This window comes from Paraburkholderia franconis (assembly GCF_009362735.1).
Taxonomy (GTDB): Bacteria; Pseudomonadota; Gammaproteobacteria; order Burkholderiales; family Burkholderiaceae; genus Paraburkholderia; species Paraburkholderia franconis.
In genome coordinates, this window is the sequence record NZ_WHNP01000012.1 from 1 (window position 1) to 56,737 (window position 56,737).

Below are 56,737 nucleotides of genomic sequence, written 5' to 3' on the forward strand. Positions count from 1 at the left end.
CGCTCATGCGTGGCCTGTCGACGACCAACATCATCGAGAATCCGAACGGCGCGGTGCGCCGTGTCGCGGGGCGCGTGAAGCGCTATCGTGACGCCGATATGGCCTTGCGCTGGACGGCCGCAGGCTTCCTGGAAGCTGAGAAGCACTTCCGGAAAATCCTCGGCGTGAACGAGCTCTGGATTCTCGCTGCCGCCTTGAAACGATCGACCTCAAAATCGATTGACCACGATCGGAAGGTTGCCTAACCTATGCCGCACCCGCCGTCCCAACCTTCAACTGTCTTCGGGACATCGCCACGCACGTGGCGTCGATGCCTTCTGCCGCCAGCGTGTCCAGCACAAATTGACCGAACGAGTCTTTGCCCACCCGGCTGACCCAACCGACCTTATGGCCCAGGCGGGACAGACCGATTGCGACGTTTAAGTTCCGCGCCAGCGGCGCGCTTGACGAACCGGTTCACGCTCGCCAGCGGACCACTTTCGGATGCAGCAAAGAGGGCCATGGCTTCGCCGAAGGTCACCACATCGAGCTGAGAGGGCATTTCGGTCTCTTGCATTTGCAGATAGTGTTCGTAATGGCAACAGCGGTCCCCGTCGTTGGCAGAGCTGAACCGACGACGGCCCGTTATCGCGGCTTACAGAAAAGGAACCGGGTCGCTTAGCTGGCAGCGCCGTTCGACATCGCGTCGCGAAGCGCCAGAAGTGCTTTCAGGAAATAGAAATCTCCATAGGCGGTCGACTCGTCGATGCCAAGGCCGTGCGGCAGGTCCGCCGTGGCGTGCGCGAGAATCGAGTCGGCGTCGGGCGACGCAAGGCATTGGGCCGACAGCGTGTCGAGAATGGAATGCGCCAGTTGGAGATAGCGGACATTCTTCGTCACACGGGCGAGTCGGACGAGGCCATATGCCGTAATCGCGCCAGCGGACGAATCGAGCGGCTCTTGGTCGCCCGCTGCGGCATAGTCCCATTTCGGGATGAAGCTGTCTTTCAGCTTCGATTCGATGAAGGCTGCAACGCGTTCCGCTGCATCGACGTATTCGGCTCGACCAGTCATGTCCGCGAGCATGGCGAGACCCGTAACGGCCCAGCCTTGACCTCACGACCACGCGCTTTCGGGGGCCTGGCCCTGATAGGTGTCGCCCCGCACCGGAGCGCCCGTCTTTTCGTCGAAGACAAAGACGTGATAGACCGACGCGTCTTTGCGGACGTGATTGCGCAGAGCCGTCTCCGTGTGCCTGAACACCACGTCGAGCAGTTCGCTGCTGCCGCCATTTTGCGTGGCCCACACGAGCAGCGGCAGGTTCATCAACGTATCAATGAGCACGGAACCGGCCCAGTTCTCTCCGCCGAAAAACCCCCATCCAGGGATGAAGCCGGCGTCGGCATTGAACTGTTTGGCGAGACTCTCGGCTGCACGAACAGCGGCGGCCCGATACTCGTCCTTGCCCGTGAGCCGCCATCCGTAGACGGCGCTCGGATAGAACATGAAACCGAGGTCGTGATTGACCTCGTCGTTCGCGCGCGGCAACAGACGCTGCGTCAGACGCTCTGCTTCACGAAGAAACTTCTCATCCTTCGTTTCGCTGTACGCGAGCCACTGGAGTCCGGTCCAGAAGCCGCCCGTCCACACGCCGTCTTCGGTGTAGACCCATTTGCCGCCCTTGGTGATGTGCGGAAAGTCGGCCTCCTTAGTGTCGCGTTGCGTGTTTCATGATGATTTCTTCGGTCGCGCCGTCCCGCGAAAGCTCGGCCATGAGCTTTCCTTCTCTCATCACGAGAATGCGGTCGCACATCCCGAGAATCTCGGGCAGCTCGGAGGAGACCATGAGGATTGCGCGGTCTTCCGACTGCAGCACGTCTATGAGCACTTCGTATATGTCGTGACGCGCACCGACATCGACGCCTCGCGTCGGTTCGTCAATCAGGAAAATCTTCGTGCCTGCGTTGAGTTGCCGGGCAATGGCGCATTTCTGCTGGTTGCCGCCGGAGAGGTGTCGCACATCTGCGTTCATCGAAGGCGTCTTGATGCTGAGCCTGCGTACATAGCCGCCCACAAGCTCGTTCTCTTTGCGCTTCTTGATGGCTCGCGGTCCACCCACGGTCGAGAGTTTCCCGATGGTGACGTTGAAGGAGACGCTCTGGTCGAGGAAGAGGCCGTCGACCTTGCGGTCCTCAGACAGGAGGCCGACGCCCAGCGACTTGGCATGACGAGGGGAGCGAATCGAGACGGTCTTGCCGAAAAGTTCGATTTGACCGCCGTCAATCGGGTCGGCAGCAGCGATGGCGCGCAGGACTTCCGTGCGTCCGGACCCGGCCAGCCCGCAGAGACCCACGATTTCACCGGCGCGTACATCAAAAGAGATGTCCTCGAGTACGCCCTGCCGGGTGAGTCCCTTGGACGAGTTCGAGCTAAGCGGCATTCTCCGGTTGCAGAGAGCTATTGCGGGTGGCGGCTGACGGTGCTTACCAAACTCAAGTGACCTCACCGAGGCGTGAAGCACCCTCACTTCGCTGGCGCGACGTTTTGCGCGGCGCCCGGCGGCGGCGAATCACACGCGAAACTTTGAGCCGTGAGCGCGTCGGAATGCACGGTCCAGCCGGCCACATCGGTCGCGAGCGTGCGGATTGGCCGTTCGACCGTCCGGTCGCCGCGGCGGTAGAGACACGGTGGCGAGTAGTAGAAATCGAGGAAACCGTACTGGTCCGCCGGCGGCGTGCCGGGCACGGTGAAGATGATGTCCAGCGTGGAGCCCGGCAGGCCGGCAACGCGGAGCACTACAGGACTGTTGGCCGTGAAGCCCACGCCGAAGAACTCGACCCTGTCGGTGACGCCATGGTCCAGCGCCGTGCCGAAATATTCCCGCGCGTAAATCCGGGCGCCCTGGGGTGGGTTCCTGGGTGGATTTTTGGGCGGGTTCGCGCAGGCTGCGCAGAGCGCGGACAGGACGAACGCGGCACCGGTCGCGCGCAATTTCCGGTTCATGGCGCTCACGACCACCGCTTTCACGAACTGTCTCACTGGCCGCCTATCAGCCGGCGCAGCCATGAACCGCGAGGCGCGCGGGTGGCGTTCTTGTAGGCCTCCCACAACCTGGGCGACGGCCAGGTCGACGCCCGCGGAAGCAACTCCAGCATAGCCGCCCGTATATGAGGTGCGTCACATAGCGCCCACTGCTCCGCGAAATCACCGAACCATTCGTCCATCGTGTAGGTGTCGTCGTATCCGCGCAGGTTGACGGTTCCGGTGTAGCCGTCGCGGACCAGGTCCAGGACGTTGGGCAGTTCGTTGAGCGTCTGCTGGTAAGCACTCTCGAGGTCGAGCACCGGCCAGCGCTCCTGGATTGGATAGCGTGCACAGAGCGCGCGCACCCGCGCGTCGACGCTCGCACGCACCGCTGGCGTGTCAACGCGTGGATTGATTTGCTGCTCGCGCAGTGCTGCGAAGAACTCCTGGACTGTCAACCGGTCGGCCATCGGCTGCCCCTCTCGGTCAAACGGCAACGATGTGTTCGTAGAACCAGTCATTGAATGCGTCGAAGCCCTGCACGGTCAACCCGAGCCGATGCGCATTCTCGCAGGCCCGAACCAGCATCCAGCACGCAGCCTCCTCGAGGTCGGCCTCGAAGTCCGGCGCACTGGTTTTGTCAAAGTAGCATAGTGCGCTGCTAACCCGGTTCTCGGCATCCGTGAAGGCGCCCTTGTCCAGCGACTTGCCATGCAGTTCCGTATGCACCAGGTCGGTCGCCTCGAATTTCCAATCCAGGACCGCCGGCTTGCCGGATTGCCTTAATGCCTGGCCCAGTACACGTTCGGCCGCGCTGGCCAGGGTGATGGCCGATGCGAAGCGATGGCGTTCCAGGAACGCGTCGAGCGCCATCTCCAGCTGCTCGCGCGCGAGGTCGACGCGATTGCAGGTTTGCGAGGTCATGCTCAAGCTCCCTGACGGGTATGGAAGTTCCAGTCTACTGCGGCTGCGACTTGCCGAGGAAACCTGACGGCCCTGTTGCCACGCCGATCGTGCCGGAGGTACTACGGCTCGGCTCGTTTCTAGAACGACGGGCGGTGATGGATACCGGAACGCGTTTACCAGCAGAGGAAGCGGCTGCGTTCGTCAGACGCTGAACGTCATTGCCGACAATAATTAGCGTTACTTACTTGCACTCCACGTTCATCGAGTACCGACCGTTTCTTGTGCGCTCGGGGTTGCCAATGACCTACAACGAAAAAAAACCGACTCGCTGGAGTCGGGTGAGGGGGAGGCGTCTGTTACTGGTTCGCGGGAGCGGCGAGCGCGTCGTCAATCCAGCGGTCGAGCGTCGGTCCGCTGCGGATGTATTGATTGTCCGCTGTCGCTACATGCAGTCCGGCATCGTGCTTGATGGGCTGACCGTAGCCGCCGTTCTCGCGCAACCAGGTCGCGACGGCTTTGGGGTCGTCGGACGCGAATCGGCACTTTGGAAACATGAAGTGCTCTTCGATGACGCGGAACTTGCCCTCCGGTGTCGGAGCGTGACGTTTCAGGGTTGGAAACATGAGATTCTCCTTGTTTCCTGGAATTATTGTGATTCAAGTATAGGCGTGCCGCTTCGGCCGCGCGCCGGCGACCTCGTGACTGGAGACACATGAAAATGCCCGGCTACCCGCGTAGGCGGGCCTGTACGACTCCGGAGGGGCGCGCCTAGCTGATACCGAGCATCGAAGCCGTCATCGTCGCTTCAGCGACAGTTCGCGTCCGTTTAGAATTGGGGTCCGTGTGCGCCCTAACCGTGGTTATCGACCCATGCGCGACACCACGCAAGACCGGCCAGAGCCGCTTCATCATCGGTACCGAAGGCACCGAGTACGCCCGACACCGCTATCACTTTAGTGTCCCGCGTTATTGTGCCGCTTCCTACGAACTGCTCCGGTCGCAGGATGTCCTCTTGTTGCAAAATCGCATGTCCCCAAAGCGTGTATTCACGGTATCTTTCAGTTCGCATCAATTCTCTCGCCCGGTGCCCACTGCTTGAGCCGCCTGGTGTCAATTCCGGCCATCGTCAACGCAGTATCAATCAACTTGAGTTCCTGAGCAAAATCGAGTGCCCATTCTTCACCGTCAGACCGTACGGTCATGCCGTTGTGTACCGCAATCGCGTATCGCGCTCGGTAAAGTGCATCAACAAGCTTCGACTCTCTTTCCGCTTCCCGGACCCACTCGTCCACTGCCATGATGAAACCTCCCTGGGTGAAACGGGCCCATCAACTTGTCGTGTTTAGGCGAATGCATCGCCTGTCGCTCGAGCGTCGATGTCAATTGGCCTGATTGCGCTTCGCGCCCGGCCGTGCGGGCTCGTCAACATTGACCCGGGCCGCACCGTAACAGTCAGTTCGCCTTCGAACCTCGGTCCTTTGCGTTTTACGATTTCGACGAACACACCTTCTTCTGCTGAGCGCACGGCAATTCTCAACTCAGCAGGCGACGCGTCCGTGCGTGCATGCACGGGTCGAAAAACAAAAAACAACGACGTGCTCGAACGGGCGGCCAACAGCAGCCGCCTGAGCGCATCTGCACGCGCATGCGTTTGCCACAGCAAGACGGCACCGCAAGTGCCTGCTTTTAGAATCTGCTCGGTCGACCAGAGCTGGTCGCTCGTGCTCTTCGCGCGTACCAGCATCAACTGGCCTGGAGCAAAGCCCGCATAGGCGAGACCTTGGATTGATGGGTCGCAAGGAGGCTCAACCAGCGCAATCGGCCGGTCCAGAGCCCCGAGCGCCGGTGCAACCAGTCGCATCTCTGCTGAGCCAGGGTGCTGCGCCAGGATTTCGACGAGCGCGCCGACGGGCCAGCCGCCTCCCGGCAGTTCATGCGACAAAGCCGGATACGCCGTTTCGACTGTGAACAGTCGACCGCGCGCGAGCTGCGACGCCCGCCAGAGCGACGGATGGACGGACTCCGGCAATGGGGCCTGAGCATTCATGGTGCTGGAAAATACTGTATGAATGTACAGTATAGCCTGGTTCGGGACGGGTATATGGAGCGAAAGGAGGCCCGAATGTGCACAAGCCATGAAGCCAATCCTGAGCTTGGCGCTTCGTCCGTCGGCCGACGGCATGATTGTCGAGGTAGTCAAGTGACTTGAACCGGTCGCCAGCGAGCCGATTTCGGTACCGCTGCAGCCGACGCCTATATTGCTTTCCAACCGGAGACGGCCGGCGCGTAAAGCGCTCACCAATGTCAGTCAAGGACAGAGGTCGGTTGAGCCGCTGCACGCGTCACCGTAGACTTGCAACAGTGGCCAGTCGGGCCAGCACGAGATACCGGGAGCATCCATGTGTTATTCCGCGCAAATCAAGGCCGACTACAAACGATATGTGCGTATGTTCGGTGCGCATATGGACATTCGCGAGTTCGCGCGACTTTATTGGGAACGTGCCGAAGGGCGATTGAAGGCGAAGATTCCCAAGGCGATGGATGATTCGTTCGCCGCGCCCCAGTCCGAAGAGGAACGCGAAATCAGGCGACTCATCGACCAGTACAACGCGAGCCAGGCGAAAACACTCGAGGAAGAACTGTTCAAGCAGCGTGCGCGCCTGGTGGCGGCAGAGAGGACGCTGCAAACAAAGACAACGAAAGCTGCGACAGAAAGCAAGCGCATTGCGACGGACAAAATCGACGCGACGTTGCGCCGGCTCGATGACATCAAGCGCACCGAGAGCGAACCGCAAGACTCGCGAATCTTTCCCGGCTACTACGCGCCGGTGCTCGTCGTCGAAGATGGGCAGCGAGTTGTGAAACCCATGCGGTACCAGTGCCGTATTGCCGGCAAGCCCGCAAACTACGACTTCAAATATCCTGGCACGTACAACGCTCGGCGGGATAGCCTGGAAGGGTTTTGGAAGAGCCTTTTTGGCTACTCCCACGGACTGATGCTTGTCGACGCATTCTACGAAAATGTAGCGAGGTCGAAGAAGGAAGCGCGGACGCTTGCTCAAGGCGAGAAGGATGAGAACGTCGTCCTCGAATTTCGCCCGAACGATGGGCGGCAAATGCTTGTGGCGTGTTTGTGGTCAAAGTGGTCGGCGCCGGGAGAGCCAGACTTGCTTTCATTTGCCGCGATAACAGACGAGCCGCCTGAGGAGGTTGCAGCTGCTGGCCACGACCGGTGCATCGTGCCTATCAAAGAGGAAAACGTCGACGCTTGGCTCAACTCCGACCCGAAGAATCTTGATGCCTTGTACGCGATACTTGATGATAAGGAACGGCCATACTACGAGCACAGGCTGGCGGCATAGAGTCGGAAAACTGGGCAAGAGGGTATTCGCAAGAGTGCATATCGGCGCTGGACCGACAACGGCGCTTTGCAATCAAACTATTGAAGACACCTCATCAGGAGAAGTCGATTCGCATGTGACGGACACTGGTCTATGGGCCTCTAGGCGTGCCGTCCGCCACCCGGTGGCCGGCAGTGTCCGTTGGCTAAGCTGAGCTATCATGCACCCGTCCAGCCAAACAATTCTGAAAAATGAGCTTCGAGTCATGCAAAGCGGCGAGCGTTGATGAGAGTATCGTTCAACAACATCGCGCTGCCACATTACCGTTCGAGCGAGAACTGAAGTCTCATTGCCGGACGCCCGTCGGTCCGTATCTGCGACCGTTCAGTGCGAACCGCGACTGGAAGACTGCATCCGTTTTCATCATTGGAGACAATCCGGCGACGCCGTTGAGAGATGAGTTCGACGGATTCGACGCGTACTGGACGGCGCTTACAGAAGATATCGAGGCCTTTCGTGAGCGCTACGCCGCCAAGCATAGTGGCCGCACAAGCAAAACCACGGCGCGCGTGCAGCATCTGGCCTCGTTCATTGGTAAAGAGCATTGCCTCGTGACCAACTCCTGTTGGGTCCCTGCCACTTCGCCTCGTCAGATTACCCGAGCGGAACGACGTCGCGATGAAGGACAGCTAAAGGCGCTCATCAAGTTCTGTCGGCCAAAGGTAATTCTGCTTCACGGCTCGAAGGCGGTGCGGTTTGCCGGGACGGCCTACGGACTGCGTCTCGACCCATTTGAAGCTCCAGCGCAACAAGACTATGTAGTGAAGGGCATGCGGCTTTTTGCCTATCCGCACTTCAGTGGGCTCGGTGTTCCGGGTGGCAAGACCTTCCAGCCAGATGTGGACTTTCCTGTGTTTGCAATGCGGATTCGTGAGTGCCTGGCCACCGCTTTATAGCCTGAACGCGGACACCGCTGCATGCCTCGCCCGTGTGACAGCGAACGCCTTGGTCGTGGCCGGGCCGAAGCCTTCTTCACCAAGGGACGCCTTCGCCTTTTCGCAGACCGGACTCATAGCTTGTTTGGGACTGTTACGCAGCGCGATTGTCGAACCCCTCGGAGCGGCTCAATGACTATGCCCGCCTCCGTGCCCGCCATGACCGCCCCAGTGACCATGTCCACCGCCCCAATAGCCGAAGCTGAACGACACCGATGGCCCCCACCATCCGGGCCAACCGTACCACGGATATGGGGGATAGTAAGCAGGGTAGTAGGCGGGCGCGACATACACGGGTGCCGGGTATAGATATGCGGGTTCGCCCGGCGCTTGGGGCGGGATGTTCTGCGCGTCCGCGCCGTTGGGGTAGCCGTAACCTTGAGCAGGGACTTCGTGATGGGTCACAGCAGTAGGAGCGGCCGGATAGTATCCATACGGGTAGTAACCGGGGCCGATGTAATAGCAGCCGGACAGCGCGAGCCATGCAAGGGCGCTACCGGCGCGCGCTGTTGCCAGGAAGGGCTTCATGACATGCTCCAGTTTCCTCGCGACGCCGCGATGCGACGCAGCGCGCACTTATGAGATTACTTCACCGCTGGGATAAAGGAAACAGAGCGCGCATGGCGGACGCCCCTCTGGCAAAGGGCTACTTTTCTGAATCGACATCTCGAACCCGTCAACTTCGGCGGTGAAGAATCCGGAAAGCTAGCGGAGCTCGCGCGGTGCGTGGCCGACGGTCGCCAATCGACTCCCTGCAAATGGGTCTTGTCGCCAGTCAACCTGCGATGAAGAGACACCCGAGGGCTGCACTGCCCGGTCGGCCGCGAAATGCTCCAGCGACTGTCCAGCGCTGAGTGCTTGGCACAACCATTGTGGCATTTCCCCGTCGCCGCTCCAGGTATCACCAGTAGCGCTGCGATACCGTGCCGATTCTTGACGCAGTTGGTCTTCAGCTATTGCCTTGGCAACATCATCAATCTCGATGCCGACTTCGGCCATTCTACGGCGAAGGTAGCCAGCTGCCCTATTTTGGATTTGGTATGGGCCGTTGGATTCCAAACATACCACGCTTTATAAAGCAGTGTCCGGAGTGTGTTCGTGATGATATGGAAAAGTATGGAGAGACATATTTTCGTAGGCTGCATCAACTGCCCGGCGTAGTGTGTTGTGTAGTACATCGTTGCGTATTGTTTGAAACTCATCATCCGTATCGACGAGGTACGCGGGACGCGATTTCCGTACCAAATAGTCGTGGTCTGCTTCGTCCGTGCGTCGAAAACCTATCGAAACCGACCTTTGAGCGGCACGTGTTCTTTGCGTCTGAATGTCAGAAGTTGCTGGATAGACGTCTAGAAGATTGCCGCTGGCGGGTAAGGTCGGGTTATGCTAAACGAGCCTTTGCAATTGGATACCGTTACCGGTACCTTGTGGATAGGTACGGATTGGAGAAGGATATTCTTGATTTCTACGGTCAGGATTTCCTAGACTCTGTCGGCTTTCATCTTAAGGTCGCGAACGATGAGAATTGGGTACAGAGGTTGTTGAGCCCTTCGGCATCCTCGTCGAGCGGTGTTGCGACGAATTTGCTACTAGACAATTTCTTGACGGTCGCCGAGTCGCGTCGGAAAGCACCGAGTCTTCGGCCGCCGCCTTGGACTTGCCAAAACTCATGTGCGCCACACTATGGCCAATCAGTTGTGGAAACGATGCGAATGGCTAGGCGTTGTGACGGGAACCGAAGAGTGAGCGGCAGATTTATGTGTTCTTGCGGCTATATATTTTTAGCGTATCTCGATAGTGTCGACAAGAATGGGGAGCCTCTTGTCGACCGTATTATCGAATATGGACCGTATGTCGCGCAGCGAGCGAGGGAACTGCGCGAAGCCGGCATATCTCTCAAGGAAGTGGCGCACAGATTGAACATGTCTAAAGATTCCGTCAAGAGAATTTTGCAGTTTCCAGTGGCGGCCACCGGGACTTGCACGTTGGGTAATACCGGTGGCGCGAAAATCTCGCCTTGACTGAGGAAGGATACGAGATACACGTATAGTTGGTGGTGGAAAAGTTTATTTGAACAGAGCTGGCGCCTAGCATAGATTGCCACGTCGAATTAGGGAAAACTTTCTTCGGAATGAAGCGCCGTGTCTTGTTTGAAATCACTGAGTTAAAGTGGCTTGACGAGGAAAACTCTATTTATTCGGTACAGCGTTGCTGTCGGAACACAACGTGACGCGCGCGGCGGAACGCCTGAACTTCTCTCAACCATCGGTGAGCGTGCATCTCGCGAAGCTGCGGGACATCTTCGGCGATCCGCTGCTGTTGCCAGGGCCGCGCGGCATGCGGCCGACCGCGCGAGCCGACGAGCTGCGCGAACCGTTGCGAGAGGCGCTCGACGCATTGGAGCGCGTGATGTCGTCACCGAAGGCGTTCGATCCCGCCACGGCGATTCATACGTGGAAAGTCGCGGCGACCGACTACAGTGAATCGACGGTTGTTCTGCCCGCGTTGAGTGCGTTGCGCGCGACGGCGCCGCGAACGCGGCTCTCCGTGGTCGAAATGGTGCCGACGCGCATCGTCAGACAGGCGGAACAGGGCGAGATCGATCTGGCTTTTCATACCAGCGACGAATCGCCATCGGGTCTGCATCGCCGCGTGCTATTCGCCGAGCGCTATGTTCTGGCTGGCCGCGCGGGGCATCCACGTCTGAACCGGCGTCCGACGCTTGCGCAGTTTTGCAAGCTGGAGCACGTGATCGTGTCGCCGGATGGCGGCGGGTTTCGTGGGGTCACTGACGATGCTCTCGCGCAAGCGGGCCTCACGCGGCGGGTCGTGCTCTCCGTGCCGCACTTTCTGTTCATGATGTCTGTGCTCGCGAGCACCGATCTCGTCGCGATGTTGCCCGCGCGGCTCGTGCGCGATACGGGCGCGTTGCGAGTCGTCGAGCCGCCCGTTGCCGTCCCGGGCTATGAAATGGCGATGCTTTGGCACGAGCGTTGTCATCGCGACCCGGCGCATCAATGGCTGCGCGAGCACATCGCGAGTTCCATCTGACAGCCCACAGCGTTGCGCAGGATTCGATCGCGAACGGCCGTACGAGAAAAACTGCCGCCGCTATGGCATGTTAGCTGCGATCGCCGGCAAGCCGCCGATGGCTGCTTAAAAGCGCTTGTCTTGACGCTGGCATAAACTGATGGCCGGCTGATCCGTCGACATGCATCGTGACGTGCAGATGACACGCGTTCATTCCGATGCACGAAACGCGGATCTCGTCGGAATCGACAACGCAAGTGTTTTCTGGTGGAGCTCCCCATGAGCGAGCAGACGCTTGATACATTCGACGTCGAACAGATGATTCCGGACTTTACTGCGCCGGCACTGGCGCAGTGCACACCCGACCGGCAAATGGTCGATGCCGCCGAAATCAACACGCGACACTGGACGAGCCACGTCGCGGGCCCGTTCAAGCCCGGTTCCGAAATCCACTTGCGCGAAACGTGCCGGATGTTTCGCGAGACGTTCAATCCTTATCGGCCATCGGTACTGGACTGGCCGAAGCTCAAACCGGATGCGCTCGATCGGATCGTCTCGCTGCCGATCTGGGACATCGCCGTGCAGACGGAAGGCAAGGCGAGACTGCGCATGGCAGCCTACGCCGCGACCATCGGCGAACCCGAGATGCGCAGCGCGCTCGCGCTGAACGCGTGGGAAGAAAACCGTCACAAGGAAGTCTTGTCGCGGATGGTTGCCGCGTATGGCATTCCGCTTGCGCGCGAGGCGCCCTATGTATTCCCGAAAGACGCCGAATGGGCTTATCTCGTCACGGGCTATAGCGAATGCATCGACAGCTTTTTCGCATTCGGACTGTTCAAGGTCGCGCATCGCTCCGGACTCTTTCCACCTGAACTGATCGACACGTTCGAGCCGGTGATGCAGGAAGAGTGTCGTCATATTCTTCTATTCGCGAATTGGGTGGCCTGGCATCGCGCGATGCTGTCGTGGTGGCAGCGCATCCGATTCGAGCTGAAGGTCATGGCCGTATGGGCGTTTCTCGGCTGGGAACGCATCGGCCTCGCGCGCACGATCGACGCGGAAGGAAACGAACAAAAGCAGGACAACAATTTCACGGTGAATGGCGCACACGCCGTATCCGGCGCGGATATCGGCGTGCGCGAATTGATGATGTTGTGCCTCGAAGAGAACGACCGGCGGTTCTCGGGTTACGACGAGCGCCTGCTGCGTCCGGACACGATGCCAACGCTCGCGCGCTTCGTATTGCGCTTCATGCGCGAGAAGAAAGCGAAATGAATACCGCCCATGTCTTTTCCTTTGCGAAGAACGGTGACGGCTTTTTGCTCGACGGCAAGCCGTTTCAGATCCGCAGCGGGGAAATGCATCCGGCGCGCATCCCCGTCGAATACTGGCGGCATCGCATTCGGATGGCCAAGGCGATGGGGATGAATACCATTGCTCTGTACATCATGTGGAATTACCACGAGCCGAGCGAGGGCGCATTCGACTTTCACACCGGCAATCGCAATATCGAGGCGTTCATTCGCCTCTGCCAGATCGAAGGCATGTGGGTGCTGTTCAGGCCCGGTCCGTATGCTTGCGCCGAATGGGATCTCGGCGGGATTCCGTCTTACTTGCTGCGTTACCCGGATATCCGGTTGCGGACCGATTCGGCGAGTGATTCGCGCTATATGTCGGCCGTCGCACGTTACATCGGTGAACTTGTACCACGCGTCAAGCCGCTAATGGCAATACACGGCGGCCCGATTCTGATGATCCAGGTCGAAAACGAATTTGGATCGTACGCGGGCAATGCCGTTTACCTCGAAGAAATCAGGCAGCTTTGGCTTCGCGGCGGAATTGAAGGCCCGTTCTATACGGAAGACGGATTCGCGCAAGTCGAACAGAACCGCACTTATGTCGTCGATGGGGCGATCGCGTTGAGCAATGGCAATGCAACGCAAATCGAAGCGGCGCGCAAAGCATTTCCCGCGGTGCCCGTCATGGCGGGCGAGGTCTATCCGGGTTGGCTCACACATTGGGGCGACAACGCGCTGCAAGGCACGGCCGTCGATCTCTCAGCGACGCTCGACGAGCTGATGCGAAAGAACTTGTCGTTCAACGTGTATGTGATTCACGGTGGCACGAGCTTTGGCTTCTATGCCGGTGCGAATGTGGATGCCGATACGGGCGAATATCAGCCGGACATTACGAGCTACGACTATTCGGCGCCGATCAGCGAGCAAGGTGTGGCGACTGCGAAGTACATGAAGTATCGCGAGATCATTTCCGGGTATCTGGCGACGCCACTGCCTGACGTGCCTGATCCCGTCGCCACGCTCGCTACGGACATTCGCTCTTTGAGTCCGCAGCGGTTCGCGTCGATCTGGGACAATCTTCCGTCCTCTCTGCCCGCCGGGCAGACCGTCAATCCGCAGCCATTCGAAATGTACGGTCAGGTGTCCGGCTTCGTCGTCTACCGGAAGCGGCTTGAACATTATCGGGGCGGCGTTCTGGATATCGGTAGTGTTCACGACTATGCGAGTGTTTTCATCGGCGGCGAATATGTGGGCGGCGCATCACGTGCGAGCGTGCCGCGAAATCGCGCACAATCGCTGAATATCGTGCATCACGGGCCGCTTGCGCTTTCGTCGTCTGGATCGAATGAGACAGCGGTACTGGACATACTCGTCGAAGGCATGGGTCGCGTGAACTACGGGCATGCGATGATCGACCGCAAAGGGCTTATCGATCCTGTTGCGCTGCGCGACGAGTCGGGAGCGACCGAGGTTTTGACGGGTTGGGAAATCTTTCCTCTTCCGATGAACGCCGCGTTTATCGAAGATCTTCGCCCGATATGCTCCGACCCGAACAGAGCGGGGCAATTCTTCCGCGCGGTGCTGTCGCTGGATACGGTGGGCGATGTGTATCTGGACATGAGCCAATGGACGAAAGGTGTGGTCTGGGTGAATGGACACAATCTCGGACGATACTGGAATATCGGCCCGCAGACGCGGCTCTACTGTCCCGCTCCGTGGCTCAAGCCCGGCGAGAACACGATTACCCTCTTCGATCTGCACCAGACGGAAGCTAAGCCGATCGATCTGGTGTCTGCGCTGACGTAGGTGTTGCCGGTGATAACTCAAGCGTCAGTACCTGGAATGGATCGAGTCGAATCGCCTGAGGACGGCCGACGTCCCATGGAAGTGGAAAATCCGCGGCGGGGTCGAGAAACGGAAAGCGTGCATTGAATCCTCCCGTCATGCCTTCCGGCAGTTCGAGATGCGCTCTCAGGTCGAGCAAAAAGCTTTGCGCGCGATCACTCGGATTGCGCAGCGTAATGATCGCTTTCGAAGGCGTCCACGCGGCCCAACCGTAAATATCGAGTTGATCCGGCGCGCCGCCGATCCAATGGGAGTCGCGAAGTACATCTGCATTGGCGCGCGCCCATCTTGAGGCCTCCGCAAGAACATCCCAATCGCGTTTCTTTAGCAGCGACGGCGTGACATAAAGCTCTTGCAACTGCGCGCCACTGCCGAAGTACGAACGCACTTCGCTCGCGAACCCATGCGCAGGATCGGCGTTGAGCCGCGTGTTTTCCTGCGCGTAAATGATGCCGTGAAGCATCAGCGAATTGAGCGGAAAGAGCGGACTCTTGCATACGACATTGCGATAAGTCTGGGCGTCGCGATAGGTGATCCATTGTTCACGATCGCTGCCTGTGCCGGAGAAGCCGTAATCGGCGCCATCACGCCAGATCGAATCGACGTAGCGCAGCCAGAATGGCGACGGCAGCGTTCCCGTCGACAGATTGACGAAGACATCACGCTTCGCGCGGCGCATATCCTCGATGAGTTCTATCGCGGCATCCCAATCGCTGTTGAAGCGGCTGCCGGGCACGACGACGTTCGCGTTGCCCGTGCCGTCGAGCTTGAAATAATTGACGCCGTCTCGCGTCAGCAGGTCCATTGCGGCTTCGTGAAAGCGTTGATAGTACCTGGGACCGGAGAGCGCGAATCCGTCGCCGATGGTCTCGTATCCGGCGGCACGGCCGCGCGTCACACGTTCCTGTCGAGGCGGACCATAGCCGCCCCACGGCGACAGCCACACGCCCGGCGCGGCGCCATGGCGCGCGGCGGCATGCTTCAATGGCTCGAAACCATCGGGGAACGCGCAATTGAATCGCCAGGCGCCACTGTAGTCATCCCATCCGTCGTCGAACAGGTATGAGTCGAGTTGTACGCCGCGCTTTTCATGCAGCTCACGGCCCACGGCGTGAATGCGTTCTATCGCCTGGTCCCGCGTATAGGCGGTGAGAAAGCCGATGTCGTACCACGAGTTGTAGTGAAGAAACGGACGATAAGGGTGCGCTCGCTCCTGCTCGACATAGGCGGCGAAATCGCGGCGCAATTGACCTTCGCGAAACACGCCTGCTACGGCTGAATAAGCGAGCGTCTTGCCTTTGTCGAGCGGCAACTCGCGCGCGACCGTGAATCCGGCAATGCCGTCGCGCACTTCGCTTTCCGCCATTGGAAGCTCGAAGCCCAGATAGACATTGCCCTCGACGATGGGCACCGCTTCGAGTTCACCGAGCTTTTGCGCGAAAGGCGCGTGCGTCTGCAGTAGTGAAACGGAGACAATGCACTCGGCCTGCGCGAGTGCGGTAATCGACAGAAGCTGCCGCAAATAAGGCAAGTTTTCGCGCTGCTCGATACCCCATTCGACCCGCAGACGCCGCTGCCTGTCGCAAAGTATGGCGATCACGCGTCGGCCGGCGATGCGCTCCGCTTTTCGCGATGCTTCGGCATTGGCCATCACCGTTTCTTCGCGCAATGGCTCGATCATCTGCAATTCGTCGATGCCCAGCGTGCGTCCGTCAGCCAGTGCGATCGAAAACGGCGCATCGAGCGAAAGCGTTTGGGCATGCGCGCAATCGACGATACGGAATTTGCCGAGAGATCGACCTGCAATCGTCCAATGCAATGCGATGACCGAATTGCCGAACACGCATTCGCTGCCATTCGACTGAAAGACGGGTGCGCCCGGATCATCGAGTGCGGAGCGATTCGCAAGCATGTGAACCGCCGATCACTTCACGGTCTGGATGACCTCGAATCCCTCGAATTCCGGATGCCCCAGATAAAGCGCGCGTGCTTCATTCCCGGCGTTCCGATGCGCGGCGCGGAAGGCCTCGGACTGCGTCCATGCCTCGAAGGCCGCGCGATTCGCCCAGATCGTATGGCTCGAATACAGCATGTGATCGTCGCGTTGTGGGCCTTTCAGAAGATGAAACTCGATGAAGCCGGGGACGTCCTTGAGGTGCGTGTCGCGCGTCGTCCACACTTCCTCGAACGTCTTTTCCGAACCCAGCGCCACCTTGAACCGGTTCATGGCAATGAACATGACTTCGCTCCCGAGTAATTGCGATGTTCGGCGAATCGGTTGATTTCCACAAAGAACATCGAAAGTCTACGGACGAAGTATAGGCACAACCCAGCACGCGCGTTATCGTCCGCGCGCCCACTGAGCGAACGCGGCACACGCGACGAGCAGCGAGCCGGTGGCGAAGAACACCGAATGCAGTCCGAGATGAACGGCAATCTGACCGCCGATCACAGGGCCGAGCACCTGTCCGCTGAATTGCGCGGACTGCAGATAGCCGAGCATTTGACCCGTCTTGCTCTCGTCGACGGCGTGCCTCGCGAGCTTCGCGATGGCAGGCAACAGCCCCGCAAGCGACATGCCCATCAACGCGCGCAGTGCGGCCAGTTGCCACCATTGATGGACGAACGCTTGCGGAATCATCAGCAGGCCCGTCGCCACGAGACAACCGACAATCACGTTCCATGCGCCGATGCGATCCGCGAGCGCGCCGAGACGCGCCGCCGTCAACATACTGCCGAACGCGGAGCATGCCATCACGACGCCTGCAATGCGGGCCAGTTGATCTGGCTCGACGCCGAGGCTGACGACATACACGGTGATCACCGGCTCGATCGACATGTTGGCGAGCAGGACCATCATCGCCGTCACGAGCAGCGCGCCGATCGCCGCGTAACGCGTGCGGGACGCATGGCCCGAGGCGGCGACGCTCGCGCCGCGCTTTGCATCGGTGGCGGGCTGGAAGTCTTCTCTGACCACGAAGATCGTGAGCAGCGCGGCCACGGCGATCACCGCGCCGCCCGCGAAGAACGTGCCGCGAATGCCAATCACGCCGGGCAGCAGGCCGCCGATCAGCGGCCCGATCAGATTGCCCGCGAGCGCGCCCGTCGACAGCAGGCCCAGCGCCCATCCGGCGCGCTCGCGCGGCGCCTGCGTGCCGACCATCACGGTCGACGCCGACGCATAGCCGCCGACGAGCCCCGCGATCAGGCGCAGCCCGATCAGTTCGTAGACATTGTGCGCGATGCCGATCAGCGACATCACGACGGCCATGCCGACGGCTGCGCGAATCAGCATCGGCTTGCGCCCATAGCGGTCGGCGAGCCTGCCCCAGACAGGCGCCGTCACGGCCGTGCCGAGAAAGGTCGCGCCGAATGCCACGCCCGACCACTGGATGACATCCGCCTGCGATTCGACGCCGAGCTGCTTCACGTAGAGCGGCAGAAACGGCAACAGCATGCTGAGACTGACGAGCGTCGTGAACGAACCGAACACGCAGACGAACAGATTGCGTTTCCAGTACTTCTCGTTGCGTTGTGCGTAGCTGAGCGCGGACGTATCGGGTGTTTCGCGCATCTCAAGTGTCGTGGGCTCGCTCATGCCGGGTATCCTTCAATCACGTGTTTGTTGCCGCGTTCGGCCGCGCAGTGCGGTCAACAGATCGATGCTCAGCGCGAGTGCGATCGATGCGGCGCCGATCGCGAAGAGCATCAGGTAATTGCCGCCGCTTTGCGTGAAGAGAAACGACAGTCCGTATGCAGCGCCCGCCTGCAATATCGCGAAGCCTGTTGTCGCCGAGCTCCATGCGCCGTTTTGCATGGACGGATGGTGTGCGAGCAACTCGTTGACGCGGCCGAGTGCGAGCGGCACGATGCCCGGCACGGCGGCGCCCATCAATACGCTCGATGCGATCAGCGCAGTGGGCCCTGTGCTGATCAACGGCAACACCACCGCGACGAACTGGATCACGAAGCCCACGCGCAGCGCGGGACCAAAGCCCGTGCGGTCCGCGAGATGGCCGCTCAGCAACGGACCCGCGATTGCGCCGAGACCGAACAGCACCCAGTATTGCGCGCCCGTATCGAGACCTTTGCCGAGTCCGCGCGATACGAAGTCGGCCAGAAACAGCATGTGCGGAACGAGACCGACTGCGTTCAGCGCGTACTCGGCATACAGCGCGCGCAGCGTGAAGCCCGAGTGCTTCGCGTGCGTTGCGTGATGCGTCTGCGGATGTTGAGCGGGTGCGCCCTGCTTCGGCCACCCATTCCATGCGGAGACCGTCAACAGCAGCGCGATCACGCCGAGTCCGAACCACGTCTCTTTGACGCCCTCGCGCAGCAGCAGCGGCACGATCGTGCCCGACGCGGCGATGCCGAGGCCGATACCCGCGAAGATCGCGCCGCTCACGAGCCCACGGCGCGCAGGCGGCACATGTGCAAGGACGGTCGGCGCGGCCAGCACCATCAGCGCGCCGCCCGAAAGCCCCGACGCGAAGCGCCACACGAAGAACCACAGGAACGACAGCGGGAATGCGCACGCGACGAATGCAACCGTTGCGAGCAGCATCATCGCGCGCAGCACGTGAGTGGTGTTCGCGCGCTTCGCGAGGTAGCCGCCGAGCAACGCGCCCGCCAGATAGCCGCCCAGATTCGCGGCACCGAGATACGCGGCCGTCGATGCGGCGAACCAGTGTGCGTCGATGATCGCGGGCAACAGCGGCGTGTAGGCAAAGCGCGCGAGGCCGATGCCGACGAGGCTCGCGCTCGCTCCCGACACGGTGCCGCGCCATACGCTGAAGGCGGGCTGTGTCGATGCGTTCAGAACTGCGGGCTGCATTGTTTTCTCCGTGCTTCCCAGTGCTTCTCAGCACAAGTACGAAATGGTGTGATGGCAAGTGCGATGAAAAGGATCGAATCACGCTCCGACGTTGCTGCCGCCATCCACGTGCAGGATCTCGCCCGTCACGAATGCCGCCGATTCCAGATACAGCACGGCTTCGGCGATATCGGCCGCTTCGCCGAGATGCCCTAGCGGAAGCAGTCGCGCGAGTGCGTCATGCTTCTCGCGCGGATGCATCGGCGTCTTGATGATGCCGGGCGCGACGGCGTTCACGCGAATGCCGCGCGACGCGTATTCGATCGACAGAGAGCGCGTCACGGCATTCAGGCCGCCTTTCGTCAGCGCGGCCATTGCAGCGGGCCGCGCGGCGACCGGGCGATCGACGAGGCTCGCCGTGATGTTGACGACATGACCGCTGCGCTTCCTGCTCATCTCGGCGAGCGCGCGCTGCGTGATGTGGAAGAAGCCGTGCACGTTGATCGACATGACGGCTTCGTAGTCTTCGGGCGTGTACTCTTCGAAAGGCTTCGCGATGAAGATGCCCGCGTTGTTGACCAGCGTATCGATACGGCCGAAGCGTTCGAGCGCGATGGCGATCACGTTTTGCGCGGTCTCAGGGTCTGCGATATTGCCTTGCACCGTGGCGATATCCGGATCGTCGCTCGCGCGGATCGTGCGCGAGGTCGCGACGACGCGATAGTTGCGGTCGCGAAATGCGTCCACCAGTGCAGCGCCGATGCCTTGCGACGCGCCCGTGACGATCACCACTTTCTGTTCGGCACCCATGGCCTGCTCCTTGAACGGGTTGGGCCGCGCACGGCCCGTTTCGATGGAGCAAGTCTAGATTCAACCGACCGCAGAGAGAATCCACGCGCGACGGCAGACATTCTTCCGACACGCGGTTCAATGAATCGATCAGCGTGCGTCCGTGATGCGCTGCAGCTGCTTGAAGTGCCGGCGCAGGCGGGGCGCGGCGAAGTCGACGAACGCGCGCACTTTCGGCACCGACAGCCGGCCATGCGGCGTGAGCAGATGAACGGGCAACGGCGCGTGTTCGCTGTCGCGCAGGACGATTGCGAGCTTGCCGTCCTTCACCTGCTGCGCGACGTGATAGGAAAACACGCGCGTGACGCCGCGCCCTTCGATTGCAGAAGACACGGCTGCATCGATGCTGTTGACGATCAGGCGCGGCGAGAAGCGCACGACCTGCGCAACGCTCGAGCCTTCCGCTGGCGGAAAGCTCCACGAGTCGAGACCGAAGTGCGTCATCGAGATGATCGGGTGCTGCTCGAGGTCGGCGGGTTCGCGGATCTTCGGGTGTGTCGCGAGATAACGCGGCGATGCCGCCACGACGCGCCGCACTTCGCCGACAGGAATCGCGATCAGCGTCGAATCGGGCAGATGCGCGATGCGCAGCGCCACGTCGATGCCCTCATCGATCAGGCTGACGGGGCGGTCGAGCATGTGCAGGCGGACGGAGACGGCGGGGTATTGATCGATGAAGGCGTCGAGGATCGGCCGCAGCAGGTCCTGGCCCGCAGCCACGGGTGCCGTGACCGTGAGCAGGCCGCGCGGCGCGGAGCGCTCGCTTGCGACCAGCAGATCGGCTTCTTCGAGATCGGTCAGGATGCGCCGGCATGCAGCGGCATAGCGCTCGCCGGCTTCGCTGAGCTTGATGGTGCGGGTCGTGCGATGCAGAAGCGGAGACCCGACGTGCTCTTCGAGAAACGCAATGGCGCGGCTCACGGCAGCGGGCGAACGGCCGAGGCGCCGGCTCGCGCCCGCGAGGCTCCCTTCGTCCAGCGTCGCGACGAACACTTTCATTGCATCGATCCGGTCCATGGTGCATCGCTCACGAAGCGTCGGCGGGGCGACGTTGCCCGGAAGTGTACAGCGGCGTGTGTCCTCGCGAGGTTAGAGGGCGGTCGTGATTCCGTCTTCTGGCTGTTCTCGTGCTCTCATGCAAGAGGATGACTGTTATCGAAAACCGAAAGTCCAGCGTCGACGCTTCTTACGCTGTGTCTCCATGCTCATCAGCACCGATCACGACGCTGTTCGCGCTCTCGTAGCGATAGCGCGGCACGTCGAGATTCTGCGGAGCAGGCTTGTCCTTGAACACGCGACCCGCAAGGTCATAGGTCGAGCCGTGACATGGACAGAGAAATCCGCCCGGCCAGTCGTCGGGCAGATTGGGTTGCGGGCCCGGCTGAAAGCGCGGACTCGGCGTGCATCCCAGGTGCGTGCAGACGCCCACCACGACGAGCAGGTTCTTGCGTTCCGCGCGCGAACGGTACTCGTTGTGGCAATACGCAGGCAATGGCATCGAGAACGGCCGCTCGCTATGAGGGTCGGCGACGAACGGATCGGCGGCGCGCACAGCGGCCATCATCGAATCGGTGCGATCGACGATGAAGACGGGCTTGCCGCGCCACGCGACCGTCAGCATGTCGCCGGGCTGAAGACGGCTGATGTCGACCGTCACGGGCGCGCCCGCGGCCAGCGCGGACGCGGGCGGCCGGAACGAATCGACGAAGGGCGTCACGACCGCGACGCCTGCAATGCCGCCCGCTACTGTCGTCGCGATCATCCATCGGCGTCGTGCCTCGTCGGGTGGCGCGTCGACGAACGCACTCACGTTGTGCTCCCATCTGCTTGCGCCGATTGCGTCGTCGTGTGCGTCGGCCACAGGAACAGCGTGCGAACGTGCGTCGACGGTTTGACATCGACAACGCGCTGCTGTGTGTTGCCTTCATAGCTGACAGTGATCCTGTAGCGTCCGTCCGGTAGCGACGCGAGCATGAACGGTCCGTGCGAAGTGGCGTTCAGCAAGGTCGCGCCGTGCATGTCGGTGATATGAACGGGGATGTCCGCGAGATATTCGTTACCCTGATGGGTCTTGCCCGCGAATTCGAGCACGAGCGGGTACTTGTGCATTTCGTCCTTGAGCGCGGCCGACTGATCGCTGCCTACGCCGCCCGACAGATACGCGACGTTGCCCTGATGCTGAAGCGGCGGCAGGATCGGCGTTGCGGCGAACGCGATATTCGCGGACTGCGCAAGCACGAGCGTAATGGCGAGAAGAAGACCTGCTTTGGCGGATGAGTTCATGACGATCTCCATCGTGAAGACAAGTGCGTCGATGACGCGGCATTACTTTTCGACGCGCGCGAATTGAGCGAGCGGTCAAGCGAAATAGCGTTTGTGGTCGCAGCGTCGTGGCGATTTCAATCTAGGCGGGGCGGATTAAACGAGACTTAAACCCTGTGGAGATGCGTTTAGTCATCAACCGGGAGTTTTGCGCTGACAGAAAGCTTTCTTATCGGCTTGTTAGAATGGCCCCGTCAGGAACAGCACTCGTTTTCTCGAATCATGAACAATCGCAATTGCCCGGGACGCTCGCGTCGTTGCGCTATTCAGGCAGCAGCGGCTGAACATGCAAAAGTCGGCCTCGCGAATACGGCGCGCTGATATGGAAGGATCGCATGTCCTGCTAGGCATTCTCGCGTGGGCGTTCTTCATCGGCGCGCTCTCGCTGATGTGGATCACCGTCAACGCGGGTTCGTTCTATTCCCGATACGCGCGCTGGTGCCGCGCGTGCAACGTCACGCCGCCGGCCCAAAGTGTCGCGTTCTGGCTGAACTTCGCGGCGAGCGCGATCGCGCTGATCGCGGCATTGTTCTTCGCGGCGATGTATCTCGCGGCCAGCTAGCTTCATCGGTGCCGTGCCATCTGACCGAGCAGTTATCCGCCATTGAACGCCTGATGCAAACACCGTCACGACTCAGTACGCTTCGACAGATACCCAGCAGCGTCTGGGTGCTCGGCTGTGTCAGCCTGTTGATGGACGTATCGTCCGAGATCATCCATAGCTTGCTGCCGATGTTCATGATGGCGAGCCTCGGCGCGAGCGCGGCGACGATCGGCATCATCGAGGGCGTTGCAGAGGCGACGGCGCCCGTCGTCAAGGTGTTCTCCGGCGCACTCAGCGACTATCTCGGCAACCGCAAATGGCTCGCCGTCGCGGGCTACGGGCTCGGTGCGCTGAGCAAGCCGCTGTTCGCGATTGCGCCGACGCTCGGCTTCGTCGTGACCGCCCGCGTGATGGACCGAATCGGCAAGGGCATACGCGGCGCGCCCCGCGATGCGCTCGTCGCCGACGTCACGCCGCCACATCTGCGCGGCGCTGCGTTCGGGCTGCGGCAGTCGCTCGATACAGTGGGCGCTTTTCTCGGTCCGCTGTTCGCCGTCGTCATCATGCTGAGGTGGGCGGACGATTTCAGGCTCGCGTTCTGGCTCGCCGTGATTCCGGGTGTGATGGCCGTCGTGCTGCTGACGCTCGGCATCGACGAGCCCTTGCGGCAAGCAGGCGCAAAGCGCGTCAATCCGATTGGCCGCGACAACATCCGTCAGCTTGGAAGGGCTTACTGGTGGGTCGTCGCCGTCGGCGCCGTGTTTGCGCTCGCGCGTTTCAGCGAGGCCTTTCTCGTGTTGCGCGCGATGAACAGCGGCGTGCCGATCGCGCTCGTACCGCTCGTGATGGTCGCGATGAATGTCGTCTATTCGTTGTCCGCGTATCCGCTCGGCAAGTTCGCCGATTCGACGAGCCATATCCGCTTGCTGATCGTCGGGCTCGCGATTCTCTGCGCGGCGGATGCCGTGCTCGCGCACGCCGTTCACTGGGGCATTCTGCTCGTGGGCGTCGCGTTGTGGGGCCTGCACATGGGCATGACGCAAGGGCTGCTCGCGGTGATGGTGTCGCATAGCGCGCCCGCGCATTTGCGCGGCACGGCATTCGGCATCTTCAATCTGTCGAGCGGAATCGTGACGCTGATATCCAGCGTGATCGCGGGCGCGTTGTGGGACCGGATCGGCGCGGCTGCTACGTTCTACGCGGGCGCGGCATTTTGCGTGATGACGATCGTGCTGCTCGTGGCCAGTCCCGCGCGACGCATTGCGCAGCTGCGCTAGGCGCACCGGCTGCCGTCGTCCGCAATCGCCGATCAACTGATCTCGCAGCGCCGCGGCGTGATGAGCGTGCGACGACTCGATACCTGCAAACTCACTGCGCTTCGACTCGCGGACCGGCATCACAGTGAGATGAACGATAATATGGCATTCCAGCCGGCATGCTTCGACACATGAAGCGCGCCGCAGGACCGTCGTCCTTCTTTCACTTTGCCGCTTATGTCAGACCTCAGAATCGACCGCAACGCCAAGACCCTGCGGGAACTCACGCTAGACAAGCTGCGTGGCGCAATCGTGCAAGGCTATTTCCGGCCGGGCGCACGGCTCGTCGAGCGGACGCTGTGCGACGAACTGGGCGTGAGCCGCACTGTCGTGCGTGAAGTGCTCCGGCATCTTGAAACGGAGGGACTCGTCGAGATCGTCGCGCAGAAGGGACCGATCGTCGCGCGGCTCGATCCCGAGCAGGTCGGCGAAATTTATGAACTGCGCGGCCTGCTGGAGGCAAACGCCGCGCGTGCGTGCGCCGAGCAATCGACGCCTGAACTCGTCAAGCAATTGCGCGAAATCCGCAAAACCATCGAGGATGCGTTCGAACAGCACGACATGCCGCGCGTGCTCGAATACACCGAGCGCTTCTACGAGGCGATGTTCGAAGGCGCGCAAAAACGGGTGTCGCTGGCTGTCGTCAAGACGCTGAACGCGCGCATCAACCGTCTGCGCGCGTTGACCATCGCGACGCCGGGCCGTGGCGACGAGTCGAACCGCGAGATGAACAAGCTGCTCGACGCGATCGAGCGGCGCGACGGCGACGCGGCATCGGCGGCGTCGTTCGCGCACATCGGGCGCACGGCGGAGCTGGCTTTGAGCGCGCTCGCGCAGCAGCAGGAAGCGGCCGACAACGGCTGATCCCTTTTCTCCACGAACGCTTACGAATCAAGGCCGCCGGCGCTCCCGGCGGCCTTTTTTGTTTGCCCCGCCGTTCGCGCGCGTCGACGCGGGCTGATCGCCGCCCCTGCCGTACCCCGCACCGCGCACCGCACCGCACCGCGCCCCGCACCGCGCCCCGCACCGCCCCCCGCACCGCRCRCCGCACCGCACGCCGCACCGCACGCGCCGAAAAACGTGCCTGAAATTGTTCGGCCAATATCATGGTATTCCATAATACTTTGCCGCTTGGTGTAGTCCGTAAGACGGCATACCATAATCTCAACCAACCGCAGATCACGGCCTCGGGCCCACGTCAGGAGAGAGCGATATGAAGCTGGAAGTGCGCAAGCTGGTCACTTACATCGAAGAGACCTTTATTGAAGGCGGCAAGGAAGCGGCCCGGCCGTTGAAGCTGTTCGGCGCGGCAGCCGTGCTGCGCAATCCGTGGGCGGGGCGCGGCTTCGTCGAAGACCTGAAGCCGGAGATTCACGCGCTCGCGCCGCAACTCGGCGAAATGCTGACGGCGGAAATGCTGCGCGTCGCGGGTTCGGGCGATGCGATCGAAGGCTACGGCAAGGCGGCCATCGTCGGCACGTCGGGCGAAATCGAGCACGCGTCCGCGCTGATTCACACGCTGCGTTTCGGCAACCACTATCGCAAGGCCGTCGGCGCGAAGAGCTATCTGAGCTTCACGAATCTGCGCGGCGGCCCGAACTGCCCGATCTCGATTCCGCTGATGCACAAGCACGACGAAGGCATGCGCTCGCACTATCTGACCGTGCAGTTTTCGATCGTCGATGCGCCCGCGCCCGATGAACTCGTGATTGCGCTGGGCGCATCGATTGGAGGCCGTCCGCATCACCGTATCGGCGACCGTTATCAGGATCTGAAGGAACTCGAATCCCATGAAGCCTGAACTGGCGCCCGAGCGGGCGGTGTCGCATGGCGAGGCCGCGGGCACGAGCTATAGCGTCTACGCGCCGCGCTCCGATGAAAGCGGCGAGACGGTTGTGCTGATTCACGGCGTGGGCATGAACCAGAGCGTATGGGCGCCGCAGATCGATGCGTTGACGGCGTCGTTCCAGGTGGTCGTGTACGACATGCTCGGTCATGGCGACAGCGCGCTGCCGACGCCCGCGCCGACGCTCGACGAATACGCGGCACAACTCGAAGCGCTGCTCGACGCGATGCGAATCGGACGCGCGCATATCGTCGGGCATTCGATGGGCGCGCTCGTCGCGCTCGAATTCGCGCTGACGCATCCGCAGCGCACGCTGAGCGTCGCGGCGCTGAACGCGGTGTACGACCGCACGCCCGCGCAACGCGAAGCCGTTATGACGCGCGCCGAGATGCTCGGTGATGCGCCCGCCGGTGTGAGCCCGGACGCAGGCGTCGATGCGACGCTCTCGCGCTGGTTCGGCGATCCGATTCCCGTTCATCTGACGCAGGCGGCGCAGGCCGTGCGCGAGCTGCTGCTTTCCGTCGATCCCGTCGGCTATGCGCGCACCTACCGGCTCTTTGCCAGCTCGGACGATGCGCACGTCGGCCGCCTCGCGAGTCTCGCCGTGCCCGCGCTCTTTCTCACGGGCGAGTGCGATCCGAATTCGAGCCCGTCGATGTCGCTTGCGATGGCGGCGGCCGCGCCGTTCGGCCGCGCGGAGATCGTCGCGAACGAGCGCCACATGATGAACGTCACCGATCCGGCGCGCGTGAACGAAAAGCTGCTCGCGTTCCTCGCCGAAGCATCGGCTGCGAACCCGGCGCGAGCTTTCCACCCGAAGCACCGAACGATTCCTGGAGAACGCCATGACTGAGCCGACCACTGCGCCGACCACCGAGCACATCGCGGAACAGGCTTTCGACCTTGCCGATTTTCGCCGCGCGCTCGGCGCATTCGTGACGGGCGTGACGGTCGTCACGACGATCCAGCCGGATGGTTCGCCGCGCGGCTTCACGGCGAATTCGTTCACGTCGGTGTCGCTCGATCCGCCGTTGATTCTCGTGTGCATCGCGAAGACGGCATCGAGCTACGCGGTGTTTTCGCAGACGAGTCGCTTCGCAGTGAGCGTGCTTGCCGAAGATCAGAAAGGGGTGTCCGGCGTGTTCGCATCAAAGGCCGCCGACAAGTTTGCGCAAGTCGCGTGGCATGCGCGCACGACGGGCGCGCCCGTTATGGACGACGCGGCGGCGAGCTTCGACTGCACGACGCACGAAGTCGTCGATGCCGGCGATCACATCATATTGATCGGACGTGTCGTCGATTTTGTTCATACGAGCTCGTCGCCGCTCGGCTATTGCCGGGGCGCGTATGTGAACTTCAGCCTGTCGCAGGATGCGTTGGCGGCGGCCGGTTCGCGCGCGCAAGTGGGCGCGATTCTCGAACATCGCGACGGACTCGTGCTGCTCGATACGCCGAAGGGATTGCAGTTGCCGACAGGCATCAAGCTCGAACCCGCAAGCGATGCGGCGAGTCTGCGCGGCGTGCTCGCGAAGCTCGGTCTCGACGCGCATCTCGACTTCATTTTTGCCGTTTTCGAATCGGGCAGCGGACAGGCGCCGAGTGTACAAATCTACTATCGCGGCCGTGTGATCGACAGTGGCGCTGCGTGGATCGATAGCTCGATCCGCATCGTGCCGTTGTCGCAGATTCCGTGGGACGAATTACGCGACGAAGCTGTGCGCTCGATGCTCGAACGCTACGTGCGCGAACGCAGCGAAGACGCATTCGGCATCTATGTCGGCGATACGGAAGCCGGCATGGTGCAGACGCTCGCGCTTGCTCATTGATCAGCGCAACTACGTTGCGAGGGACGGCAGTAAGCGCTGAAGCGCTAACTGCCGTCGACAAAGGAGAACAGAGATCATGAAGTTTTCGTTGTTTCTGCATATGGAGCGGTACGACGACACGACGTCGCATCGCGAGCTGTTCGACCAGATGACCGAGCTCGTGCAGATCGCCGAGCGCGGCGGGTTCGAGACGGCATGGATCGGCGAGCATCACGCGATGGAGTTCACGATCGCGCCGAACCCGTTCGTCAATCTGTCGTATCTCGCCGCGAAGACGGAGCGCATTCGTCTGGGTACGGGCACGGTCATCGCGCCGTTCTGGCATCCGATTGCGCTCGCGGGCGAAGCGGGCATGGTCGACGTCGCGAGCAATGGGCGGCTCGATCTCGGCATCGCGCGCGGCGCTTATAACTTCGAATACGAGCGCCTGCTTCCCGGTCTCGATGCGATGAGCGCCGGTGCGCGGATGCGCGAACTGGTGCCCGCGCTGCGCAAGCTCTTCGAAGGCGATTACGCGCATCAGGGCGAGTTCTGGTCGTGGCCCAAATCGACGCCCGTGCCGCGTCCCGTCCAGCAGCCTCATCCGCCGATGTGGCTCGCCGCGCGCGATCCGAACTCGCATGCGTTTGCTGTTGCGAACGGCTGCAACGTGCAGGTGACGTCGCTGGCCTCGGGCGATGCCGAAGTCGTGAGCCTGATGGAGCGCTTCAATGCCGCGTGTGCCGCGCATCCTGACGTGCAGCGTCCGCAGGTGATGATGCTGATGCACACGTTCGTCGGCGCGAATGCTGCGGAAGTGGATGCGGCCGTCGAAGATCTCGCGCGCTTCTATCGCTACTTCAGCAAGTGGTTCAAGAACGAACGCCCCGTCAAGCAGGGCTTCATCGAGCCGCTGACGGATGCCGACGTCGAGATGTTCCCGCAGTACTCGTCCGAATCGATCCGCAAGAACCTCGTGATTGGTGAGCCGAAGCAGGTGATCGCGCGACTCAAGGGTTACGAAGAACTCGGCTATGACCAGTACAGCTTCTGGCTCGACAGTCATATGAGCTTCGAGCGAAAGCGCAAGTCACTGGAGCTGTTCATCTCCGACGTGATGCCCGCTTTCGACAAGCATTGAAGCAATCCTCTCATTGGAGTGGCTGACATGGTCCAGCGGTTCCAGCAATACATCGACGGTGCATTCGAAGATGCGCGCGAGCATTTCGACAGCATCGATCCGTCGACGGGCGATGTGTGGGCGCGCATGCCTGCCGCGAGCGCCGAAGATGTCGACCGCGCGGTGCGCGCGGCGCATCGCGCGCTGAACGATCCGGCGTGGGCGAATCTGACGGCGAGCGCGCGTGGCAAGCTGCTGTACAAACTCGCCGATCTCGTCGCGCAACATGCACCGCGTCTCGCGGAACTCGAAACGCAGGACACGGGCAAGATCATTCGCGAGACGCGCGCGCAGATCGGCTATGTCGCCGAGTACTACCGCTATTACGCGGGCGTCGCCGACAAGATCCAGGGCGCGTGGCTGCCCGTCGACAAACCCGATATGGAAGTGACGCTGCGTCGCGAGCCCGTCGGCGTCGTTGCGGGCATCGTGCCGTGGAATTCGCAGCTTTTTCTCTCGGCGGTCAAGGTCGGGCCCGCGCTCGCGGCGGGTTGCACGATCGTCCTCAAGGCATCCGAAGACGGCCCCGCGCCGCTGCTCGAATTCGCGCGGCTCGTACATGAGGCGGGCTTTCCGAAGGGGGTCGTCAACATCGTGACGGGCTTCGGCAACGATTGCGGCCGCACGCTGACGAGTCATCCTCTGGTGTCGAAGATCGCGTTCACGGGCGGCCCCGAAACCGCGCGTCATGTCGTGCGCAATTCGGCGGAAAACCTCGCGGCGATGTCGCTGGAACTGGGCGGCAAGTCGCCCGTGCTGGTCTTCGACGATGCCGATTTCGACAGCACATGCAACGCCGTCGTCGCGGGCATCTTCGCGGCGACGGGGCAAAGCTGTGTCGCGGGCTCGCGTCTCGTCGTGCAGCGCGGCATACACGATGCGCTTGTCGAGCGTCTCGTCGCAAAGGCAAAGGCGATTCGCATCGGCAATCCGCACGACATGGCGACTGAAATGGGACCGCTCGCGACGCGCCGTCAACTCGAACATATCGAGCGCGTGCTGCGCGCGAGCGTCGAAGCGGGCGGGCGCGTCGTCACGGGCGGCAAGCAGCCAGATGGCATCGGCAAGGGCAACTACTTCATGCCGACCATCGTCGATTGTCCGGATGCGCAAGTGCCGAGCGTGATGGAAGAGCTGTTCGGGCCGGTGCTCAGTGTTGTCACATTCGATACGGAAGCCGACGCGATCGCGCTCGCCAACGACACGCGCTATGGCCTCGCCTCAGGCGTATTCACGCGCGATCTGACGCGCGCGCATCGTCTGACGCGTGCATTGCGCGCGGGCATCGTGTGGGTCAACACGTATCGCGCGGTGTCGCCGATCGTGCCGTTCGGCGGCTACGGTTTGAGCGGACTCGGACGCGAAGGCGGGCTCGAAGCGGTGCTCGACTACACGCGCACGAAGTCCGTCTGGATTCGCACATCGGATGAACCGATCGCCGATCCGTTCGTGATGCGCTAACCCGTCAACGCTCGCACAGGAACAGGAGCCCGCATGTTCTACGAAATCCGCACGTACCGCATCAAGACGGGCGCCGTGCCCGCGTATCTGAAGCTCGTCGAGGAGGAGGGCATCGAGTTGCAGAAGCGGTATCTGGGTCAACTGGTCGGCTACTTCTTTTCGGAGGTCGGTCCACTGAATCAGATCGTGCATATCTGGGCCTATCCGAGTCTCGACGAACGCGAGCGCCGCCGCGCCGCGCTCGCCGAAGACCGCGTATGGCAGACCTTTGCGCCGAAGATTCAGGCGCTGATGGAAGAGATGGAAAACAAGATCATGAAGCCGGCGCGTTTCTCGCCGCTGACCTGAGAACCTGAGAGAGAGCGTCCGGCTGGCCGCCGTACACGTTGCCCGATATAAAACGTATTCCATGGAGACAGACATGAGCAGCAGAAGCACTTCTTTCATTGCGCCGCTGGTCGCGCTGTGCGCGGCGACGCTGGTGTCCGCGCCCGTCCTTGCCGCGGACCCGATCGTATTCACGAGCTGGGGCGGCACCACGCAATCTTCGCAACAGAAGAACTGGGCGCAGCCGTTCACGCAGGCGACGGGCATCAACGTGCTGATGGACGGCCCGACCGACTACGGCAAGCTGAAGGCGATGGTCGATAGCGGCAACGTGAACTGGGACGTCGTCGATGTCGAAGGCGACTTCGCGTACGCCGCGCAGCAGGCAGGACTGATCGAGCCGATCGACTATTCCGTCGTGAAGAAGGACGAGCTCGACCCGCGCTTCGCGACGCAGGCCGCAGTGGGCAGCTTCTATTATTCGTTCGTGCTCGGCTACAACAAGGCGAAGTACGCGGGCGCGCAGCCGTCCACGTGGGCCGATCTGTTCGACACGAAGAAATTCCCCGGCAAGCGCACGCTCTACAAATGGTCGGCGCCCGGCGTGCTCGAAATCGCGCTGCTCGCCGATGGCGTGCCGCCGAACAAGCTCTATCCGCTCGATCTCGACCGCGCGTTCAAGAAGCTCGATACGATCAAGAGCCAGATCGTCTGGTGGAGCGGCGGCGCGCAATCGCAGCAATTGCTCGCATCGGGCGAAGCGCCCATCGGCATGTTCTGGAACGGTCGCCTGCATGCGCTCGAACAGACGGGCGTGCCTGTCGGCATTTCATGGAACCAGAACCTGACGGCCGCCGACATGCTCGTGATCCCGAAGGGCGCGAAGCACAAAGCCGAGGCGATGAAGTACCTCGCCGCCGCGACCAGCCCGCAGGCGCAGGCGAAGTTCGCAACCGACACTGGCTACGCGCCGATCAACGTCAAATCGGCCGCGCTGATGTCGCCCGCGATCGCGAAGACGCTGCCCGATCAGTACAAGTCTTCGCAGATCAATCTCGACATGAAGTACTGGGCCGAGAACCGCGACGCCATCGCGAAGCGCTGGTACGCGTGGCAGTCGAAATAAGCGCGCTTTGCGTGAGCGTCGACATGAACGTCGACATGAGCGCCGCATAGTCATCGGAGTGGATGAGACACCATGCCTAATGTTCTGAGTACCGTCGCGCATCCGCCCGCGACGGCCACGCGCCGGCGGCGCGACTGGCGCAGCATCCGCCTGCTCGTGCCCGCGCTGTTGCTGCTCGTGATCTTCTTTCTGCTGCCGGTGCTGTCGCTGCTGTTGCGCAGTGTGATCGAGCCGACGCCGGGGCTGCACAACTACGAGCAACTGCTCGGCTCGACGACCTATCTGCGCGTATTCGGCAACACCTTCCTGGTCGCGACAGTCGTGACGGTCGTGACGCTCGCGATCGGCTTTCCGACTGCGTGGCTGCTCGCCATCGCGCCGCGCAAGCTGAGTTCTTTTTTATTCGCGATCCTGCTGCTGTCGATGTGGACCAATCTGCTTGCGCGCACATTCGCATGGATGGTGCTGCTGCAGCAGACGGGGCCGATCAACCGCATGCTGATGGCGCTCGGCATCATCAGCGAGCCGCTGACGCTCGTGAACAACCTCGTCGGCGTGACGGTCGGCATGACGTACATCATGCTGCCGTTTCTCGTGATGCCGCTGCACGCGACGCTGCGCAGCATCGACGCTTCGACGCTGCGCGCCGCGGCGATCTGCGGTGCGAGCCGCTGGCAGGCGTTCTGGCGCGTGCTGGTGCCGCTCGCGATGCCGGGCGTCGCGTCCGGAGCGCTGATGGTGTTCGTGATGGCGCTCGGTTACTTCGTCACGCCTGCGCTGCTCGGCGGCCCGTCGTACATGATGCTCGCCGAACTCGTCGCGCAACTCGTGCAGGAACTGTTGAACTGGGGGCTCGCTGGCGCTGCTGCGTTCGTGCTGCTCGCCGTGACGCTCGCGCTGTATGCGTTGCAACTGCGCTTCACGGGCAGTGCGCGCGCAAGTATTGGAGGCCGCTGAGATGAAACAACCCCCACGCTCACTACGTTCGCTGCCCCCCGAGGGGGCGTCAGCCGTCCACGTCCGGCTCTGCAGAGCCGGACGGCTTCGCAGGCGCGGAGCGGTGCTCCGCGAATTCCCTGCTACGCCCCTTGGGGCTGCCCGGCGGGAGGACTGACATGCTGCTCGATTTCGACCGTCTAGGCTCGCTGCGCTGGATGCTGCTCGCCGTTGGCGCTGCCGTCGCACTCTTTCTTCTGCTGCCGATACTGTTCATCGTCGCGCTGTCGTTCGGCGATTCGCAGTGGCTCATCTTTCCGCCGCCGGGCTGGACGCTGGAGTGGTATCGCCAGCTGTTCACCGACGCGGGCTGGCTCGACTCGCTGCTGACGAGCGCCAAGCTCGCGGTGATCGTCACGGTGCTGTCCGTGCTGATCGGCTTTCTCGCGTCGCTTGCACTCGTGCGCGGCAAGTTTCGCGGACGCAACGCGGTGCAGGCGTTCTTTCTCACGCCGATGGTGCTGCCCGTCGTCGTGCTCGCCGTCGCGCTGTATGCGTTCTTCCTGCGCATCGGACTGAACGGCACAATCACGGGCTTCGTGATCGGCCATCTGATCATCGCGTTGCCGTTCTCGATCATTTCGATCAGCAACTCGCTCGCGAGCTTCGACACAGCGCTCGAAGATGCCGCGATGGTTTGCGGTGCGTCGCCGCTCGAAGTGAAGCTGCGCGTCACGCTGCCCGCGATACGGCTAGGGCTCTTCGCTGCCGCGATCTTCTCATTCCTTGCGTCGTGGGATGAAGTCGTGGTGTCGATCTTCATGGCGAGCCCGACGCTGCAGACGCTGCCCGTGCGTATCTGGGCGACGCTGCGACAAGATTTGACGCCCGTCGTCGCGGCGGCGTCTTCGTTACTCGTCGGCTTGACGACTGTATTGATGCTGGCGGGCGCCGTGCTGCGCCGCGCGCGATAACCGAGGTGAGAGACATGACTGCATTCCTGCAAATCCAGCGCCTGCGCAAAACGTACGACGATGTCGTCGCCATCGATCAGGTGTCGCTCGATGTGCGCAAGGGCGAGTTCATGACCTTTCTCGGGCCGTCCGGCTCGGGCAAGAGCACGACGCTCTATATCGTCGCGGGCTTCCAGGAGCCGAGCGAAGGGCGCGTGCTGCTCGACGGCAAGCCGCTGCTTTCCGTCGCGCCGAACAAGCGCAATATCGGCATGGTGTTTCAGCGCTATACGCTGTTTCCGCATCTGACCGTGGGCGAGAACGTCGCGTTTCCGTTGCGCGTGCGCCGCCGTCCCGATGCGGAAGTGAAGGCGAAAGTCGACAAGATGCTCGCACTCGTGCATCTGTCCGAGTGCCGCGACCGGATGCCCGCGCAACTGTCGGGCGGACAGCAGCAGCGCGTCGCGATTGCGCGCGCGCTCGCCTACGATCCGCCCGTGCTGCTGATGGACGAGCCGCTTTCCGCGCTCGATAAGAAGCTGCGTGAGGAAATCCAGCTTGAACTGCGCCGCATCCATCAGGAGACGGGCGTCACGATTCTCTATGTGACGCACGATCAGGAAGAGGCGCTGCGCCTGTCGGACCGCATCGCCGTGTTCAACAAGGGGCGCATCGAGCAGGTCGGCACGGGCGAGGAACTGTATGCGAACCCTGCGTCGCGCTTTGTCGCGAGCTTTATCGGCAATTCGAATTTCCTGCCGGTGCGCTTGAAGTCGAACAGCGATGGCGTGATGAACGGCGTGTTCCCGAATGGCCATGAAGTAGCGTCGGGTGCGTTCAATCCCGCGCTGACGCCGGGCGACGACGGCACGCTGATGATTCGCCCCGAGCAGATGCGCATCCGCTCGCTGCACGAAACGCGCAGCGCAAGCAGTGCGGCGGCTCTGCCCGTTACCGTGCGCGACATCACGTATCTCGGCGATGCGATGCATTACGCCGTTGCGACGCCGTGGCAGCAGGAGATTTCGATTCGCATGCCGGCGGGGCATCGCCATGACAGCGGCCTCGCGATCGGCACGCAGGCGCTCGTCGATTGGGATGCGCGCGATGTGCGTCTATTTGCTCACGCGTGACGGTTGCGATGAGTGACGCGCTGCCTTCGCTGAGAGTCGAACGCCGCACGACGACGTTGCGCGAACTCGCGCTGGAGAAGATGCGCACTGCGATTCTCGACGCGCATTTTCATCCGGGCGAGCGGCTCGTCGAGCGCGCGCTATGCGAGGAACTCGGCGTGAGCCGGACGGTAGTGCGCGAAGTATTGCGGCACCTGGAGACGGAAGGACTGGTGGACTCGATACCGAACCAGGGGCCGATCGTCGCGATACTCGATCTCGACACCACAGCGGAGATCTACGAAATACGTGCGTTGCTTGAGGGCGAGGCCGCGATGGCCTGTGCAAGGCACGCCGAGGAAAGCACGCTTGCGGAACTCGCGGCTTGCATCGACAAGATCCAGCACGCGTTCGATACGCAAGATCACCAAGCCGTGCGCGCATTCACGACGGCATTCTACGAGCGCATGTTCACTGGCGGGAGGAAGACGGTAGCGTGGGATATCGTGCAGTCGCTGACCGCGCGTATCAACAGGCTAAGAGCATTGACGATCGCATCCGACGATCGCGGGCGCCAGGCCGTTCAGGAAATGCGCCGGATGCTGGCCGCCATTCGAGCGCGCGAGCCGATGGAGGCGCGCGAGGCCGCGATTGCGCACGTCGAAAGAGTGGCCGAGATCGCGCGTCATTTGCTGTGCGAGGGGCAGGAAAAAGCGTCATGGAGGCGCGCGGGATAACTCATGGCGAGAAGGCGCGTTCGACTGAAGCCCAGGCGTCAGGCGAACGCCTCTTCGCGAAGCCGGAACTGCGCCACTGCATCGTTGAGCCGCGCGCTCTGCTCCTCCAGCGAGAGCGCCACGGCCGCCGCCTCCTCGACGAGCGCGGCATTGCGCTGCATCGTCTGCTCCATTTGCGTGACCGTGGTGTTCACCTGTTCGATGCCCGAAGACTGCTCATCGGACGCGATGCTGATTTCACTCATGATCGTATTGACGCGCTCGACGGCGACGACGAGCTCGCCCATCGTCGAGCCCGCCAGCGCGACGAGGCCGCTGCCGTCGTCGACGCGCCGCGCCGAATCGCCGATCAGCTCCTTGATTTCTTTCGCCGCCGACGCGCAGCGCTGCGCGAGTCCGCGAACCTCGGTCGCGACGACCGCGAAGCCGCGTCCCTGCTCGCCTGCGCGCGCGGCTTCGACGGCCGCGTTCAATGCGAGGATGTTCGTCTGGAACGCAATGCTCTCGATGACCCCGACGATGCCCGAGATTCGCGCGGAGCTCTCGGAGATCGCGGACATCGTTTCGACGACGCGCTGCATCGTCTCTCCGCCACGCGACGCAATGTCGGCGGCGCCCTCGACGTAGGTACGTGCATCGCGAGCGTTGTCCGCATTCTGGCGCACGGCAGCGGTCAACTGCTCCACGCTCGCTGCGGCCTGCTGTAGCGACACGGCCTGCTGCTCGGTGCGCGCGGACAGGTCGACGTTGCCGCTCGCAATCGCGCGAACGTCGCCGACGATCGTCTCGGTGCTCGAGCGCACCTGCATCACGGTGTCGACGAGGCCCGCCTGCATTTGCTTGAGCGCGTTCAGCAGATAGGCCATTTCGTTTTTGCGGGAAATAACGACAGTGCCCGTCAGGTCGCCTTTCGCGATCTTTTCGAAGTGATCGACGGCCAGATCGATCGGCTCGACGATCGCCTTCGCAAGCGCGCGCTGCGCAAAGATGCCGACGACGAGCGCGAGCGCGGCCACCGCGCTCATCGCCCAGACGACCTGGTGGAAACGCGTGGCGGCCGCGTCGTAGCGGGCCTTTTCGCGTGCGACCTGGAACGCTTCGAGCGCGCCAATCGCGTTCTGGTACGCAGCGAACAGCGCGGGTGGCGCGTCACGCTGCGTGCTGAGGAAATTGAACGCGTCGTCGTGGTCGAGTTGGGACAGCGCCTTCAGGAAGACCTGATCGAGCAGCGCCTGGCGGTTGTGCTGGAGCGTGTCGAAGAGCGTTTGCTCGTCGGCGTCGCGCTGGTGCAGGCGGGAGTAGGCCGCCAGTTCGTCGTTGCTCTGCGCGAGGAGTGTGTGGACTTGCGCGATCTCCTCTTTGGCAGGCTTGCCGGCACTGATGATCTGCGCGACGTCGCTCAGGCGCTCGCGCAGGACGAGCATGCGCTCGGAGCTTGTCTTCAGGTGCAGCAGCGAAGCGGTGTCGTCGCGGTACATCGCCTCTAGCGAAGCATTGCCCACGTAGAGGCCAGCGATGCACGCACCGACCACCAGCACGAGCAACACGGTATAGCCGGCGATTGTCGCGACGAGTCCGCCGCGGATAGTCAGTTGTTTTCGCACGAGGGGTCCCCTGGCCGGTGGCCGGGCGCGGCCAGCGGCGGATGTGGTTTCCGGATCGCGAAAGACGAGCGCTGTCTCGCAACGCGTGGCGATCCTGGGTTGCGAACGAATTAACGACCGGGTGGATGGAAAGGTTTTGCGTGCAGGCGACGCGGATATGGCGGATTGCGACACACGTCGTATGGGACAAACCCAGAGCACTCAACTATCCTTACGCTTTCGACAGCGTCGGTGAAGGTGCCATGACGAGAGACAACAAGTTGCGACAGGTCGCGGCCGAATTCGGATTCGATCCGGACGAGGAAATCAAGACGGGAGGAAAGTACAGGCCTGTTTTGATCGATGGAAACGCGGCCTATATTGCTGGTCAGATTCCGCGAGTCGGAGACGTGGTGCGCTTCGTCGGCGTGGTGGGCGAATCGCTCTCGCTGGACGACGGGCGTCGCGCCGCGGGGACTTCGACGCTCCGTGCGCTGTCTCTGATCAAGAAGCATTGCGGAACGCTCGACGCGATATCGGCGGTGCCGCGCATCACCGTTTTCGTGCGAAGCGCACCGGACTTCACGATGCAAAGCGAAGTCGCCGACGGCGCATCTGACGTCTTGTATGCGGTGCTTGGCGACGCGGGCATACACACTCGCACGTCTGTTGGCGTGTTGCAATTGCCAAAAGGCGCGTCGGTGGAAGTGGATTTTATTTTCAGCGTGCGGACTGTGTAGCCAGTTCGACAGAGCCGTTCGCACGACATGGACTGCGCTAAAGCAGCCCTCCGGGGGCTGCTTTGTTCTCTCGCGTCTTTGCATCAAGACATGTATCCGTCATGCGCATGCAGTCGATTGTTCCGGCATCAGGTATTCGCGCAGCAAGCGCTCCTTCTTGTTCGCTGCCGCCCGAACGTTACGCTCTTTGACGTGACCGAACCCGCGTATGTCGTCGGGCAGGTTAGCCAGTTGCAGCGCCACAGGAAGACGTCTGGCATCGAGCGTCGCGCGGAACTCATCGACGAGCGCGATGTATTGGGCGATCAGCTGACGCTCACCGCGCCGCTCAGCGGTTCGTCCGAACACATCGAGCGCCGTGCCGCGAAGTCCCTTCATCCGTGCGAGCACGCGAAAGACGGGCAGTATCCACGGGCCGAAGCGCTTCTTCTGCAAGTGACCATGCTCATCGCGCTTCGCGAGCAAAGGCGGCGCAAGATAAAAGCTCAGCTTGTAGTCGCGTCCCGGTACACCGTCGAACTGCTGACGCAGTTTCTCCATATAAGCGGGATCGGCGTAAAGACGAGCGACTTCGTATTCATCCTTGTAGGCCATGAGCTTCGCGAGATTCACAGCAACCGCTCGCGTAAGCGGCAGTTTCGAGTTGCCGGCAATCTCCGTTTCCTTTGCCCGAATCCCGTCGATCACGCGGCGATAGCTTCGCGCATACGCTTCGTTCTGGTAGGCGGTCAGCAACGCTTCTCGCGCCGCAATCAGCGTGTCGAGCGATTCGGGCATCTGCACGACGATACGCTGAGGCGCAACAGCCGGCTTGATCATCGCCTGAACGGCGGCATTGCCGTGATGCGCGACATGGCGTCCCCAGTTGAACGCCTGCCGATTCTTCTCGACCGAAACCCCATTGAGTTCGATCGCGCGCAGAAGACTCGCCAGTTCCAGCGGCAGCCAGCCCTTCTGCCATGCAAAGCCGAGCAGCAGCGGATTGCTGTAGATCGTGTCGCCGAGCAGCGTGAGCGCAAGCGCGTTGGCGTCGATGAACGCGCAGCCGTCTCCAATGCTCTCGCGTAGTTCGGCTTCCGTCTGCGTTCCCGGGAACGTCCACTTCGGGTTCTTGACGAAGTCCGCGGTCGGCGTCGCGCCGCTGTTGATCGCGGCGAACGTCACGCCATGCTGCGTGCGAGACACCACGTCGTTCGAAGCCGAAACAATAGCGTCGCAACCGATCACGAGCCGCGCTTCGCCTGTCGCAATACGCGTCGCGTGCAGCGCTTCGGGCGACGATGCGACCTGCACATGGCTGAGAACCGCGCCGCCTTTTTGCGCGAGACCGGCCATATCGAGCACGGTGACGCCTTTGCGTTCGATATGCGCCGCCATGCCGATCAATCCGCCAATCGTCACGACGCCCGTGCCGCCGACGCCCGTCACGAGAATGCCATACGGCCTCGCGAGCGCGGGCAACGATGGCAGCGGCAACGCATCGAAATCGGGCGTGCCGCTTGCCGTGTCGCCAGCGCGCGCGGCCTGAGGCTTGCGAAGCTGCGCGCCTTCAGCCGTCACGAAGCTCGGACAAAAACCCTTCACGCACGAAAAGTCCTTGTTGCATGACGACTGGTTGATCTTCCGCTTGGTGCCGAGCGGAGTATCGAGCGGCTCGACAGACAGGCAGTTGGACTGCACCGAGCAATCGCCGCACCCTTCGCAAACGGCATCGTTGATGAACGCGCGGCGCGCCGGATCGGGGTATGTGCCGCGTTTGCGGCGGCGCCGCTTTTCGGTCGCGCAGGTCTGGTCATAGATCAGCACGGTCGTGCCGGGCATGTCGCGCAACGTGCGCTGAACGGAGTCCAACTGATCGCGGTGGTGAACGTCGACACCCGCGGGCAGCACGATGCCCGAGTGATACTTCTCCGGCTCGTCGGTGACGATGACGATCCGCTTCGCGCCTTCCGCGTGGACCTGATGCGCGATCTGCGGCACCGTGAGCACGCCGTCGACAGGTTGACCACCCGTCATCGCGACGGCATCGTTATAGAGGATCTTGTACGTGACGTTCGCATTCGCCGCGATCGCCGCGCGGATCGCGAGCAGGCCCGAATGGAAGTAAGTGCCGTCGCCGAGATTGACGAATATGTGCTTGTCGCCGGAAAAGTGCATCTGTCCGAGCCACGCGACACCTTCGCCGCCCATCTGACTAAAGGTTTCCGTCTTGCGGTCCATCCACATCGACATGTAGTGGCAACCGATGCCCGCGAGCGCGCGCGAACCTTCGGGAACATTCGTCGATGTGTTGTGCGGGCAGCCGGAGCAGAACCACGGCTTTCGTTCGACAGACACGCGCGGCTTCGCGGCTTCGCGTTCTTTCGCTTCGATGATCGCAACGCGTGCGAGCATCCGCGCACGCACGTCCTCGGGCAAATTCGCGCGTGCAAGGCGGCGCGCAATGCCCTTGGCGATCAGCGCAGGCGAGAGCTCGTAATGCGCGGGCAGCAGCCAGTCGCCGCGCGGCACGGACCATTCGCCGCCTTCGTTGTCGCGCTCGTCGAACTTGCCGTAGATCTTCGGGCGAACATCCTCGCGCCAGTTATAAAGTTCTTCCTTCAACGCGTATTCGAGAATCTGGCGCTTTTCTTCGACGACCAGGATCTCTTCGAGCCCCGTCGCGAATGCGCGCGCGTCCTGCGCGTCGAGCGGCCACACGCAACCCACTTTCAACAGACGCAAGCCGATCTGCGCACACGTGTCGTCATCGAGGCCAAGGTCGCTCAGCGCCTGGCGTACATCGAGATAGGCCTTGCCCGCCGTGATGATGCCGAAGCGCGGCTTCGGCGAGTCGATGACGACGCGGTTCAGCTTGTTCGCGCGCACGTAGGCGAGGGCGGCATACCATTTCTCGTCCAGCAGCCGGGCTTCCTGCGCGAGCGGCGCATCGGGCCACCGGATGTTGAGGCCGCCAGCAGGCATCGTGTAGTCGGTCGGCGTGACGATCTCGACGCGATCCGGATCGAGATCGATCGACGCGGTGGATTCGATCACGTCCGTCACGCACTTCATCGCGACCCACAAGCCCGAGTAGCGGCTCATCGCCCATCCGTGCAGGCCGTAGTCCAGATATTCCTGCACGTTCGCCGGATAGAGCACGGGAATGCCTGCCGCGATGAACGCATGCTCGGACTGATGAGCGACGGAAGACGATTTGGCCGCGTGGTCGTCGCCTGCCAGCACGAGCACGCCGCCACGCGCGTCGCTGCCTGCGGAATTGGCGTGCTTGAACACATCGCCCGTGCGGTCGACGCCCGGCCCCTTGCCATACCACATGCCGAACACGCCGTCGCGCGTCGCGCCCGGCCACAGGTTGATCTGTTGCGTGCCCCATACGGACGTCGCGGCCAGATCCTCGTTGACGCCAGGCTGAAAGACGATGTCGTTTGCCTGCAGATGCTTTTTCGCTTTCCACAGCGACTGATCGAGCGCGCCGAGAGGCGAGCCGCGATAGCCCGAAATGAAGCCGGCCGTGTTCAGCCCCGCTTTCAGATCACGAGCCTTCTGCAGCATCGGAAGACGCACGAGCGCCTGCGTGCCGCTGATATATACACGGCCTTTTTCAAGCGTGTACTTGTCGTCGAGCGTCACAGGCGTGGCAGGCGTTTCGATAGCCAGTTCGGATTGGTCAGACGTAGCGGCTAGATCGGGTGCATTCATGGGGGCTGTCTCCGGCGGAATCGTGGTTTTTCCGCCGAGTATAGAAAGCCGGATTGCTATCGTAAAATCACAAATAGACAATTCTGGTATCCGAAAATCAGATGGCGTTCGATCTCACACTCCGGCAATTGCGCTACTTCGTGGCGGCGGCGCACACAGGCCAGTTCTCGATGGCGGCCGCCAACGAGCACGTGTCGCAATCGGCGATCACCAATGCTGTTCTCGCGCTGGAGAGTGGTCTCGGCACGCGCCTGTTCGAGCGGCTGCCGCAGGGCGTCGCGCTCACGCCGGATGGCCAGGACTTTTATAACCACGCGCGGCGCGTGCTGGACGCGGCGCGCGATGCCATCCACAAGCCGCCGTTCCGCTCGCACGACATGCGCGGCACCGTGCGGATCGCCGCGTCGTATACCGTGCTGGGCTACTTTCTGCCGGAACTGCTCGCACGTTTTCGCGCGACCTATCCGTTGATCGACTTCGATCTGCGTGACATGGAGCGAGCGGATATCGAAAGTGCGGTACTCGCTGGCGAGATCGAGATCGGCGTGGTGCTGCTTTCGAATGTCGAGAACCTCAACCGCTTCGGCAACCAGGTGCTGATCCGCTCGCGGCGACAGCTATGGGTCGCGCCGACGCACCCGCTCGCGCAACTCGATGCACCGTCGCTGAAGGACATTGCGGCGCATCCGTACATCCTGATTACAGTCGACGAAGGCGAGCAATCGACGCTGCGCTACTGGAAGAAGAAACGCATCGAGCCGAATATCGCGTTTCGCACGAGTTCGATGGAAGCGCTGCGCGGACTGGTTGCACACGGCTTTGGTGTGACCGTCCTCTCGGATATGGTTTTCCGTCCGTGGTCGCTCGAGGGCAAGCGTATCGAAGCACGTCCGATTCTGGATGCCGTTCCGCAAATGGATGCAGGCATGATCTGGTTGAAGGGCGCGCGACTGAGTGGACCAGCAACTGCGCTACAGCAGTTTCTGATCCACGCATGCGGCGGTTGAACGGTGACGCGCCGCTCAGTGTGAAATGCTTTCCAGCGATTTGCCGAGCGTTCGCGGACCCATCAGGCCGATAGCGACGATGACGAGCGCCATTGCGCCAGCGATGAAAACGAACACACCCGTCACGCCGAATTCCTTCAGCGTGAACGCGATGACGAAAGAACTGAACACGGCCGAGAGTCGGCTCCACGAATAGACGAAGCCCACTGCGCGTGCGCGGATCGCGGTCGGATAGAGTTCCTGCTGATACGTGTGATAGGTGAACGAGATGATGTTGCCGGCTAACGTGAGCAAAACACCGAGCGTCACGATCGCGACCGCCGACGCCACCTGGCTGAACAGCAGGCCGCTGACGATATTGAGCGCCGCCATGCAGACGATCACATGCTTGCGCTCGAAGCGATCCGCGATCCAGTAGCCGAGCAGCGGCCCGAGCGGCGCCGCAAGGCCGATGACCGTCGTGTACAGCAGGCTCGACGTCACCGTAATGCCCTGCTTGACGAGCAGAGTCGGCACCCAGTTCGCAAAGCCATAAAAACCGACCGTCTGGAAGATGTGGAAGAGGATGAGCATCACCGTGCGTTTGCGATACGGCGGTTTCCACATATCTGCGAAGCTGGCCTTGCGAGGCACGGGGTCGGACGGCCCCGGTTCGGGCAGCGGCTGTCCGTACTCGCTCGCGACTTTTTCTTCGAGACGGGAGAGGACTGCATCGGCTTCGTGAATTCGTCCCTTGCTCGCCAGCCAGCGCGGACTTTCCGGCAGGTTGCGCCGGAAGTACCAGATAAAGAGCGCGCTGATGCCGCCGAGCAACACGACCCATCGCCATCCGTCGACGCCGAACGGCGCGTTCGGCACGAGCAGATAAGAAAGAAACGCAACGACGGGCACGGCCGAGAAGCCGAGTGTCTGGCATATCGCGAAAGCCCTGCCACGCAGATGTTTCGGAGCAAGCTCGGACATGTAGGTGCCGATCGTTACCAGCTCGACGCCGATCCCCATGCCCGAAACGAAGCGCCAGAAATTCAGGCCGCTTGCGGAGTCCTGGAAGGCCATTACGGTGTTGGCCGCCACGTACCACAACAAGGACCACGTGAAGATCGCTCGGCGGCCGAAACGGTCGGCGAGAAAGCCGCATGCGACGGTGCCGAGAAAGAGTCCGCAAAAGAGCGCGGCAATGAAGCTCGCGACACCCGATGTACCGAACAGGCCTGACGTCGTCGACGTGAGAATGCCGCTCTTGACGAGGCCCGGCGCGACGTAGCCGGTAAAGAGAAGATCGTATAGCTCGAAGAAGAAGCCGAGGCTGAGCAACACGATCAGCTTCCAGACGGCGCGTGTTGCAGGCAGCCTGTCCAGACGTGCGGAAATTGCGCCTGTGTCGACGACGGAAGCTGCTTCGGCTAGCGCGGGATGATCCGCGGCGCGCAGTTGTGACGCGCCCTCCAGCATGGCCATGTTTGTCTCCAGTATCGTAGTTGTATGTGGTGCGAGCGAACCATCAGGCTCGCTGCGCGTGCGCCTTCAATTCATCGAACGAAGCGATCTTGCCGGCGAGTGCGCTGGCCACGACAGTTGGCGGACTCGCGAGCCAGACCTGGCCCGGACCCGAGCGGCCCGGGAAATTGCGGTTGATCGCGCTGATCGTGACCTGGCCCGCGTCCACGGAAGCGCCCGGCCCGCAATTGGCGCATGCGCCGCATGACGGTTGCAGCAGAATGGCGCCCGCCTGCTCGAATGCCTCGATGTAGCCGCTTCGCACGCAGTAGTCCCTCACATCCGACGTGCCGAACTGGAGGTACAGCTTCACGCTCGACGGGACACGCAGGCCACGCGCAGCAGCCCATGCGAGGACTTCGTGATAGTGGTCGAAGTCTTCTCGCTTGCCGGCGGTGCACGAGCCGCCATAAGCGATATCGACGCGAGGGCGTTCAACGAGATCGCGCAGCGCGACGCCGTTGCCCGGATCGCCGGGTGAGGCGAGCATCGGCGTGATGCCCGTACAGTCGATTTCGATCACCTCGGTGTAGCTTGCGCCTGCATCGCTGCGCATCCACGGTTCGATCACGAAGTCGAGGCCGCGCCGCGCCTTGAGAAAGCGCACGGTTTCTTCATCGGGGGCGACGATGCCGGTCAAGCCGCCAAGTTCGGCCGTCATGTTCGTCAGCGTCGTGCGTTCGTCCGTCGTGAGTTGCGCGATCGCGGAGCCCGCGAACTCGAACACTTTGCCGACGCCTGTGCCGGCGCGGATTCTCGGGTCGGCGAGCAGATGCAGCACGAGGTCCTTCGCGGTAACGCCGGCTGGAATGGAGCCGTTGAAATCGACACGCAGCGATTGAGGCACGGTCATGCGCACCGCGCCGGTGACGAACGCATTCGCCATATCGGTGGTGCCGACGCCAAACGCCACGCACCCGAGCGCGCCGCTATGCGGCGTGTGCGAATCCGTGCCGACGATGAGTTGACCCGGCAGCGCGTAGCGCTCGGCCATCATCGCGTGCGAGATGCCTTCGGAGCCTTCGCTGAAACGCCCGTCGATCTCGCTGAGATAGCCGTGATTCTTCAGCCCGTGGTCTTGAGCGAATTGCCTGTGCGCCGCGGATAGGTCGTTGACGTCGGGCAGCAGACCGTTTCTGATGTGAAGCTCGCTCTTGTGCGAATACGAAAGGTGGTCTTCGAAGGCAAGAATGGTTTCCGGCTGATACAGCGACAACGGCTTGCCGAACGTCGCATCCAGCATGTGTGTCGCCATGCCGGTGTAGTACTCGTGGATGAAGCGCCAGTCCGCGTGCACGAAAACGCCGGAGCCGGGCGCGAGCGATGCGCCCGTTCCTTCTGTGCGCAGCGCGTGACGCTCGATGATTTTCTGGGCGAGCGTGCGTGGCTCGCCATCGATGGCGCGATCCGCAACCGCGATATGCCGCATGTTTTGCGCGCCATAGCGCAGCAAGCCGCCGCTTCTGAGAATCGATGCGGACAGCACGTCGCGCGACGCGACGAGTTCCTCGATGTCGATCGGCTCGCCGCGCCGGATGCGGTCGATCAGCCCGAAATCCGTCGACGTGAAGAGTCCGAGGTTGTCCGCGTTCTGACGATAGATCCGTTCGAAGCTCTTCGCGATCACGAGCCGGATGCCCGCGCGATATTCGGCGAGCGGACTATGCTCGCGCGACGATCCTTTGCCGTACCGGTTGCCCGCGACCGTCACGCAGAAACGGCCGTTGCGGATCGCGTCGGCACCGATGGGACTGCGTCCTCCCGTGTGAAAGCCGAGATAGGGAAAGCGGCCAAGACGCTCGTCGAAGCGGGTGAGCACGCTCATCGGCGTGATCTCGTCGGTCGAGACGTCGTCTCGCAGCGTGCCCGCTGTCGCCTCGGTCAGATCGAGGCCATCGAGTTGCCGTTCGACCTGTTCCGGGTCCTGGCAAAGAAACAATACCCGGCCCGTCAAATCCAGTTTCGCCATCCGATTTCTCCTTGAACGGAAATCTAGACGGCGGCGCGGACGCGCAAGAAGTGCTGGATCGGCAAAGGGGGCATCGCAAACCGCGATGTCCTCGTTAACCCTCGGCGTGCGTCAGCGAGTCGATCAATGCCTGCACGGCCTTCAAGCGTGAAGACTTCCTGAGCGCATGAACCCGCAGGCTGCGACGGGCCGCCCATGGCTCGTTGAGCGGGCGTCGCACGAAGCCGTGCGATCCGGCGAACGCGGACGCGGCACTCGTCGGCACAATGCCGATGCCGAGTCCTGCTTCCACCATCCGGCACTGCGCGTCGAAACTGTTGACCGTCACGGCCAGCTTGAGCGGCGTGCGAATGGCGTCGGCGCGCTCGTTGATGATCTGATCGAGCGAGCCGCCGGCCTGAAGGGCGACGAGCGGAAAGCGGATGACATCGGTGAAGGCAGGCGCATCGAGCGCGGCAAGTTCGTGATCGAGCGGCAGCACGACCATCAGCGGATCATCGGCGAAGTGCCACGAATCGAGGCCGCCGGATATCTTGCCGCTCGCGCAGATGCCGACGTCGGCGCGGTCGTCCACGCACGCGCGGATCACCTCATCGCTGATCTGTTCCGTCAATGCGATCTGGACAAGCGGGTATCGGGCCTGAAATGCTTTCAGCCGCTCGGGCAGGAAGCCGACGATCGCCGATGCATTCGCATACAGCCGCACGATGCCGGCGACCTGGCCGCTGAGCGACTGTACCTCGCGTGCCAGCGATTGCAACTGGTCATGCAGTGACACTGCGCGCGCGAAGGCGTGGCGGCCCGCCTCCGTCAACTCGACACCCGACGGGGAGCGGATGAGCAAGGTAAGGCCCATGGCGGTTTCGAGATCCGCGATGCGCCGGCTGAGCGCGGAAGGGGCAATGTGATTGCGGCTGGCCGCGCGAGCAATCGAGCCCTCCTGCACCACGGAGATGAACAGTTCCAGGCTGTATGGATCGATTCGCACGCCGCCAGAATCCTCGTCGAGTTTGATGGCTTCTCGTATGGGCACATCGAAGCACGGCGTCAGCGTTTTTTGCGCAACGCCCGTTTCTCCACACTCAGGTGCTTCGACTGCCCGACAGCGGCAATAGTAGCAGCCGTGCTTTTGCGATCGTAGGCGGCTGCTGTTCAGCGGCTAGTGCTTGTGTCTGTTACGGAATGGCGATCGGTTCGTCATTTTTTCAGCCTTCCGATGGAGCGATGGCAGTCCGTCGCGGCGATACGGAGAGTCGCTTTTACGGCTTGCTCCAGACCTGTTTCCAACACATGAGGAACGTACCGCGAGCGTCCCTCGATACGGCTCCTTCGACCGGACACGCGGACCCCGTCAGTGCGGGGCCGTAGTGAGCGACTTCTCTGTCGGCATCGGCGAGTGCATCGGCGGGCACACGGCCCCAAATCGACAGGCTGGCGAGTACGCCCGCACAGCCAACCAGGATAACGACAGTACGTTTCAATCGCGGTGTGGGGTGGGCGATCAGATCAAATGCAAATGACATGGGGAGCCTCGTCTGCAGGGGACGTATGAGCGCTCTTATCGGCACCGGCTTCTGAAACCGTAGGGCTTCGTCAAATTATTTTTCTTGTGCCAGATCGTGAGGAGAAAACGGCAAGCCCCACGCAAATTTTGCGTCTGTTTTATAGGGCTTTAGCTTCCGTTCGTGAAGCGTTGAATTAGAACTTCGACGAAGGCTCGCGCGCTGGCCAACTGGTGACGGCGGTTATGCCTTCACGCGCACAACTGCTTGCCTTTTCGCCGAACGCCGTCGCGTATTCGAGCATTCCCTCACCCGACATTCCGCGAAGGATTTGCGTTGCCTGCTTCTGCGTGACATGGCGAACCAACCGTCAAGGCGGCATTGCCGCGAATGAGTATCTGCTTGCCCAGATTGAAGGCGAGCAACGGTAAAGCATGACGCGTGCGTCATCGAGCGACACGGCAAGGGCGCCCTGGACTTCCCGTCCGAGGCTCAAGTCCAGGCACGTCCAGCCCGAAAGGAGTGTGCCCTTGTTCGAAGCGTGCCAGTGGCCTTCGCCGAGTGCGAGAGCATCTTCTGTCGTATAAGAGGTGGGCTCGACAAGAAGGCCACTGCCGAGCGCCTTAAGCAGAGCCTCTTTTCGCGTCCAGATGCTAAGGAAGGCCGCCGCCGAATCGATTCGTGCTGCCGCAAGCACGCCTTCCTCTACGGGAGAAAAGACGCCGCGTCCGACGTTCACGAAGTCGATGCAGTCGATCCGTCGCTCGACGTCGATGCCGACGCGGCAATTCAATGCAAAAGCAAGCAGGGCGATCCCGTCGGTATGGGAAACATTGAATGCGAGCCTCGTACCGCGTGGCCGCTGCAACGCGGGCTTGCCGAGCCTGGATACGTTGAAGCGCAGCGATTCGGGTTTGCTGCGCAGGTAAACGCCGATCAGCCAGCGGAGCATGCTCCGTCGGGCAATAAAATTGTTGCGGTCGCTTTCATGCCTGTACGCTCGTGCGTGCTGTCGTTCGTCCAGCGAAAGCGTGTAGCCGAGGGACGAACATGCCTGTCCGATGACATGTTCGTCCAGTATCCACACATGAACGGCTTTGTCCGGCAAAAAGAGCTGGCTCGGATCAGACAGTGAAAGACATCCCGCATTTCGTGCGATTCGCGCTGTAACAACATCGTGCTGCATGCCAAAACCCCGCCGTGTCACGCGTTCGCCATTGCCCTGTCCAGCAGCGCCGCGACGACCCGCAGGTTCGGCTCGACCAGCATATCGTCATGGCTGCCGGATACCTCTGCAATCATCAGGCCGCCGCGCGCGACGCGCTGCCATAGAAGCATCGGATCGCCATGCTCGTCCAGCCGGGTCGTTGCACGCACATACAAAATCGGTCCAGCGTTGTAAGGGGGCGGCTGATAGCGGGTCATCGCCAGCACCAACGTTTCGCGCACCTGTCTGAGCGCCGGCGGAAACACCGCTGTCGTCGCGTCCGGCCGCAGTCTCATGCGGCCGAGGTGCATTTGCACGTGATCCGCTCCGACGATGAGCCGCCCAGCCAGATATCCGACCATTCGCGATGCAGGCACCCTACGCAGCTTGCGCCATTGGCCGTGTATCCGGCCGTACCAATGGTGCATCCGTGCGCTCCACGGCAGCCAGCGCTCGTAGACATAGGGATCGAGCAAACACAGCATGCCGACGTGGTCGCCAGCGCGCTCCAACTGTTGCGCGATCTCGAACGCGATCAGCCCGCCGAGCGAATAGCCTGTCACCGCGTACGGCCCATTCGGCTGCACGGCGCGCATCTCGTCGATGTAGCAGGCTGCCAGTTCTTCGACGTGCCGCTGGGTCGGCTCACCTCCGTCAAGGCCGCGTGCCTGCAGTGCAAAGACCGGACGCGGGCTGCGGAGTGCGTGGACCAGCGCCCAGCATTCCATCGCCGAGCCGCTCAAGCCATGCACGAGGAACAGCGGCGCTCCAGTTCCCGCGCGCATGGGCACGAGAATCGGCGACGATGGCAGCGGTGTGCGATCTTCGATGATCCCGGCGAGGCGCGAGATCGTCGGCGCGATCACCAGCGTCGCGAGTGGCATCGTGTAGCCTGTCGACTGACGTACTTCGGCGAGCAGCCTTGCGGCAAGGAGCGAATTGCCTCCTAGTTCGAAGAAATTGTCATCGCGACTGATCGGCGCAAAGTCGAACAGCTTCTCCCACAGTGCCTGCAAATGTCGTTCGAGTTGCTCGCGCGAATCGCCGGCTGGCGGAAGCTTTCGAGTCGCCAGTTTGAGCGCCGGATGGTTCCGGATCGCGTCGAGGCATTCGGGATTGCGCAGCGCCGTGACATTGATGGCCGGCAAGCCGTTGATCACATCGTGAGCGGATCGTTCGGATAGCTTGCCGTTGTGCGTGACGGGCAATGCATCGACGGCGATGATCCGGTCCGGAACGTGCGCTGGCGACGCGCGGTGCGCGAGATCGCGGCGTATTCGGGCGACCAGCGTGCCCGTCAGCGTAACGCCATCCTGCAGGACCAGCAGCAGTACGATGCGCGCGTCAGGCGGTTGAGCGCATGCGTGATCGGTTGGCGCGTCGCTTCGCTGCTGCTCGACGACCATCGCTTCGCGAATCTCCCGGATATCGTTCAGCACGCGATAGATCTCGGCGGGAGCGATCTTGCTTCCGCGCACATTCAGTATTCCGTCGGAACGGCCATGCAGGCGGGCTGTGCCTTCAGACGAAAACTCGATCAGATCGCCGTGCGTCCACACACCCGGGTTACGGGAAAAATAGGCCGAGTGAAAGGCCGCACCGTCCACGTCGCCATAAAACCCGAGCGGACGTGACGGAAACGGATTGATGCAGACGAGTTCGCCGATTCCAGTAGTGCGCTCTCCCTGATCCCACGCCTGAACGTCGAGCGCAAGACTCTTGCATTGGGCTTCCCCTGCATAGACCGGCAAATCGGGATTTCCCAGCACGAAGCAGCCGAGGATATCGGTGCCGCCCGAGATCGACTGGAGCGGCAGCGGCTTCACGTGATCGCGTACCCAGGCAAACTGCGTGTCGTACAGCACCGCGCCGGTCGACATCATCGCGCGAAGTGCGCCTGTGTCGAACTGCCGTCCTGGCTCCAGGCCCGCGTCCTCGCACATCTTCAGATAAGCGGGGCTCGTGCCGAACACAGTGACACGCTCATCGGCGACGAGACGCCACAACACATCGATCGTGGAGATCGGTCCGTCATAAGTGACGATTTCGACGCCAGATGCAAGCGCCGATAACTGCCAGTTCCACATCATCCATGCGCACGTGGTGTGGAAGTACATCCGGTCGCCGGGCCGCAGATCGCAGTGCAGCCGATGCTCCTTCAGGTGCTCGAGCAGACTGCCGCCGGCGCCGTGCACGATGCACTTCGGCTTGCCGGTCGTGCCCGATGAGAACATGATGAAAAGCGGATGATTGAACGGAAAGCACGGCCACTCGAAGCGCGCGGCGTCGCCCCCGTCGATCAGCTCGCCAAGCGAATAGACGCGCTGCCTGATTGTGCCCGGCAAGTCATTTCCGTCGTCGAGGCAGACGAGGCCCTGCAGCGAGGGAAGCGCAGCCGTCAGCACGCCGACTTTAGCTGCGACTGGCATGCCCGTGTCGAAATCGCGCGCCGCGGTGTGCGCGAACAGTAGCCGAGGTGCGAGCGGCGTGAAGCGATCGAGGATTGCCTCGGCGCTCATTTCGGGGGCAGCGGACGAAAAGGTTGCGCCGAGCGCGGTCACTGCCAGCGCGGTAACAGCTGCGTCAGCGTCGTTGCGCATGACGGCGACCACGCGGTCGCCGTCGCGCAGCCCCAATTTCGAAAGCGCGTGTGCAAGACGTGCCACGCGCTCGCGCAGTTCGCCACGAGTCAGATGTACACGTCGCCCATCCGCGTGACATGCCGTGAGCGCGGGTGCAGTGGCCGGTGCAACCGACAGGTTAAGCAGATTGGCAGCGTAGTTGAGCTGCACCTCTGGAAAGAAGCATGCATGCTCGCACGCGTCGCCGATGCAAACCGGCTCGATGCCGCCGGATACTTCGAGCCCTTGCGACCACTCAACGAAGCATCGCCAGAAAGTGCGAAAGTCTCGCACCGAGAAATCGTGTAACGATTGGTAGTTATCGAGGGCTTTGCCAGTGCGCGCCTGTAGCGCTGCAGTAAATGCAGTCAATTGCGATGTTACCGGGCGCTCGGACGTTTCCTTATAAACTGGAATTCGTCCCGCGGCGACGCTTGTGCACTGCGGCGCATCGGGCAGGTGAAGACAGTCCATTTAAAGCTCCATCAACGTCTTTTTTTCAAAACGAGTTTGTCGAACGGGCACGAATGCACCGGTCGTTATTCCACGAAGAGGAAGTCGCCATTACTGCATTGCCGACTGCCTTGGCCGTTTCCTTGCGCGGCGTGTACCGGTACTGTGACCATTGCATTTGTTGTGCCCACACGCGATGGCTGTCTTCGACTCATGGCCGTGATCTTCCGCTGCGGCATGTTCAGATGAATCCCTCTGAACAGACATCCGTGGTCATAGGCGATATTCTGCGTACCTTTCCCGTGATGAAACCAACGTCAAGAGCTGCCACGCGCTTCATACCCGCAGAGCAGTGCACTTGGTTCGCAGAGCGGAGAAGTAACTTTCAGGTCCCACACGCGCTGCAATCGATCGCGCGGGACAAGCTGCCGTTCAACGCAAAACCGCAATGCTCATTAGCGATCGCGACGTCGAAACGACGCGTCTCATTCAGTCCATTAGCGCACAAAGAGGTTTTCGATGAGCCAGCCCATTAGCGACCTCGATCAGTTGCTAGCGTCTATGCATCCCGAACTGAACGAGGGTGTCTACGTCTTTGCGTCGGTACCAGTTGAAACCGACGTCAAGGCATTAATGCCTGTCGCGACCTTTTGCGAGAAAGAAGGCCTGACGCTTGTCGTGGAGGAACAGATAGCAAAGCGGGCAGGATTGGATGTCCTCTTCCGCTGTGCGTGGATTACGCTCACGGTGCATTCGGATTTGCAGGCAGTGGGCCTGACTGCAGCTTTTGCAAAAGCACTCGGCGAGGCGGGCATTAGCTGCAACGTGATAGCGGCCGCGTATCACGATCATATCTTTGTATCCGTCGATTCGGCGAAGAACGCCATGGCGCAATTGATTCTCTTGCAGCAGCGGGCGCGAGAGAGCAGTTCACGATAGGCTGACTCACTTCGTTGATAGCCGGAGTGAGTGTACTTCGCCCGCAAAGACAGGCGAGAACCTGTTCTCGATGCAGGACACGCGCAACCTGATCCGCTACGGCGGCATGCGCGCCGATCGCGACTGGCTGCAGTTCGACTGCGCGTTGAGCTATGGGCTCGTCGAATATCTGCGCACGCTCGACATGCTGCATCAGCATGGCTGGTCGGCGAGCCGCTGCATTCCGCACGGCGGGCATCAGATGTCGCTGAACATCGCGGCGGGGCTCGGGCTCGGCGGCAATGAGTCGTATCGCGATCTGTTTCAGCCGTTCGGTGGCTTTCCCGACGGCGTGAAAGTTGAGAACGGCTATCTCACGATGCCGGATCTTCCCGGCACCGGCTTCGAAGGCAAGGCGGATCTCTACGCGATCATGCAGCAGCTGTCTGCATGAGTTCCGCCTTGTGTTCCGCCGCGTAGACGCGCGGCGCGCAACGCTCATGCGTCTCGCTGATTCTCGCTGCGTTGTCCGATCGCATCGACTTCGGCGAGCGTCGCGTCCGTCAGCTTCAATTCGCCGGCCTTCAAGTTCTCGCGCAGATGCGCGACGGACGACGTGCCGGGAATCAGCAGTATGTTCGGCGCACGATGCAGCAGCCACGCGAGCGCGAGTTGCATCGGCGTCGCGCCGAGTTCGCCCGCCAGGTTCGACAGCGCCGACGACTGAATCGGCGTGAATCCGCCGAGCGGAAAGAACGGCACGTACGCAATGCCTTTGGCCGCGAGTTCGTCGACGAGCGCATCGTCGTCGCGATGAACGAGGTTGTAGTGATTCTGCACGCAGACGATCTCCGCGATGCGCTGCGCTTCGGCAATCTGCGTCGCGGTGGCGTTGCTCAGGCCGATGTGCCGCACGAGACCTTCGCGCTGAAGCTCGGCGAGCGCCACGACCTGCTTTTCGATCGAGCCTTCGCTCGGGCTGTGAACGCTCCCCATGATGCGCATGTTGACGACGTCGAGCGCGTCGAGCCCCAGGTTGCGCAGATTGTCGTGCACGCCGCGACGGATATCTTCCGGCTCGAACGCGGGCAGCCACGCGCCGTCGTCGCCGCGCACCGCACCGACCTTCGTGACGATCAGCAGATCGTCGGGATACGGATGCAGCGCTTCGCGGATCAACTGGTTCGTGATGTGCGGCCCGTAGAAATCGCTCGTATCGATGTGATTGACGCCCGACGCGATCGCCTCGCGTAGCACGGCGATGCAGGCGTCGCGGTCCTTCGGCGGCCCGAATACGCCGGGCCCCGCGAGCTGCATGGCGCCATAGCCGATCCGGCGAATCTGGCGGCCGGCAAGCGTGAAGTGATCCGCTGACTTGAACTTCGACATGATGCTCTCCTTGTTGAACGCCACCAGTTTGATCCGGTTGCGCTGTTGAATAAAGCGACCTAAGGTGTACGGGTTGTTGAAAATTTTGAACAATGGCCATGGAACTCAACGATCTCGCCGCCTTCGTCTCGGTCGCGCGCGCCGGCGGCTTTCGCGACGCCGCGCGTATCAGCGGCGTCTCAGCATCCAGCCTGAGCATCGCCGTTCGCCGGCTCGAAACGAAGCTCGACTTGCGGCTGCTGAACCGGACCACGCGCAGCGTCGCGCCGACGGAAGCGGGACAGCGCCTGATCGACAGGCTGACGCCGCTCTTCAGCGAAATGGAAGCCGCGCTCGATGTGCTGAATGTGTTCAGGGACAAGCCGAGCGGCACCCTAAAGCTGAACGTGCCGTCGAGCGTGGCGCGCATCGTGTTGCCGTCCGTCATCGCACCGTTCCTCGCTGAGTATCCCGACATCCGCGTGGAAGTGGTGGTCGAGGATGGTTTCGTCGATGTGCTGTCGATCGGCTGTGATGCGGGCATCCGCTACGACGAGCGTCTCGAGCAGGACATGATCGCCGTTCCCATCGGACCGCGCGTGCAGCGTTTCGCGACGGCCGCGGCGCCCGGCTATCTCGACGCGCACGGCAGGCCCCAGCATCCGCGCGATCTGCTCGCTCACGCGTGTCTGCGCGGCCAGTTCGCGGGCGGTGCAATGCCGACATGGGATTTCGAGCGCGACGGCGAAGTGGTGCGTCTCGATCCGTCGGGGCCGCTCGTCGTCAGGCCGGGCGCCGCGATCGATCTTGCTGTGAGCGCGGCGGTCGCGGGCGTGGGTGTCATCCATCTGTTCGAGGGCATGCTGCGGCCACATCTCGATAGCGGTGCGCTGGAGCCGATTCTCGAAGCGTGGTGGCAGCCGTTTTCAGGGCCGTTTCTGTACTATCCGGGCCGCCGCCATTTGCCCGCGCCGTTGCGCGCGTTCGTCGATTTCCTGAAGGCGCGGGATGCGCCCGATGCGCCCGCTGCACCTTCGCGCCGCTGACGATAGAGTTATCCCTTTCGACGGATGGACCGGCCCGCGCGCACGGCCTTCGCTGCCGACGCGACTGTTCCATCCGTTCGCCCGCAACTCAATCCGCCGAGGTTCACTGCCATGAAGGAGCTGCTGAACGATCCGTCGCGCGTCGTGCGCGAAATGCTCGAAGGTCTCGCCATGCTCGCGCCCGATACCGCGCTGCTGCATGACGCGAACGTCGTCGTGCAGCGCGATCTGCCGGCGCCGCACGCGCGGCGCGTCGCGGTCATTTCGGGCGGCGGCAGCGGGCACGAGCCGGCCCACGCGGGCTACGTCGGTGAAGGCATGCTCGCGGCGGCCGTATGCGGCGAAGTGTTCACGTCGCCGTCGACGGATGCCGTGCTCGCGGCGATCCGCGCGTCGGCGGGACCGAACGGCGCGCTGCTGGTCGTCAAGAACTACACGGGCGACCGCCTCAACTTCGGCTTGGCGGCGGAGTTGGCGCGCGCCGAGGGACACTCGACGAAGTCGCGGCGCTCGCGCGCGAAGCCGCGAACGCGATCGGCACGATGGGCGTCGCGCTCGACGGCTGCACGCTGCCGGCCACGCGGCAGGCGAGCTTCTCCCTCGCCGACGACGAGATCGAACTCGGCCTCGGCATTCACGGCGAGAAGGGCGTGCAGCGCACGCAGCCGATGCCCGCCGACGAACTGACAGAGACGCTGCTCACGGCGATCGCCGACGATCTGCAACTGGCGGACGGCGAGCGTGTCGTGCTGCTCGTCAACGGGCTCGGCGCGACGCCGCCGATGGAACTGGCCGTCGTCGCGCGCGCGGCGATCAACGGTCTTCGGCAGCGCGGGCTTGTCATCGAGCGCGCGTGGTGCGGCACGCTGCTGTCGGCGCTGAACATGCCGGGCTGTTCGATCTCGGTGATGCGTGTCGACGACGCGCGCCTCGCGCTGCTCGATGCGCCGACTAGCGTCGGCACGTGGCGGGACACGGGGCGCGTGAACGTCGACGGCGCGGTGGGCGTCGCGTCGCATGCGAACGGCGGCGCAGTATCGGGCGAAGCCACGGCGACGCGTGCCGCGCAGCGCTCGACGTTGCAGCATGCGTTCGACGCAGCCGCGCGCGCGTTGATGGGCGCCGAAGCGCGCCTCACCGAACTCGATTCGAAAGCGGGCGATGGCGACCTGGGCTCGAGCATGAAGCGCGCGGGCGAAGCGGTGCTCGCGATGCCGGATACGGCGTGGCCTTCGGAAGCCGACGCGCTCGCGGAACTCGCGGTGACGTTGCGGCGCGCGATTGCGGGCAGCTCGGGGCCGTTCTATGCGACGGCGTTGCTGCGCGCGTCGCGCCGTCTCGCGGAAAGCCGCGCGGCTTCGGCATCCGATTGGGCCGAC

General features: G+C 62.2%; 53 protein-coding genes and 4 pseudogenes (1 of these 57 cut by a window edge). 28 read left to right on the forward strand and 29 right to left on the reverse strand.

The genetic code is table 11. The features are described from left to right. A pseudogene (locus GCT13_RS14920) lies at positions 1–245 on the forward strand (IS256 family transposase); the annotation flags it as partial. A gap of 34 nt (positions 246–279) precedes the next feature. Here GCT13_RS14920 and GCT13_RS14925 read toward each other — a convergent pair. The 11 genes and pseudogenes from GCT13_RS14925 to imuA all read right to left on the reverse strand — a co-directional run. Further along, positions 280–541, reverse strand: a pseudogene (locus tag GCT13_RS14925) (PfkB family carbohydrate kinase); the annotation flags it as partial. Between the two features lie 116 nt (positions 542–657). Next, positions 658–1,053: a hypothetical protein gene (locus GCT13_RS14930; RefSeq protein ID WP_152759303.1), complete on the reverse strand. Its 396-nt coding sequence runs from the start codon at positions 1,051–1,053 to the stop codon at positions 658–660. Between the two features lie 42 nt (positions 1,054–1,095). Further along, positions 1,096–1,668, reverse strand: coding sequence for a glycoside hydrolase family 88 protein (locus tag GCT13_RS14935; protein ID WP_321574380.1), 573 nt, complete (start codon positions 1,666–1,668; stop codon positions 1,096–1,098). Positions 1,669–1,687: 19 nt separating this feature from the next. Continuing rightward, positions 1,688–2,419, reverse strand: coding sequence for an ATP-binding cassette domain-containing protein (locus tag GCT13_RS14940; RefSeq protein WP_227746849.1), 732 nt, complete (start codon positions 2,417–2,419; stop codon positions 1,688–1,690). A gap of 83 nt (positions 2,420–2,502) precedes the next feature. Beyond that, positions 2,503–3,006 (reverse strand): hypothetical protein, encoded by a 504-nt coding sequence (locus GCT13_RS14945; protein ID WP_152759307.1) that lies wholly within the window; start codon positions 3,004–3,006, stop codon positions 2,503–2,505. 8 nt (positions 3,007–3,014) lie between these two features. Next, positions 3,015–3,473 carry a hypothetical protein gene (locus GCT13_RS14950; protein ID WP_152759309.1) on the reverse strand — a complete coding sequence of 153 codons (459 nt, stop codon included), beginning with the start codon at positions 3,471–3,473 and terminating at the stop codon, positions 3,015–3,017. A 16-nt stretch (positions 3,474–3,489) separates the two neighbouring features. Continuing rightward, entirely contained in the window at positions 3,490–3,927 is a 438-nt protein-coding gene (locus GCT13_RS14955; protein ID WP_152759311.1) for a hypothetical protein, read from the reverse strand. A gap of 338 nt (positions 3,928–4,265) precedes the next feature. Beyond that, positions 4,266–4,532 (reverse strand): hypothetical protein, encoded by a 267-nt coding sequence (locus GCT13_RS14960; RefSeq protein ID WP_087736000.1) that lies wholly within the window; start codon positions 4,530–4,532, stop codon positions 4,266–4,268. A 227-nt stretch (positions 4,533–4,759) separates the two neighbouring features. After that, entirely contained in the window at positions 4,760–4,978 is a 219-nt protein-coding gene (locus GCT13_RS49225; protein WP_152759313.1) for a hypothetical protein, read from the reverse strand. Then, positions 4,968–5,207 carry a hypothetical protein gene (locus GCT13_RS14970; protein ID WP_152759316.1) on the reverse strand — a complete coding sequence of 80 codons (240 nt, stop codon included), beginning with the start codon at positions 5,205–5,207 and terminating at the stop codon, positions 4,968–4,970. The genes GCT13_RS49225 and GCT13_RS14970 overlap by 11 nt, the downstream gene beginning before the upstream one ends. Before the next feature lie 44 nt (positions 5,208–5,251). Then, positions 5,252–6,178, reverse strand: coding sequence for a translesion DNA synthesis-associated protein ImuA (gene imuA / locus GCT13_RS14975; RefSeq protein ID WP_227746850.1), 927 nt, complete (start codon positions 6,176–6,178; stop codon positions 5,252–5,254). A gap of 130 nt (positions 6,179–6,308) precedes the next feature. Between imuA and GCT13_RS14980 the strand changes: the two genes are divergently transcribed. Next, complete coding sequence (locus tag GCT13_RS14980) at positions 6,309–7,271, forward strand: SOS response-associated peptidase family protein (RefSeq protein WP_152759319.1); 963 nt, start codon at positions 6,309–6,311, stop codon at positions 7,269–7,271. A gap of 230 nt (positions 7,272–7,501) precedes the next feature. Further along, the gene (locus tag GCT13_RS14985; RefSeq protein ID WP_152759322.1) at positions 7,502–8,206 is read left to right on the forward strand and encodes a uracil-DNA glycosylase family protein; all 705 of its coding nucleotides are present in this window, start codon (positions 7,502–7,504) and stop codon (positions 8,204–8,206) included. Between the two features lie 168 nt (positions 8,207–8,374). Here GCT13_RS14985 and GCT13_RS14990 read toward each other — a convergent pair whose 3' ends face one another. Both GCT13_RS14990 and GCT13_RS14995 read right to left on the reverse strand, forming a co-directional pair. Next, positions 8,375–8,773 carry a hypothetical protein gene (locus GCT13_RS14990; RefSeq protein ID WP_152759324.1) on the reverse strand — a complete coding sequence of 133 codons (399 nt, stop codon included), beginning with the start codon at positions 8,771–8,773 and terminating at the stop codon, positions 8,375–8,377. A gap of 177 nt (positions 8,774–8,950) precedes the next feature. Continuing rightward, positions 8,951–9,244: an H-NS family nucleoid-associated regulatory protein gene (locus GCT13_RS14995; RefSeq protein ID WP_152759327.1), complete on the reverse strand. Its 294-nt coding sequence runs from the start codon at positions 9,242–9,244 to the stop codon at positions 8,951–8,953. 41 nt (positions 9,245–9,285) lie between these two features. Between GCT13_RS14995 and GCT13_RS51185 the strand changes: the two genes are divergently transcribed. The 4 genes from GCT13_RS51185 to GCT13_RS15015 all read left to right on the forward strand — a co-directional run bounded on the left by GCT13_RS51185 (position 9,286) and on the right by GCT13_RS15015 (position 14,379). Then, positions 9,286–10,266, forward strand: coding sequence for a TnsD family Tn7-like transposition protein (locus GCT13_RS51185; RefSeq protein WP_152759330.1), 981 nt, complete (start codon positions 9,286–9,288; stop codon positions 10,264–10,266). A gap of 187 nt (positions 10,267–10,453) precedes the next feature. Continuing rightward, positions 10,454–11,296, forward strand: a complete 843-nt coding sequence (locus GCT13_RS15005) for a LysR family transcriptional regulator (RefSeq protein WP_152759332.1) — start codon at positions 10,454–10,456, stop codon at positions 11,294–11,296. A 258-nt stretch (positions 11,297–11,554) separates the two neighbouring features. Beyond that, positions 11,555–12,550: a ferritin-like domain-containing protein gene (locus GCT13_RS15010; protein ID WP_193727674.1), complete on the forward strand. Its 996-nt coding sequence runs from the start codon at positions 11,555–11,557 to the stop codon at positions 12,548–12,550. Beyond that, positions 12,547–14,379, forward strand: a complete 1,833-nt coding sequence (locus GCT13_RS15015) for a glycoside hydrolase family 35 protein (RefSeq protein ID WP_152759334.1) — start codon at positions 12,547–12,549, stop codon at positions 14,377–14,379. The genes GCT13_RS15010 and GCT13_RS15015 overlap by 4 nt, the downstream gene beginning before the upstream one ends. On the opposite strand, the gene GCT13_RS15020 is transcribed toward GCT13_RS15015, so the two are convergent. From GCT13_RS15020 to GCT13_RS15055, 8 genes are all read right to left on the reverse strand, one after another. Continuing rightward, on the reverse strand, positions 14,345–16,330 hold the full coding sequence (locus GCT13_RS15020) for an alpha-galactosidase (RefSeq protein ID WP_152759337.1): 1,986 nt from the start codon (positions 16,328–16,330) through the stop codon (positions 14,345–14,347). The genes GCT13_RS15015 and GCT13_RS15020 overlap by 35 nt on opposite strands. 12 nt (positions 16,331–16,342) lie before the next feature. Continuing rightward, a complete protein-coding gene (locus GCT13_RS15025) occupies positions 16,343–16,657 on the reverse strand; it encodes an antibiotic biosynthesis monooxygenase family protein (protein ID WP_152759340.1) in 315 nt (104 codons plus the stop codon). 102 nt (positions 16,658–16,759) lie between these two features. Continuing rightward, positions 16,760–18,016 carry an MFS transporter gene (locus GCT13_RS15030; RefSeq protein WP_152759343.1) on the reverse strand — a complete coding sequence of 419 codons (1,257 nt, stop codon included), beginning with the start codon at positions 18,014–18,016 and terminating at the stop codon, positions 16,760–16,762. Positions 18,017–18,028: 12 nt separating this feature from the next. After that, positions 18,029–19,252, reverse strand: a complete 1,224-nt coding sequence (locus GCT13_RS15035; RefSeq protein WP_152759346.1) for a YbfB/YjiJ family MFS transporter — start codon at positions 19,250–19,252, stop codon at positions 18,029–18,031. A 78-nt stretch (positions 19,253–19,330) separates the two neighbouring features. After that, entirely contained in the window at positions 19,331–20,041 is a 711-nt protein-coding gene (locus tag GCT13_RS15040) for an SDR family NAD(P)-dependent oxidoreductase (RefSeq protein WP_152759349.1), read from the reverse strand. Positions 20,042–20,170: 129 nt separating this feature from the next. After that, on the reverse strand, positions 20,171–21,097 hold the full coding sequence (locus GCT13_RS15045) for a LysR family transcriptional regulator (protein ID WP_152759352.1): 927 nt from the start codon (positions 21,095–21,097) through the stop codon (positions 20,171–20,173). Positions 21,098–21,266: 169 nt separating this feature from the next. After that, on the reverse strand, positions 21,267–21,890 hold the full coding sequence (petA, locus tag GCT13_RS15050; protein ID WP_321574367.1) for a ubiquinol-cytochrome c reductase iron-sulfur subunit: 624 nt from the start codon (positions 21,888–21,890) through the stop codon (positions 21,267–21,269). Continuing rightward, positions 21,887–22,363, reverse strand: a complete 477-nt coding sequence (locus GCT13_RS15055; RefSeq protein ID WP_152759355.1) for a carboxypeptidase regulatory-like domain-containing protein — start codon at positions 22,361–22,363, stop codon at positions 21,887–21,889. Before GCT13_RS15055 ends, petA begins: the two co-directional genes overlap by 4 nt. Positions 22,364–22,724: 361 nt before the next feature. On the opposite strand from GCT13_RS15055, the gene GCT13_RS15060 reads away from it, so the two are divergent. From GCT13_RS15060 to GCT13_RS15125, 14 genes are all read left to right on the forward strand, one after another. Next, positions 22,725–22,964: a hypothetical protein gene (locus GCT13_RS15060; RefSeq protein ID WP_152759358.1), complete on the forward strand. Its 240-nt coding sequence runs from the start codon at positions 22,725–22,727 to the stop codon at positions 22,962–22,964. A gap of 53 nt (positions 22,965–23,017) precedes the next feature. Next, entirely contained in the window at positions 23,018–24,223 is a 1,206-nt protein-coding gene (locus tag GCT13_RS15065) for an MFS transporter (protein ID WP_152759361.1), read from the forward strand. Between the two features lie 216 nt (positions 24,224–24,439). After that, positions 24,440–25,126, forward strand: coding sequence for a GntR family transcriptional regulator (locus tag GCT13_RS15070; RefSeq protein WP_152759364.1), 687 nt, complete (start codon positions 24,440–24,442; stop codon positions 25,124–25,126). A gap of 349 nt (positions 25,127–25,475) precedes the next feature. After that, positions 25,476–26,063: an amino acid synthesis family protein gene (locus GCT13_RS15075; RefSeq protein WP_152759367.1), complete on the forward strand. Its 588-nt coding sequence runs from the start codon at positions 25,476–25,478 to the stop codon at positions 26,061–26,063. Next, positions 26,053–26,961: an alpha/beta fold hydrolase gene (locus tag GCT13_RS15080; protein ID WP_152759370.1), complete on the forward strand. Its 909-nt coding sequence runs from the start codon at positions 26,053–26,055 to the stop codon at positions 26,959–26,961. Before GCT13_RS15075 ends, GCT13_RS15080 begins: the two co-directional genes overlap by 11 nt. Beyond that, complete coding sequence (locus GCT13_RS15085; protein WP_152759373.1) at positions 26,954–27,934, forward strand: flavin reductase; 981 nt, start codon at positions 26,954–26,956, stop codon at positions 27,932–27,934. The genes GCT13_RS15080 and GCT13_RS15085 overlap by 8 nt, the downstream gene beginning before the upstream one ends. Positions 27,935–28,010: 76 nt before the next feature. Next, positions 28,011–29,054, forward strand: a complete 1,044-nt coding sequence (locus GCT13_RS15090) for an LLM class flavin-dependent oxidoreductase (RefSeq protein WP_152759376.1) — start codon at positions 28,011–28,013, stop codon at positions 29,052–29,054. Positions 29,055–29,081: 27 nt separating this feature from the next. Beyond that, a complete protein-coding gene (locus tag GCT13_RS15095) occupies positions 29,082–30,554 on the forward strand; it encodes an aldehyde dehydrogenase (protein WP_152759379.1) in 1,473 nt (490 codons plus the stop codon). A gap of 33 nt (positions 30,555–30,587) precedes the next feature. Then, positions 30,588–30,902, forward strand: a complete 315-nt coding sequence (locus GCT13_RS15100) for an NIPSNAP family protein (RefSeq protein WP_152759381.1) — start codon at positions 30,588–30,590, stop codon at positions 30,900–30,902. Positions 30,903–30,975: 73 nt separating this feature from the next. Continuing rightward, positions 30,976–32,007 carry an ABC transporter substrate-binding protein gene (locus GCT13_RS15105; protein WP_087738298.1) on the forward strand — a complete coding sequence of 344 codons (1,032 nt, stop codon included), beginning with the start codon at positions 30,976–30,978 and terminating at the stop codon, positions 32,005–32,007. A 72-nt stretch (positions 32,008–32,079) separates the two neighbouring features. Further along, a complete protein-coding gene (locus GCT13_RS15110) occupies positions 32,080–32,964 on the forward strand; it encodes an ABC transporter permease (RefSeq protein WP_152759383.1) in 885 nt (294 codons plus the stop codon). Between the two features lie 158 nt (positions 32,965–33,122). Further along, complete coding sequence (locus GCT13_RS15115; RefSeq protein WP_152759385.1) at positions 33,123–33,917, forward strand: ABC transporter permease; 795 nt, start codon at positions 33,123–33,125, stop codon at positions 33,915–33,917. Positions 33,918–33,931: 14 nt separating this feature from the next. Then, a complete protein-coding gene (locus GCT13_RS15120; protein ID WP_152759387.1) occupies positions 33,932–35,029 on the forward strand; it encodes an ABC transporter ATP-binding protein in 1,098 nt (365 codons plus the stop codon). Between the two features lie 8 nt (positions 35,030–35,037). After that, positions 35,038–35,745, forward strand: a complete 708-nt coding sequence (locus tag GCT13_RS15125; RefSeq protein ID WP_152759389.1) for a GntR family transcriptional regulator — start codon at positions 35,038–35,040, stop codon at positions 35,743–35,745. A 38-nt stretch (positions 35,746–35,783) separates the two neighbouring features. Here GCT13_RS15125 and GCT13_RS15130 read toward each other — a convergent pair whose 3' ends face one another. After that, the gene (locus tag GCT13_RS15130) at positions 35,784–37,349 is read right to left on the reverse strand and encodes a methyl-accepting chemotaxis protein (RefSeq protein WP_321574368.1); all 1,566 of its coding nucleotides are present in this window, start codon (positions 37,347–37,349) and stop codon (positions 35,784–35,786) included. Positions 37,350–37,591: 242 nt separating this feature from the next. On the opposite strand from GCT13_RS15130, the gene GCT13_RS15135 reads away from it, so the two are divergent. Beyond that, entirely contained in the window at positions 37,592–38,068 is a 477-nt protein-coding gene (locus GCT13_RS15135; RefSeq protein WP_152759391.1) for a RidA family protein, read from the forward strand. Positions 38,069–38,167: 99 nt separating this feature from the next. Here GCT13_RS15135 and GCT13_RS15140 read toward each other — a convergent pair whose 3' ends face one another. Continuing rightward, positions 38,168–41,770, reverse strand: a complete 3,603-nt coding sequence (locus GCT13_RS15140) for an indolepyruvate ferredoxin oxidoreductase family protein (RefSeq protein ID WP_152759393.1) — start codon at positions 41,768–41,770, stop codon at positions 38,168–38,170. 101 nt (positions 41,771–41,871) lie between these two features. Here GCT13_RS15140 and GCT13_RS15145 point away from each other — a divergent pair, with 101 nt between their 5' ends. Then, positions 41,872–42,777 (forward strand): LysR family transcriptional regulator, encoded by a 906-nt coding sequence (locus GCT13_RS15145; protein ID WP_152759395.1) that lies wholly within the window; start codon positions 41,872–41,874, stop codon positions 42,775–42,777. Positions 42,778–42,792: 15 nt separating this feature from the next. On the opposite strand, the gene GCT13_RS15150 is transcribed toward GCT13_RS15145, so the two are convergent. From GCT13_RS15150 to GCT13_RS15175, 5 genes are all read right to left on the reverse strand, one after another. Beyond that, the gene (locus GCT13_RS15150; RefSeq protein ID WP_152759397.1) at positions 42,793–44,235 is read right to left on the reverse strand and encodes an MFS transporter; all 1,443 of its coding nucleotides are present in this window, start codon (positions 44,233–44,235) and stop codon (positions 42,793–42,795) included. Positions 44,236–44,278: 43 nt separating this feature from the next. Further along, the gene (locus GCT13_RS15155) at positions 44,279–46,243 is read right to left on the reverse strand and encodes an aconitase family protein (protein WP_152759399.1); all 1,965 of its coding nucleotides are present in this window, start codon (positions 46,241–46,243) and stop codon (positions 44,279–44,281) included. Positions 46,244–46,337: 94 nt separating this feature from the next. Next, the gene (locus GCT13_RS15160) at positions 46,338–47,231 is read right to left on the reverse strand and encodes a LysR family transcriptional regulator (protein ID WP_321574369.1); all 894 of its coding nucleotides are present in this window, start codon (positions 47,229–47,231) and stop codon (positions 46,338–46,340) included. Between the two features lie 884 nt (positions 47,232–48,115). Continuing rightward, positions 48,116–48,931, reverse strand: coding sequence for a 4'-phosphopantetheinyl transferase family protein (locus GCT13_RS15170; protein WP_152759403.1), 816 nt, complete (start codon positions 48,929–48,931; stop codon positions 48,116–48,118). Between the two features lie 17 nt (positions 48,932–48,948). Beyond that, entirely contained in the window at positions 48,949–52,047 is a 3,099-nt protein-coding gene (locus GCT13_RS15175; RefSeq protein WP_152759405.1) for an acetoacetate--CoA ligase, read from the reverse strand. Positions 52,048–52,545: 498 nt separating this feature from the next. Here GCT13_RS15175 and GCT13_RS15180 point away from each other — a divergent pair, with 498 nt between their 5' ends. Beyond that, positions 52,546–52,965, forward strand: coding sequence for an ACT domain-containing protein (locus GCT13_RS15180; protein WP_152759407.1), 420 nt, complete (start codon positions 52,546–52,548; stop codon positions 52,963–52,965). 40 nt (positions 52,966–53,005) lie between these two features. After that, positions 53,006–53,398: pseudogene (locus GCT13_RS15185) on the forward strand (enolase C-terminal domain-like protein); the annotation flags it as partial. 44 nt (positions 53,399–53,442) lie between these two features. Here the strand turns inward: GCT13_RS15185 and GCT13_RS15190 are convergent. Next, entirely contained in the window at positions 53,443–54,333 is an 891-nt protein-coding gene (locus tag GCT13_RS15190; protein ID WP_152759409.1) for an aldo/keto reductase family oxidoreductase, read from the reverse strand. A gap of 98 nt (positions 54,334–54,431) precedes the next feature. Between GCT13_RS15190 and GCT13_RS15195 the strand changes: the two genes are divergently transcribed. From GCT13_RS15195 to GCT13_RS49235, 3 genes and pseudogenes are all read left to right on the forward strand, one after another. Further along, positions 54,432–55,358 carry a LysR family transcriptional regulator gene (locus GCT13_RS15195; protein ID WP_152759411.1) on the forward strand — a complete coding sequence of 309 codons (927 nt, stop codon included), beginning with the start codon at positions 54,432–54,434 and terminating at the stop codon, positions 55,356–55,358. Between the two features lie 171 nt (positions 55,359–55,529). Beyond that, positions 55,530–56,254, forward strand: a pseudogene (locus GCT13_RS49230) (dihydroxyacetone kinase subunit DhaK); the annotation flags it as partial. Positions 56,255–56,569: 315 nt separating this feature from the next. Then, positions 56,570–56,737, forward strand: partial view of a DAK2 domain-containing protein gene (locus tag GCT13_RS49235; protein ID WP_265335291.1) — the start only. Its footprint extends 306 nt past the window's final position; the window shows 168 of its 474 coding nt (coding positions 1–168); the start codon lies at positions 56,570–56,572; its stop codon lies beyond the right edge, outside the window.

Bases quoted from the DNA above. Each gene is read 5' to 3' on its own strand.
- GCT13_RS14930 (WP_152759303.1), bottom strand. From the start codon at position 1,053: ATGACTGGTCGAGCCGAATACGTCGATGCAGCGGAACGCGTTGCAGCC.
- GCT13_RS14940 (WP_227746849.1), bottom strand. From the start codon at position 2,419: ATGCCGCTTAGCTCGAACTCGTCCAAGGGACTCACCCGGCAGGGCGTA.
- GCT13_RS14950 (WP_152759309.1), bottom strand. From the start codon at position 3,473: ATGGCCGACCGGTTGACAGTCCAGGAGTTCTTCGCAGCACTGCGCGAG.
- GCT13_RS14955 (WP_152759311.1), bottom strand. From the start codon at position 3,927: ATGACCTCGCAAACCTGCAATCGCGTCGACCTCGCGCGCGAGCAGCTG.
- GCT13_RS14960 (WP_087736000.1), bottom strand. From the start codon at position 4,532: ATGTTTCCAACCCTGAAACGTCACGCTCCGACACCGGAGGGCAAGTTC.
- GCT13_RS49225 (WP_152759313.1), bottom strand. From the start codon at position 4,978: ATGCGAACTGAAAGATACCGTGAATACACGCTTTGGGGACATGCGATT.
- GCT13_RS14970 (WP_152759316.1), bottom strand. From the start codon at position 5,207: ATGGCAGTGGACGAGTGGGTCCGGGAAGCGGAAAGAGAGTCGAAGCTT.
- GCT13_RS14980 (WP_152759319.1), top strand. From the start codon at position 6,309: ATGTGTTATTCCGCGCAAATCAAGGCCGACTACAAACGATATGTGCGT.
- GCT13_RS14985 (WP_152759322.1), top strand. From the start codon at position 7,502: ATGAGCTTCGAGTCATGCAAAGCGGCGAGCGTTGATGAGAGTATCGTT.
- GCT13_RS14990 (WP_152759324.1), bottom strand. From the start codon at position 8,773: ATGAAGCCCTTCCTGGCAACAGCGCGCGCCGGTAGCGCCCTTGCATGG.
- GCT13_RS14995 (WP_152759327.1), bottom strand. From the start codon at position 9,244: ATGGCCGAAGTCGGCATCGAGATTGATGATGTTGCCAAGGCAATAGCT.
- GCT13_RS51185 (WP_152759330.1), top strand. From the start codon at position 9,286: ATGGGCCGTTGGATTCCAAACATACCACGCTTTATAAAGCAGTGTCCG.
- GCT13_RS15010 (WP_193727674.1), top strand. From the start codon at position 11,555: ATGAGCGAGCAGACGCTTGATACATTCGACGTCGAACAGATGATTCCG.
- GCT13_RS15015 (WP_152759334.1), top strand. From the start codon at position 12,547: ATGAATACCGCCCATGTCTTTTCCTTTGCGAAGAACGGTGACGGCTTT.
- GCT13_RS15020 (WP_152759337.1), bottom strand. From the start codon at position 16,330: ATGCTTGCGAATCGCTCCGCACTCGATGATCCGGGCGCACCCGTCTTT.
- GCT13_RS15025 (WP_152759340.1), bottom strand. From the start codon at position 16,657: ATGTTCATTGCCATGAACCGGTTCAAGGTGGCGCTGGGTTCGGAAAAG.
- GCT13_RS15030 (WP_152759343.1), bottom strand. From the start codon at position 18,016: ATGAGCGAGCCCACGACACTTGAGATGCGCGAAACACCCGATACGTCC.
- GCT13_RS15035 (WP_152759346.1), bottom strand. From the start codon at position 19,252: ATGCAGCCCGCAGTTCTGAACGCATCGACACAGCCCGCCTTCAGCGTA.
- GCT13_RS15040 (WP_152759349.1), bottom strand. From the start codon at position 20,041: ATGGGTGCCGAACAGAAAGTGGTGATCGTCACGGGCGCGTCGCAAGGC.
- GCT13_RS15045 (WP_152759352.1), bottom strand. From the start codon at position 21,097: ATGGACCGGATCGATGCAATGAAAGTGTTCGTCGCGACGCTGGACGAA.
- GCT13_RS15055 (WP_152759355.1), bottom strand. From the start codon at position 22,363: ATGAACTCATCCGCCAAAGCAGGTCTTCTTCTCGCCATTACGCTCGTG.
- GCT13_RS15060 (WP_152759358.1), top strand. From the start codon at position 22,725: ATGGAAGGATCGCATGTCCTGCTAGGCATTCTCGCGTGGGCGTTCTTC.
- GCT13_RS15065 (WP_152759361.1), top strand. From the start codon at position 23,018: ATGCAAACACCGTCACGACTCAGTACGCTTCGACAGATACCCAGCAGC.
- GCT13_RS15070 (WP_152759364.1), top strand. From the start codon at position 24,440: ATGTCAGACCTCAGAATCGACCGCAACGCCAAGACCCTGCGGGAACTC.
- GCT13_RS15075 (WP_152759367.1), top strand. From the start codon at position 25,476: ATGAAGCTGGAAGTGCGCAAGCTGGTCACTTACATCGAAGAGACCTTT.
- GCT13_RS15080 (WP_152759370.1), top strand. From the start codon at position 26,053: ATGAAGCCTGAACTGGCGCCCGAGCGGGCGGTGTCGCATGGCGAGGCC.
- GCT13_RS15085 (WP_152759373.1), top strand. From the start codon at position 26,954: ATGACTGAGCCGACCACTGCGCCGACCACCGAGCACATCGCGGAACAG.
- GCT13_RS15090 (WP_152759376.1), top strand. From the start codon at position 28,011: ATGAAGTTTTCGTTGTTTCTGCATATGGAGCGGTACGACGACACGACG.
- GCT13_RS15095 (WP_152759379.1), top strand. From the start codon at position 29,082: ATGGTCCAGCGGTTCCAGCAATACATCGACGGTGCATTCGAAGATGCG.
- GCT13_RS15100 (WP_152759381.1), top strand. From the start codon at position 30,588: ATGTTCTACGAAATCCGCACGTACCGCATCAAGACGGGCGCCGTGCCC.
- GCT13_RS15105 (WP_087738298.1), top strand. From the start codon at position 30,976: ATGAGCAGCAGAAGCACTTCTTTCATTGCGCCGCTGGTCGCGCTGTGC.
- GCT13_RS15110 (WP_152759383.1), top strand. From the start codon at position 32,080: ATGCCTAATGTTCTGAGTACCGTCGCGCATCCGCCCGCGACGGCCACG.
- GCT13_RS15115 (WP_152759385.1), top strand. From the start codon at position 33,123: ATGCTGCTCGATTTCGACCGTCTAGGCTCGCTGCGCTGGATGCTGCTC.
- GCT13_RS15120 (WP_152759387.1), top strand. From the start codon at position 33,932: ATGACTGCATTCCTGCAAATCCAGCGCCTGCGCAAAACGTACGACGAT.
- GCT13_RS15125 (WP_152759389.1), top strand. From the start codon at position 35,038: ATGAGTGACGCGCTGCCTTCGCTGAGAGTCGAACGCCGCACGACGACG.
- GCT13_RS15135 (WP_152759391.1), top strand. From the start codon at position 37,592: ATGACGAGAGACAACAAGTTGCGACAGGTCGCGGCCGAATTCGGATTC.
- GCT13_RS15140 (WP_152759393.1), bottom strand. From the start codon at position 41,770: ATGAATGCACCCGATCTAGCCGCTACGTCTGACCAATCCGAACTGGCT.
- GCT13_RS15145 (WP_152759395.1), top strand. From the start codon at position 41,872: ATGGCGTTCGATCTCACACTCCGGCAATTGCGCTACTTCGTGGCGGCG.
- GCT13_RS15150 (WP_152759397.1), bottom strand. From the start codon at position 44,235: ATGGCCATGCTGGAGGGCGCGTCACAACTGCGCGCCGCGGATCATCCC.
- GCT13_RS15155 (WP_152759399.1), bottom strand. From the start codon at position 46,243: ATGGCGAAACTGGATTTGACGGGCCGGGTATTGTTTCTTTGCCAGGAC.
- GCT13_RS15170 (WP_152759403.1), bottom strand. From the start codon at position 48,931: ATGCAGCACGATGTTGTTACAGCGCGAATCGCACGAAATGCGGGATGT.
- GCT13_RS15175 (WP_152759405.1), bottom strand. From the start codon at position 52,047: ATGGACTGTCTTCACCTGCCCGATGCGCCGCAGTGCACAAGCGTCGCC.
- GCT13_RS15180 (WP_152759407.1), top strand. From the start codon at position 52,546: ATGAGCCAGCCCATTAGCGACCTCGATCAGTTGCTAGCGTCTATGCAT.
- GCT13_RS15190 (WP_152759409.1), bottom strand. From the start codon at position 54,333: ATGTCGAAGTTCAAGTCAGCGGATCACTTCACGCTTGCCGGCCGCCAG.
- GCT13_RS15195 (WP_152759411.1), top strand. From the start codon at position 54,432: ATGGAACTCAACGATCTCGCCGCCTTCGTCTCGGTCGCGCGCGCCGGC.